Below are 57671 nucleotides of genomic sequence, written 5' to 3'. Positions count from 1 at the left end.
ATTACATTGAAAAACTAAATCCAGAAACTGCTAAAAATTCATCATCCTTAATTAAGAAAAATCAAAAAGCGCTTTCATCATTTCCAAATTACCATAAAACAAGAATGGATTTAGCCGTTGAATATGCTAAAACCTGGGATAGAGGAAATTTTGATTATCAGGTTTACGTTTTGGATAATTATATGAAACCTAACTTCGGAAAGGAAGAAAAGGCAGCGTACGATAAAATGTTTGGCGGCACAGATTCTTTGAAAAAGTTAAATATTCTTCGCCCTGGAAGCGAGTACAACAAAATTTTCTTCCCTTTAATTTACCAGTTAGGTCAAAACCAAATTTACAATATGGATTGCCAAACCTATGACGAACCTTGGAGTGTTGCGTGGGGCAAAACAGATTCGATTTTTAAAATTTTATCTGCCAAAGCAAAAGCCGATGCGCTTTCACCAGAAGCCAAGACTATAAAGGCAATTGAAGAATATTCTAGCTATGCTGATGAAGAAGAAAAGAAATTTAAAGATGATGAATATGCAGGTATGAATACAGATAAATATGCTGAGCTTAATGATGCATGGAATTTTTATGGAGGCAAAAAATTCTTTGGCTATGCTGGTTTCCCAACCGAAACCGTTAAAGAAATGATTGCACAATGGACATTGAGAAATGAAGGAATGTGCAAAAACGTAATCGACCAGGCAAAAGCTAAAAAAGCTAAAAGAGTTGTAGTAGGCGTTGGTGCAGCGCACCGCAAGATAATGGAAGAAATTTTAGCTAAAAATAAAGATGTTAAAATTATAAGTTATAACGAATTGAAGTAATATTACATCCAATAAAACCTTAATCCTTCTTCATTTTATTGAAGAAGGATTTTTTATTTCAACCTATTTTTTAATTTTTCTACTTTTCATTTTAAATGCTCATTCCTTCGAACTATCTTTACCTAAAAGTTTAGTTATATTAAATTATGTGCAACATATTAACAAAAATTGCGTCTGTAAATTAATTAGGCTACCCTATTTAGCACTAAACAAAATTAAACGGACCAAAAAACAAAGCAGTTCAACCAACAGAACATGAAGAAACTCTTACTCTCAGTACTTCTTTTATTAATTTCTTGTGTATTATTTGCTCAGAAAAACGGCAGTATTTCAGGTATTTTAGCCGATAGTGCTAACCATAAAACAACGTTGAATTACTCAACAGTTTCAGTTTATAAGGTTGGCGATAGTGTATTAATCACTTATAAATTATCTGATGATAAAGGTATTTTTAAGATCAATAACCTTCAAGTTGGCATAAAATATCGTTTGGTTGTTACAGCCTGGCAATATGCAACTTATCGCAAAGAAGTTGAAGTAACAGCAGAAAACCCAAACATCAACTTGGGTTCGATATATCTTTCTACTAAAGCAAATGATTTAAACGAAGTAAACATCGTAGCCGAACGACCACCTGTTATCGTTCGTAAAGATACAATTGAGTTTAATGCAGAATCATTTAAAACTTTACCATCGGCAGTTGTTGAGGATTTATTGAAAAAACTACCCGGTGTAGCAATTGCAGCTGATGGTTCGATACAGGTTAACGGCAAAACTGTTAGCAAAATTTTGGTAGATGGAAAAGAGTTTTTTGGAGGAGATCAGCAAATCGCCACGAAGAATTTACCTGCTAATATTATTGATAAGATACAAGTTATGGACGATAAGGAAGCAAAGAGAGCCGACCCTGATTTACTAGCCGTTAATACACCTCAGGTAATTAACCTGAAGCTTAAGAAAGCCATAAAACAAGGTGCTTTTGGAAAAATTTATGGTGGTGGTGGAGTCCCTAACGGTCGTTTTGAGGCTGGTGGAATCATGAATTTCTTTAGAGATACTACACAGGTAAGTATTTTAGGTTACGGGAACAATGTAAACAAGCCTGGATTTTCAATTAGTGATGTAATGAGAATTGGAGGAATGCAACGTTCTGGGATAAACTCTATGATGGTTAACAGTGATGGCGGTTATGCACTTAATGGTGTAAGTTTTGGTGGTGCGGCAAGTGGTATACAAAAATCGGTAGGGGCAGGTGCAAATTTTAATACGTTAACAAAAAAAGGCGCAAAAATTAATTTAAAGTACTTTTTCGGCTTAAGTGATCAGGAGAATATTACATTGATAGATTCAAGACAGAGTCTTGGAACAGGTGATTTGCTTTCAACTACAAACCAGAATCAACTGAATAAAACATATAATCATAATATCAGTGGTCGTGGCGAATTTAAAATCGACAGTTTGAATCAAGTAACAATTTCTCCATCTGTTACCATAAACAATATCAGAAACACTGGTTTGCTACTTACAAGAACCAGAAATATTAATGAAGTTGAACTTAATAACGGCTATAATGAATCGCGAACTGTTGGTGATAATATTGATTATCAACTTTCGACAAATTATTGGAAAGATTTTAGGAAAAGCAAAGGCAGTTTAAACACAACTTTAAACTTAACCAAAAAGAACAATTTTATCGACTATTATAACAATACAATTAGTAATTTTTATAATCCAAATTCTACACAGATACTAGATCAGCTGAGGGATAACAACATCAAAAATCAAGGTGCTTATTTAAGTTTAAACTTCAACAGAACGCTATCAAAAAAACTAAGCCTAACCCTTGCCACAAATTCAAATTACTTGGATAATGAAAATGCTTTAGCAACTTTTTATAAAGACCCAACAAATCAGGCCTATGACATTGCTGTACCAACACTTTCTCAAACCGTAAATCAAGAAGGTTATAAAACAAACAATCGTACATCCTTAAGGTGGAAAGCAACAAAGTTTCTAACTATACAACCAGGATTGGTCTTTAATACAATAAACCTAAAAAATAGCTTTACAAGTTATCCTTCATTTAGTCAGAATTTTACATTTTTAGCACCATCAGCAATAATCCGTTATAAGGATTTCAGTATCGATTATACTCCAAGTTTTCGAGAACCTGATGTAAATTACATTCAGCCTGTGGCCAATAATACCAATCCACTCTATGTTCAAAATGGAAATCCGAATTTAGTGCCAACAAAAACACATCAGGTTTACCTAAATCTTTATAAATATGATGTAAAAAACACCTTAAATTACAATGCATACGGAAGTGCGAGTATTGATAATGATGCAGTAGTAATGGCTAGAACAATTGCAGCAAATGGATTACAAACATCAATACCAATCAATGTTGATGGAATTATAAGGTTAAATGCAGGCTTAAATTTCAGTAAGGATATTAAAAAGGACAAAAGACAAATTACATTGGGTACAGGTTTTTATACAAACTTTACCCGCAATCTAGTTCAAGTGAATAATATTCGCAGTTACGCAAAAATTTTAAGTCTTAATCCGCGTGTAAGTGGCAAAATTAACCTTAATGATAAAATTGAAATATCAACCAGCTACAACTTAGGCATAAATAACAGCAGATACGATGACAGCTATTTCACCAACATTAATTATTTTACCCATTTAAGCGATAGCGAACTTATTATACGCTTACCAAAAAAGCTTGTATGGGAAACCACTTATCGTATAAACTACAACACACAAACAGTTGCGGGATTTAACAATAAAATTCAAATATGGAATGCCGGTTTAACATACCTGTTCTTAAAAAATGATAGGGCTCAAATTAAATTTTCTGTTAATGATATCCTTAACACAAATACAAGAAGGTATGTGACTATTACAGATAATTCTATACGGGATTCGCGATACAATAACTTAGGCAGATATTCAATGTTAACTTTTACCTATAATATTCAAAACTTTGGTGGAAAGGTTGGCGGAAAAGATACTTTCTTTAGATTCTAAAAACGTATAGATATTCTGCCATTTCGAATGCAGCCCGGAAATCTTTGAACCTGAAAATCCAAAGGTTCAAAGATTTTTCTACGCTCTAAATAACTCATAGCGCTATAGTCTTAATAAAAATAGCCGTTAAAAAAGCTTTGTAACTTTAAAATTATTGCGCTAAAGTTAATTTAACTAAATATTGGTCTTCATCATCATCAAAAACAATTTCGCTAACCCAACCGGTTTCTTTTGAGATTTCGGCTATGGTTTGTTGGTCGATATATAACCAATTAAACCAGTTTCCTTTCTCACCTTTATATTCATATTGATAAGAAACCTCTCCGTAATATTGGTTTTGAGGTTTAGGCAAATCTTCATATAAATAAGCAATATCCGATGTATCAAAAAGAACTTGTCCATCGGGATTTATCAGAGATTTTAGTTTAATTAAAAAATCTTTAAAGCCAGGCAAAGTTCTGGTTAAACCTATTCCATTCATTAGCATTAAAATGGTATCGAACTTTTCTGTGTAGTTAAAAATATCATGATGAAGCGCTTTTTTAACACCTCTATCATTCATAATTTTAACTGCTGCTTCTGAAATATCTATTGCGGTTACATCAACATTAAAGGCTTGCAGTACCAAAGCGTGACTACCAACTCCCGCTCCAATATCCAATACTTTACCCGTACACATCTGTAAGGCTTGTAATTCGAGTACAGGCATGTCTTCGTCATCTCTGAAGAAAAAATCAACAGGCATTTCTTCCGGCTCATCGTAAGAATTGTGCAGCCAGAGCGTGTCGGCTTCGCCGGTTTTATAAAAATCTGTTAAAGCTTTTCCAAAAACGTCCATTCGGCAAAGATAACGAGGAAAGCTGAAAGACTAAAGCATAAAAAAAGAAGCAATTTGTAAGTTGCTTCTTTTTTGGTGATGAAAAACTATCTTAAAATAAATCTATTCCAATTCAAATTCCTGATGATACTCCGGAATGGCCACATGCTTAAATCCATGTTCTTTTAACCTCGTTGCAAAATTTTGTTGCACATCATATTCTCCATGAACAAGAAACATTTGTTTAACTTTTTCTGGCTCCTGACCAGATAAAAACTGTAGTAAATCTTCGTAATCTCCATGGGCACTCATCGATTTAATCGATTTTACTTCTGCTTTAACATCGTACTCATCATTAAAAATTTCTACAACTTTTTGTCCGGCAATTAAGCGGCCCCCTAACGATGATGGCTCACAATAACCAACCATTAGAATTGTATTTTTAGAGTTGCTGATGTTATTTCTGATGTGGTGCTTTACACGTCCAGCTTCTGCCATTCCTGATGAAGAAATAATTACACACGGTCGTGGATCAGCATTTAAAGCCTTTGATTCTTCTACACTTTCGATAAAACGCAAACCTTTAAAGGCAAAAATATCATGGTCGATTTTTAAAATCTCTTTAACTCCGTTATTGTAAACTTCAGGATGATTTTTTAAAATTTCAGTGGCTTTTGATGATAAAGGACTATCAACATAATACTGAACATCGGGCAGTTTATGCTTTAATTCCATACTGTTTAAAGCATATAAAAGTTCTTGTGTACGCCCAACGCTAAACGCAGGAATAATAACTTTGCCTTTTTTCACCTTACAAGTATTGTTTATTACCTCGTAAAGCATATCTTCAATAGGCTCTAAATCTTTGTGCAAAGAATCGCCATAGGTAGATTCCATTAAAATATAATCAGCTTGGCTAAACTGTTGCGGACTTTTCAGCAATAAATCGCCATATCTTCCAACATCACCACTAAATGTAATTCTTGTTGATTTACCATCTTCGGTTATGGTTAAATGAACGGCGGCACTTCCTAAAATGTGACCAGCATCTGTAAATTTTAAACGAATATCAGGCTGTATTTCAAAATCCTCCTCATAATCCACAATTTTCATCAGCCCCACTGCTTTGGTCACATCTTCATCAGTGTAAAGTGGTTCTTCTTTTTCTTGTCCTGGCTTTAAATGGCGGTTAGAAAATTCCGCATCCTGCATCTGTATTTTTGCAGAATCCATCATTAAAATTCTTGCTAAATCCATAGTTGCGGCCGTGCAAAAGATTTTACCATCAAAGCCTTCGGCAACTAAACGTGGCAGTAATCCACAATGATCTATATGTGCGTGAGATAAAACCAGATAGGTTATTTTCTTTGGGTCGAAACCAAAAAAGCCATTTAGCTTATCAGTAACGTGTCCCATGCCTTGAAAAAGGCCACAATCTAATAATATTTGAGTGTTATTTTTGAGCGTAATAAGGTGTTTACTACCCGTAACTGTTCGGGCAGCACCATGAAAGGCAATTTTCATTTATCGATGGTTAGAAATTATAATTGAATAAAAATGCCGGAATTATCCGGCATCTCCAATTATTTTTAAGCTTTTATATCAGATATTTTATCTTTCACTTTATCGGCAACTCCGCTTGCTTTGCCAGCCAAATCAGCTAATTTTTCTTTTGAGGAGTCTAGCAAATCGCAGAACCAATCCGATACCTTATTTTTAACATCGTTATTAGAATCTGAAGATAATGCTAATGCAATTGTAGCACCTAGAGCTGCTCCGGCTAATACGCCTACTATAATTTTTGTTTCCTTTGTCATAATCTTAATTTTTAAATATTAAACATAAATTAGTGCTCGCTGTTTTTTATTTTTTTAATAACACAAAAACCAATCCATAATGAAAAATATATTTTTTATCGATTTAGACAACACCATTTATTTCACCAAAACTAATGAAGAACAATTAATGGGTGGACTTTATAATGTTTTAGAAAATGAAGATTTGGGAATTTCTGATGAAAAATATCAACTAGCAAAAGCAGAAATGCTTAGAACGCCTTTCCAAAAGGTTGCAACTAAATATGGCTTTAAACAATCGGCTATTGATAGTGCAATTAAATATCTTGTAACCGGAGAAGTAACCGCACCGTTAAATCCATCTGAAGATTACCATTACATTAAAAATTTAAAAGGCAGAAAATTTATTGTAACGGCAGGTTTTTTGAGAAAACAAACCACCAAAGTTAAAATGCTAGGCATTAGTGATGATTTTGAAGAGGTTTATGTTGTTGATGTTACAACCTCAAACCAAAATAAAAAGGATGCTTTTGAAGCGTTGATAAAAAAACACAATTTAAATTCCGAAGATATTTTAGTAATTGGCGATGATGCGGAATCTGAGATAAAATTCGGCTTGGAATTAGGACTATCTACTTTTCTTTTAGACCCTGAAAATATTCATCCCAACGCCAAAACTACTTTTAGAGGAAGTGATTTGAAAACACTACCCGAAGCCGCTGGTCAGGCATAAAAATTAAAAAAGTCCCGATTTTCATCGGGACTTTTATTTTAACCTCTGCCACCTCTTGTAGGGCGACCGCCTTCACTACTTCTTTCTCCACCACCTCTATTTTGTTGTTGCGGAGGTGCTTGTTGTCTAGTTTCAGGTCTTTCTATACGTTGTTGACGCTGCTGCTGCATTTGCTCATTTCTTTGTTGCTGCATTTGCTGCGAACGTTCTTGCTGTTGTTGGCGTTGTTGCTGCATCTGTTCACTACGTTGAGCTCTCTGCTGATCCATTTGCTGGCGTTGCTGTTCTGCTTGTTGAGAACGTTGCTGTTGCATTTGTTCGTTACGCTGTGCTCTTTGTTGTTCCATTTGAGCCGAACGCTGCTGTTGCATCTGTTCACTTCTTTGAGCCCTTTGCTGATCCACTTGCTGACGTTGCTGTTCAGCTTGTTGCGAACGCTGCTGCTGAATTTGTTCGCTACGCTGGGTATTTTGCTGTTCTCTGCTTACTCGCTCTTGCTGGCTACGTTGTTGCATTTGCTGAATACGTTCTTGATCACGGTTTCCCTGTTCTCTTGTACGTTCCATTGTCTGCCTGTTTCTTTGCTCAGCATCGCCTAAATTCTGGTTCGCTCTTTCGGTTCTTCCGTTTGCGTCACGATTATAAACATCAGGACGGTTATTAGGTTGATTATCTCTACGATTATCTACATTTCCGTTATCTCTTCTGTTTGGCTGCGTCATTCGGTTATCGTTTCGTTCTCCAGAGCGATTATCATTTCTGTTTCCATCTCTCTGGTCGCGGTTTGCATAACCAGTATCTCCCCTACCATTTCTGTTAAAACCGGCATTACCTTGCTCAAATTTTCTAGGTGCAGCACTTCTGTTATCAACTGAACCACGTTCTGGTCTTGGGCGATAGATTGAAACCGCTCTATCATTAATTCTTCCTGCACCAGGTCTGTTACTTTGTTCGAAACGATAAACCCTTACATCTCTGTTCGTTGCTCTTCTAATATCTTCCATTCTTGGACCACCATAATAACTTCTTCTGTTGTATACATAAGTGTTGTTTATGATGGTTGTATTGCGGATGTAAACATTATTTCTTCCGTAATCGTATCTCGGGAATCTATTGATGTAAATATTGGTTTGAGGAATAAAATTCCAGCAAAACTCTGGCACAACATAACGACGACCAAAACTTAAGCTAATACTAATTGCAGGTGCCATTGGTGCCCAACCGTAATATCCATCTCCACTTCTCCAATCAACCCAAGCTGGCCCCCAATTTGTGTCCGGTAACCAAATCCACTGTCTATAGTTGTTAATCACCCATCTTCCATAGTGAAATGGTGCCCAACCCCAATCGTAATTCGAAACCCAGGTATTACCATATTCAGTCATTACCCATCTACCATTTGTGTAATAAGGGCGAAATTCGTTCTGATCTACATCTGGGCGCCAAACATAACCATACTGCGGGTCTTGAATCCAGGTGCCATAAGGAGAAAGTTCATCGTAAAAAGTTTGCATAGAAACATTACCAGTATTATAACCGTCATTCTGGTAATTTTCTTCATAGCCCTGCGCCCTGACTAAGGTTGTGGTTCCGGCAAGGAGCGAAAAAAGCCCCAGCACAAGTGCCGTAGTTTTCAGTGTTTTCATTTGTGTGTTTATTTAATAACCTAATCTGTGTGTATCAATTAGAGAACCAATTTTATATTTGGTTTAATATGCATGCATAGTTTTATTAAATATTTGAAAATATTGCCATGCAGGGCATATTTAACTAATAATTAACGGTTTGAACTAATATTAATTGTGCGGTAAATGAGTCAATCAGGAATAAAATTTGCTACACCACTGTTTATAAAATAGAATATATTGCCATCTATATTAATTTTAGAACATATATTCTATTTATTGTAAGTATTTTTGTACCATGCAAAATGGCACTTTATACCTTATCCCTGTACCGCTGGCAGAAGAAGCAGCAGCTAAAACTTTCACACCATATTTGGTAGAAACGATTAATCAAATTGATACCTATATTGTTGAGAATAGCAAAACTGCGAGAAGATTTTTAAAGGAAGCAGGTTTAAAAACCCCTCAAAAAGATTTACTTGTACATGATTATGGCAAACATAACCGTAACGATTTAAATCAGTTTTTCCATGAGCTTAAAGCCGGAAAAGATGTGGGTTTAATGAGCGAGGCGGGTTGTCCGGGTATTGCAGACCCAGGCGCTGATATTGTTGCAGAAGCGCATAAAAGAGGTATTAAAGTAGTTCCTTTAGTTGGACCAAGTTCAATACTTTTAGCTTTAATGGCGTCTGGTTTTAACGGGCAAAGTTTTGCTTTCTGGGGATATTTACCGATTGATAAAGAACAGCGCACTAAAAGAATTAAAGATTTAGATTTATCGGCTAGCCGTTACAAGCAAACTCAAATTTTTATCGAAACGCCTTTTCGCAACAACCAAATGTTAGAAGAGGTATTAAAAAGCTGTAAACCTAATACTCAGCTTTGCATAGCCAGTAATTTAACTGCTGATGATGAATTTATAAAAACACAAAGCGTGTACAACTGGCGAAAAGAGCCGATAGATTTGCATAAAAAACCTACTATCTTTTTGTTGTACTAACAGAAGATATAGTTTATCTCTTTGAGAATTATTTGTACATTCCTTTTGCTTCGATAAAATCGATCACCTTATCAGGTAAAAAGAACTGTACGTTTTTATTTTCAGAAATTGCTTTTCTAATAAATGTAGATGAAATCTCCATCAAAGGAGTTTGGGTAAAAGTTATCGATGGATGATTTTCCCAATCACTCACATCTGCACCTGGGCGAGGATAAACATAAATCTCGTAGTTCTTTAACAAAACCTCATAATTTTTCCATTTTTTAAAGGATACCAAATTATCGGCACCCATAATTAAAACGAATTGATTATTAGGATAACGCTCATGTAAATGCGTTAATGTATCAATTGTGTATGATGGTTGTGGCAAGTTAAACTCAATATTGCTCACGCGAATATTTACAGCACTCTCGGTTGCTAAAGTAGCCATTTCCAATCTGTCGTACATATTGGCTAAGCCACTTTTCTCTTTTAATGGATTATGTGGAGATAGAACAAACCATACTTCATCTAAATTAGTATGGTTTGCCATGTAATTTGCTATAATTAAATGACCGGTGTGTATTGGATTGTAAGAACCAAAGAAAAGACCGATTTTCATTTTTTAGGCTTTGAGTTTATTTGAAACGTCAAACTATTTATTCAAAAAATCGCCAACCAGTTTTTCAGCCTCTGCGCAAGCGATTTCTAAATCGTAATTTTTTAAAATCACATCAAATTTATCTGCATAAAGCAATTCCTTTTCTGCTTTTATAAAACGTTCCTGAAGCTTTTCAGCGCTATCAGTTCCGCGGCCGCTTAAACGTTCTTTTAATACTTCTAATGATGGTGGCTGAACAAAAATGGCTAAAGCATCTTCTTCATATTTTCTTTTTAAACGAAGTCCGCCTTCTACATCAATATCAAAAATTACTTGCTTGCCATCGTTCCAAATGCGGTCAATTTCCGAACGTAAGGTTCCGTAAAAAGTTCCATTGTAAACTTCTTCAAACTCTACAAATTCCTGATGAGCAACTTTATGCAAAAACTCTTCTTTTGAAATGAAATAATAATCATTTTCATGCTGTTCCGCACCTCTTGATTCGCGGGTTGTAGCTGAAATGGAGAAACTCAGCTCAGGAAATTTTTTAAGTAAATGATGTACTATTGTGGTTTTACCTGCTCCCGATGGTGCTGAAAATATAATTAATTTGCCTTGCATACTTATGACTGAAGTTGTAAAGTTAGAAAGTTGAAACGTTGCAACATTTCAACTTTTAAACCCTACAATACATTTAATAATTGTTCTTTAATCTTTTCTAATTCCTCTTTCATGCCCACAACAAACTGCTGCATTTGCGCATCATTTGCTTTTGCACCCATTGTATTAATCTCACGACCAATTTCCTGAGAGATGAAGCCTAATTTTTTACCATTTGCCTCTTTGCTTCCTAAAGTTTGAAGAAAGTAATCACAGTGGCTTTTTAAACGAGTTTTTTCTTCAGTAATATCGATTTTATCGATGTAGTAAATTAACTCCTGCTCAAAGCGATTTTGGTCAATATTAATCTTCCCAACAGCCTCATCTAAAAATTGAGAAAATTTATCACGGATGGCCGTAATTCTTTTAGGCTCAAGTTCTTCAACCGATTTAAAATAAGAAAGAATATTTTTGATTCTTAACTCTAAATCTGCTTTTAAAACAGCGCCTTCATCTGTTCTAAACTTGTTGAAATTAACTAAGGCCTCACTAAAGATTTTATATAATTCATTCCACTCATCCTCACTAACACTTTCTTCCTTGTAGCTAATTACCTCAGGAAAGGTTAAAGCAGTTTGTAATAAGTTATTGCTATTTGCTTGTAACTCATTATTAACAGCCAATAATTGGTTATAGTAATGTGCAAGCAAGGCAGTATTGATATTTGCTCCGGTAACTTCACCTAAATTTCTATCAACAGTAATGCTTAAACTAACTTTTCCACGTTCGATATCTTTACTACAGATATTGCGTAGAATCAATTCTTTATCAGAAAAAGCTTTTGGATATTTTAAATTCAGCTCAAGAAATTTACTGTTGAGCGATTTGATTTCGACACTATACTTAGCATTTGCATAATCGGCTGTTGCCAGTCCGTATCCTGTCATGGATTTTATCATGCGCAAAGATAGAAAAATAAGTTTGGAGTTTTAATTTTCAGCCATTGAACTGTACTATAAGATGCTTCAATAAAACAACAATACAAACATTATTACCCTTATTAACGTTTTTTTAACAGTTTACTTAAGCAACAATTGTTAATTTTACAAGAAATATCGCACCGAATGAAACTCAACAAATACTTTTATCTCCTTTTACCTGCCATTATTTTCTGCTTAAATACATCACTAAAAGCTCAGGATTTTATTGTAAAAGGTGTTGTATTTGAAAAGGGAGCAAATGTTAGGGTTGCGCTTGCCAATATCACCAATTTACGCACCAAAATTGGTGTTACCAGTAATGATTTGGGCATGTTTCAAATTAAAGCAGCCGTTGGTGATACACTTCTAATCGGTAAAACTTATTTAAACGATCAACGAATAATCATTCACGGTCAACAAGATATTTTAATTTATTTGATAAGAGGAAGTACGGCTTTAAATGATGTAACCATTTACGGCAATACAAAAAAGCAAGACTTATCAGAAATTAAACAAGAATTCCAAAACAAGGGCGTTTATAATGGCGGAAAATCATCATTTCTTTCTGCTGTATTTCAACCACTAAATGCACTCTATAACTTATTTGGTAAAGAACCAAAAAATGCAAGACGGTTTGGCAGATATGCAGATAACGAGATAAAGCAATCGCAAATTGATGTTTATTTTAATCCATCAATTATTAAAAACAACACAGAATTAAGAGGTGATACTTTAGAAAAGTTTATGATTGATTATCGCCCGGAATTTCAAAAAGCACAATACTGGAACAGTTACGATTACATTAAATACATTAAAGAATCATCGAAGAAATTTACTGATACTTTAGGAAAAGGGAAATAGTAAACAATAAAGCAGTTACTCTATTTTTTCGAACCAGACTTTTCTACAAGCTTATTCTTAATCCACTCTGCTATGATTAGCGTTTTTCCAGCTACAAGCATAAAAACGTGAATAATCATTGAAAAAAATATATAACCTGCGAATTCAATTTGTCGCAACCATTTGAATTTAATGGTCGATTTTATTTCGAAGTGACTGTTCTTGACATCAACCAAGTTTAGGCTATCAATTTCAGCATCTTCCATAGAATTTGAAAGATAGTACAAATTTTTACTTCGGCACCCACTATAAAACGCGTCGATTACCCTTTTAGGCTTAAGAACAAAGCCTGTAGACAATGCAAAAAGATTCATTATGGATATTAATGGCTTTCTACAACTTCTCGAACCCAATTCCCAAGCACTAATTTCGCTTTCACCAACTCTATCAATTCCATATTCTGTCATAATATGATGAAGATCATGAAATTTCAGATACTTTTTTCTTGCCTTTATATTTGGAACAGGAGCTAAAATGCAACCAATATAAACTCTTACGCAATGCGATTCAAAATCTGCAGTAAGATTTAAATTATTAAACCGATAAAACCCTATGAGCGCTTGTTTGGTTGTCATTTAGTCGAACAATATTTAAAAAGCAATTGAACAGTTAACCAGTTAATCACTTCAAACAGTTAACCAAAACTCTAAATCGAAAGCGCCTCACAAGCTTTTTCCGCAGCAAGTTTTTCAGCGTTCTTCTTATTGTAATCCCTACCAGTTCCAACTTTTTCGCCTTCAACAACTGCACTAATTGTAAACAATTTATTGCTTTCACCTTCACCATTCTCAACCAGTTCGAACATAATATCCTTACCGTGTCTTTGGCACCATTCAATAAGTTTACTTTTGAAATTCGTTTCCGTTAACTCAAGTGTATGAATATCGATGTGAGGTTTTACAATCCTGCGAAGCAGAAATTCTTTAGTGAAATTGTAGCCCTTATCCATGTAAATTGCACCGATAATAGCTTCGAAAGCATCGCCTAACATAGAATTATGCTTGGTTTGAATACTAACAGAACGTTGATCAAATTGGATTAACTTATCAAAGCCCATCTTTTTCGCCAGCTGGTTTAGGTTAGCACGATTTACAATTTTAGAACGCATTTCGGTTAAAAAACCTTCTTCCTTATACGGGTAATGCTTAAAGAGCAGTTCGGCTATTACTGAGCCTAAAACTGCATCGCCTAAAAATTCTAATCTTTCGTTACTGCTTCTACTTCCGTTTTTTAAAACTTTAGCCACAGAACGATGCCTGAACGCCATTTTATAAAGCGCTACATTACCTGGTATAAACCCAAGAATATTCTTTAGCTTTTTAACAAATTCCCTTTCAGGAGAGATGTAAAGTTTATATAATTTTAATATCGGCATTAAATAAATAACACAATTAACGGCTAATCAGCATATTTAACTAAGTTATCTATTTTTAATTAGCATACAAAATTATATAGCAGGGCTGATGAAATTATTCCTCGTACTTTTTGAAAATTACTGAAGCATTGTGACCACCGAAACCAAAAGTATTACTTAACGCTGCTCTAACTGTTCTTTTTTGAGCTTTATTAAATGTAAAATTTAATTTCGGATCGAACTGCGGATCATCTGTAAAGTGATTAATTGTTGGAGGAACAATATCATTTTTTACAGCAAGAATTGCAGCAATTGATTCGATAGCGCCAGCAGCTCCAAGTAAATGCCCAGTCATTGATTTAGTAGAACTAATGTTTAACCTGTAAGCATCTTCACCAAATAAATCACCAATAGCCTTGGTTTCACTAATATCTCCAAGCGGAGTAGAAGTACCGTGAACGTTAATGTAATCAATATCTGCAGTTGTTAAACCTGCATCCTTCATCGCATTAGACATTACCATTTTGGCACCTAAACCTTCAGGGTGTGGAGCAGTAATGTGATTTGCATCAGCACTCATTCCACCACCTACAAGTTCTGCATAAATTTTTGCACCTCTTGCTTTAGCGTGTTCAAGTTCTTCCAAAATAATTGTTCCTGCGCCTTCACCGGCAACAAAACCATCACGATCTTTATCGAACGGACGTGAAGCGGTTTTAGGATCATCATTACGTGTAGATAATGCATGCATGGCGTTGAAACCACCCATTCCTGCTTCGTTAATAATTGCTTCAGAACCACCGCTAATAATCACATCGGCCATACCCAAACGGATATAGTTAAATGCATCAATCATTGCGTTTGTAGAAGAAGCACATGCCGAAACAGTTGCAAAATTTGGCCCACGTAAGCCATATTTGATAGAGATATGCCCTGGAGCAATATCTACAATCATTTTAGGGATAAAAAATGGATTGTATCTTGGCGTACCATCTCCTTTAGCGAAATTCGAAATTTCATCTAAAAAAGTTTTCAATCCACCGATGCCTGCGCCCCAAATAACACCAATACGGTTGGTATCCAATTTCTCGAAATCGAAACCTCCATCCTTAACGGCCTCTTCAGTTGCTACAAGGGCATACTGTACAAACGGATCTAGCTTGCGGGCTTCCTTTTTCTCCAAAAAATCTTCCGGATTAAAGTTTTTTACCTCGCATGCGAATTTGGTTTTAAACTTTTCAGTATCAAAACCCTTAATAGGAGCAGCGCCACTCACCCCGTTAGTCAATCCTTCCCAAAAATCGGGAACATTATTGCCTATAGGAGTGAGCGCACCCAACCCTGTTACTACTACTCTTTTTAATTCCATTTATACTGAAAAAGCGTAATTCTATTTAACGTTTTTTTCCAAATAAGCAATCGCTTGACCAACTGTACCGATGGTTTCAGCCTGATCATCAGGAATAGCTACATTGAATTCTTTTTCAAATTCCATAATTAACTCTACGGTATCTAAAGAATCTGCACCTAAATCGTTGGTGAATGAAGCCTCTGGCGTAACTTCGCTTTCGTCAACACCTAGTTTTTCTACGATAATAGCCTTAACTCTTGAAGCAATATCAGACATAATTTTATAATTTAATGGTTAAATAATTCTGTGCAAAGAAAAATAAATTCTTACAATTTTCAAATGTTTTTATTTCGAGACATAATTTTGGCTCTCAAATAACAAGCGAATATAGAATTAGTTTTTTAATTTCGTTCTGTAAATAATTTATTTCGTTTTGAACAAAACTTACCTAAAATTAACCTTAGACCTTGATTTCATACTAATTGCGATAACTGCACCACTAAAAGACTATGTATTATGCCACAAAATTAATACGCGTTTAAATACTCATTTTGAAAAAATAGATGACCACGAAATATTTTTTAACATTGACGAACCAGCGTGGTATTTCTCTAAATATTACTTTTTTGTTGAGCAAGGAGAGGTAGAATATTACTTAATTAGCAATAAAAGTAGTGATGGTGTGTTGGTTCCAGAAATGAATAATGTTGATTTTTTTATAATAATTAAGGAATTTATTGATAAGGAAGATTTGAATTATTTATTAACCGGATTAAATAAACTGCCTGATATTCAGGTAGCTGCAAAAATAGACCCAACTAAATTAAAATCGAAAGAGAATTTGGTAATATAAAAATTATATACTTGGTGTATTAATTACACTATATTTGAGGGTTATAATAAAACTGTACAAAACAAAATATATATAAAAATTAATGCGGTTTAGTTAATTTAGATAATTAATTAGAAACACAAACTGCATTGCTAAATCAAATAATTAAATGAAACCTTTTCATTCCAGAACAAAAATTGTAGCCACACTCGGCCCCGCTTCAGCTAAACCAGATGTATTATATAGCATGTTTAATGCAGGTTTGGATGTTTGTCGTTTAAATTTCTCACACGGTTCACAAGCAGATCACCAGGCGGTATTGGATACAATCCGCGATTTGAATAAAAAATACGATTACAATGTTGGAATTTTAGCCGATTTACAAGGCCCAAAAATCCGTATTGGTTTAGTTAAAGAAGGTGGAATAAACCTTATTAACGGAAAAACGACAATTATTACTACGCAGGAGTGTGTTGGTAACGAAGAACGCATTTACATTACTTATCAGAACTTCCCTCAGGATGTTCAGGCAGGAGAAATTATCCTTTTGGATGATGGAAAATTGCAAATGAAAGTTCTTTCTACAAATTTGAAAGATGAAGTAGTTTGTGAAATTGTTCACGGCGGTATTTTAACTTCTAGAAAAGGTGTAAACCTTCCAAATACAAAAGTTTCAATCCCATCTTTAACTCCAGAAGATAGAGAAAACCTTGAATTTGTTTTAGAGAATGATGTAGAGTGGATAGGTCTATCTTTCGTTCGTAAGGCTGAGGATATTATCGAGCTTAAAAAAATTATTGCAGAGCGTGGTAAAACTGCCCGTGTAATTGCAAAAATTGAGAAACCGGAAGCGATTGCAAATATTGATGAAATTATTGCAGTTACTGACGGTATTATGGTTGCCCGTGGAGATTTGGGTGTTGAATGTCCGATGGAAGAAGTGCCTTTGTTACAAAAAATGATTGTAGCAAAATGTAGAGCAGCTTCAAAACCAGTAATTGTGGCTACTCAAATGTTAGAAAGCATGATTACTACACCTCGCCCAACTCGTGCTGAGGTTAATGATGTGGCTAACTCTGTTTTAGATGGTGCTGATGCGGTAATGCTAAGTGGAGAAACTTCGGTAGGTGAATTCCCGCTGATTGTTATCGAAACGATGCAAAAAATCATTCAAAACATTGAAGAAAATAACTACCCATTCAATCCTGATAAGTTTTTAAAACCAAAATCTCCATCATTTTTAAGTGATGCGATTTGCGATTCAGCTTGTTTCTTAGCTAAACAAACTAACGCAGTTGGTATTGTTTCTATGACTTTAAGTGGTTATACAGCTTTTGAAATTTCTAGTCACCGTCCGGAAGCTTTAACTTTTATTTTTACAAGTAACCGTGCCTTATTAAACGCAGTGAGTTTATTATGGGGTGTAAGAGGTTTCTACTACGATAAGTGGGAAAGTACAGATAACACCATTATTGAGGTTAACGAATTCTTAAAAAGTAAAAAATTGGTTAAACAAGGTGATATTGTTATCAACACTGCAGCTATCCCTATGGAAGCAAAAGGCAAAACCAATATGTTAAAAATTACTGTTATTGATTAATTTCAACAACAAAGAAATATTAAATGCTTCCAATTAGCTTTGGAAGCATTTTTTTTGAATAAAAAATATACTTTTGCTTTCCATTCGGAGAGGTGTCAGAGTGGTCGATCGAGCACGCTTGGAAAGCGTGTGTACTGCAAGGTACCGCGGGTTCGAATCCCGCCCTCTCCGCTCCTAAAATTAAAAGTGCTCAGCAGTGCACCTTTCCGACTAGCTTTACCTATGGCTGCTCCGATTGCTATTGCTTAGCTATCCGAGGATACTCCCATAGTAGTATATTAAAACTGCGTTTTAAGGGATATGCAAGCAACCCCCAAGCAATAAGCAATAGCTTAAGGATATGAAATAGCCATCAAATGACTAATCTTTAAAGGCTAAAAATTATCAATATTCAATTCAGAGCTACTCGGATATCAGATTTTGTATTATTATTGATAAATTAATATCAAATGCTAAAACAGTTTTAATTTTATCGCAAAGAACAAACAAAAAATGAATAAGTATTTATTAAGCGTAACTGCTGTGGCAATGGCTATTTCGGCTCAGGCACAGCAAAAAAATGCTTTTACCGTTCAGGATTATGAACGTGCTGAAAGTTTTATGAGTTACAACACAGAAAAATTTATCGATGGTGGTAATGTTAGACCAAACTGGCTGGATGGCGATAAATTCTGGTATTCTGTAAAGTTTAATGGCGAAGAAAAAACTTATCTAGTCAATCCTTCAACAAAAACAAAAACCCTAACAACAGATTATAAATCAAGCAATTCGCCTCAAACTCCACGCAGAGGAAGAGGAGAAGTCTTATCACCGGATGGAAAAAAATCAATCTTAATTAAAGATTATAACTTATATGTTAAAGATGTTGCTTCGGGTAAATTAACACAATTAACAACCGATGGCATTAAAGATTACGGCTATGCAACAGACAACGCAGGCTGGAAACACAGCGAAGGTGCAATACTTCGCTGGTCGCCTGATTCGAAGAAAATTGCAACTTTTCAACAAGATCAACGCAATACAAAAGACATGTATTTGGTGACCACAAATGTTGGTTCTCCAAAATTAGAAGCGTGGAAATATCCTTTACCTGGCGATAAAGAAATACCAACAATAAGACGTGTAATTATTGATGTTGAGCAGCCAAAAGTAATTTCGTTAAATGTTGCGCCAGATCCACATCGTGCTACTTTGAGCGATGACATTTCGAGTAGTGGCACTTTTGATGATATTGATTGGAAAGCAGATGGTTCTGAAGTGGCTTTTGTTTCAACATCAAGAGACCATAAAATTGAAAAATTTCGCATTGCAAATGCAACAACTGGTGCAGTGCGTGAGGTTTTTGAGGAAGTAGTTAAAACGCAATACGAATCTGGTCAAGGCGCAATAAACTGGAGGTATTTACCTGCATCGAAAGAAATTATCTGGTATTCAGAAAGAGATAACTGGGGGCATCTTTATTTATACGATTCAACAACCGGAAAAGTTAAAAACCAAATTACAAAAGGTGAATTTGTTGTTGCAAGAGTTGTAAAAGTTGATGAGAAAACCCGTACAATTTACTTCGTAGGAAATGGCAAAGAACCTGGAAATCCATATTTCACACATCTTTATAAAATTGGATTTGATGGTAAAAAATTAGTTTCGCTAACACCAGAAGAAGGAAATCATGTTATTAGTTTTTCTCCATCAGGAAATTATATTTTAGATACTTATTCTCAACCAAACGTTCCATCCGTTACTGTTTTAAGAGATTTAAATGGTAAGCTTATTAGCACTTTAGAAAAAACAGATGTAACAAGACTGGCTGCAACGGGCTGGAAAGCTCCTACTCCAATTACCGTAAAGGCGCATGATGGTAAAACTGATATTTACGGTTTAGTTTTCACGCCAACTAAAATGGAAACTGGAAAAAAATATCCGGTTATCGATTACATTTATCCTGGTCCGCAGGGCGGAAGTGTTGGTAGCTGGGCTTTCGCAGCATCCCGTGGTGATAACCAGGCTTTAGCCGAATTAGGTTTTATTGTGGTAGTAATTGAAGGTACAAGCAATCCAGATCGCTCTAAAAGTTTCCACGATATGAGTTATGGAAATATGGCAGAAAATACACTTCCTGACCAGATCACGGCAATTAAACAACTTGCAGCAAAATATCCGATTGATACAACGAAAGTTGGAATTTGGGGACATTCAGGTGGTGGTTTCGCAACTGCTGCAGCAATGTTTCGTTATCCCGATTTTTTCAAAGTTGGTATTTCTGAATCAGGAAACCACGACAATAGAAATTACGAGGACGATTGGGGCGAGCGATACAATGGTTTAGTTGAAAACGCTGACTACGAAGCACAGGCAAATCAAAATTATGCTAAGAATTTAAAAGGCAAACTAATGCTTGTGCATGGTATGATGGATGATAACGTTCCGCCTTACAATACTTTGTTAGTGGTAGAAGCACTTGAAAAAGCAAACAAATCTTTCGATTTGGTTATTTTCCCGAACAGTGCCCACGGTTTTGGTGCTTATTCGCCATATATGATGAGAAGAAGATGGGATTATTTTGTTCAGAATCTTTTGAATGCAGAACCGCCAAAAGATTACCAAATGAAAGGTCCGACAAGATAATTTACACAAAGGATAGCCCAAAAGCTATCCTTTTTTATTTACAACAAAGTTGAAGCAAAACAAAGATTAACTTTAGAGGTTGATGTTAATAAAATTACCATGGGAAAAACGAGATCAGTAAATAATGTAATTATAACCGGAAGCACCGGAATGGTTGGCGAAGGTGTTTTAATAAGGTGTTTAAATAGTCCTGAAATTGATTCGGTTTTAGTGATTAACCGTAAACCTTGTGGTTACACTCATGCTAAGCTTAAAGAAATTATCCATAAAGATTTTTTAGATTTTACACCAATTGAGGAACAGCTTAAGGGATATAATGCCTGTTTCTTTTGCCTAGGAATTACTTCTGTAGGTGCTGATAATGATACTTATTACAAAATGACTTACACTTTAACCTTACATATTGCTGAAATATTATCAAAGTTGAATAGTGATATGACCTTTTGTTATGTTGCTGGCAGTGGAACCAATTCAGACGGCAAATTAAATTGGCAAAAAGTAAAGGGTAAAACTGAAAATGATTTAATGAAACTTCCGTTTGAGCAGGTTTTTAATTTCAGACCAGGTTTTATAAAACCAATTGAAGGACAAAAGTTTGCCCACAAATTTTATAAATATGTAAACTGGATGTTTCCTATCGGAAGAAAGTTTTTCTCAAATGGATTTTGCACAATGATGGAACTTGGAGATGCGATGATTAATACATTAAGCCATAACAATGAGCGAAAAACATTGGAGGGCAAAGATATTATAGCTTTGGCTAATGAGCCATCTTAGGTATGGAAAATGTAAGAGGGAAGACGGATGATGTGAAGGAGAAAGTGTAAGGATGGAAAATGTAGAATAGAACTCTTAGCTCATCTTACATTTTCCATCTTCCATCGTAACTATTTTTTATTGTCGTATTTACGCTGGTCATCTTTATTCGAGGTTTGATCTGAACGTTGACCGCCGCCATTTGTTATACCTTGAATTTTCTTATCAATTTTAACATCGTGGTTTGCCCTGTCGGCAATAGAACTTCCCTGAACTGTAGGGTTATTCTTTGGTGTATTTACATTTTTCATGGTTAAAAATTTTAGTTTAACATTTATTGTAAAGCGCTATTATATTAACCGTTTATTCTCAATTATGTTTTTATAGTTATTAAATCCTTTACTGTTTTATGGTTTTTTAATAAAAATTTTTAAGTTAGATAAACCATTTAACCTCTCAATCGATGAAAAAATTAACACTAGAATTCGATAACTCTAGTCTTTTTGTACGCCGATTGTGCATCAATTGTTACTTCGACCGTTCACTACCATTTTTTTTACCAGCAATGCCTGGTATATTAATTTGCTAATATGCTCTGTTGGGGTTTCCAGCATACTGGATATTATAATATCAAAAAGGGTTTAAGTCCTTTGAAGCGATAGTAATAGTTAAATCAAGATTAGCAGGTCAATTATAATAATGTTATGAAAAGAATAATCATTGCAATCTTCATATTAAGTTTTCCAATATTTTCATGCACTACCCGAATTCACAAGTTAAAATTTATCACGCTGAAGCAATTTGACTATGCTAAAGAAATTGAAGGGAAGTTTGGTAGCAAAGATTCTATGCGAGGAGTTCATTATGTTGTGCAAAATTATCAAAGTAAAAACAAATCTGAACACCAAATTGACAGCTTCGTAAATACATTTATTTCCAAAATACCCAAAGGAATAATGCATTATAACCTAGTATTCTATAAAGAATCATCCAAAACAAATGTCAAGCACTTGAAAGTACACCCCCGCGACCTCGTTAGATATTCTCAAGATAATGATTTAATATATATCTATTATTGGAATATGAATCGGCCACTTATTAGGAATATATGGGAAAATGGGGAGATTATCGAGCCTAAATCTGATGTAATTGTAGAAGAACCTTAACACAGTTTTAACGGAATTTTTAAATAGAACACAAATTGTAAAAACATATCGAAATATGCGGATGCAATTGTCAATATTTATTGAATGTTCTTTTTCAATTTACACTCAAGAATCTCACAACGTTAACTTTTAAAATGTATTAAATCGATTACTTGGATTGGTTTTTGTTTTATTAGCTGATAACTTATTAATTTAGCCGCTACAACAAAACACCGTGAAAAAGAATTTAATAACACTTATAACCATTTGCACGCTGGCATTTTCTGCAAGCGCACAACAAATTACCTACCTAGAAATGCTGGCTAACCAACCAAAATGGGTTGATTCGGTATTTAAAAAATTAAACAGAAGGGAAAGAATTGCCCAAATGTTCTTCGTTAGGGCGCATACCAATTTAGGCCAGAAATATACCGATTCGGTTGGTATGGTGATTAAAAAAGAACAGCTTGGCGGCGTAATATTTTTTCAAGGCGGGCCAGTTAGGCAGGCAATGGCAACTAATGCTTATCAAAAGGTTAGTCGCGTACCTTTAATTGTAGCGAATGATGGAGAATGGGGTTTAGGGATGCGCTTAGATAGTACAATTTCTTACCCATACCAAATGACTTTAGGTGCTATTCAAAACAAAGAACTGCTTTATAAAATGGGTTTGGAAGTTGCGAAAGATTATAAGCGTTTGGGCATGCAAATGAATTTATCGCCCGTTGCTGATATTAACAATAACCCGAAAAATCCGGTTATTAATTACCGTTCTTTTGGCGAAAATAAATTTAATGTTGCGGTAAAAACCGGCGCTTACATGAAAGGAATGCAGGATGGTGGTCTGTTAACAACATTAAAGCACTTTCCTGGTCATGGTGATACAGATGTAGATTCGCATTATGATTTGCCGCAGCTAACTTTTAGTGCAACCCGTTTGGATACTTTAGAAATTTATCCTTTTAGAGAATTGATTAAGCAAGGTGCATCGGGCATAATGATTGCCCACATGAATATTCCATCGTTAGATACTACAAAAAATCTACCATCTACGTTATCAAAACCAATTGTAACCGGTATTTTAAAGCAAAAACTAGGCTTTAAAGGTTTAATTATTTCGGATGCGATGGATATGAAAGGCGTTGTAAAATATTTCAAAAATGGCGAAGCCGATTTAATGGGCATAATTGCTGGTAATGATATTTTAGAACTTTCGGAAAATAGCGACAGAGCTATTCACTTGATTAGAAAAGCTGTTCGTCAGGGTAAAATTGACATGAAAGCGATTGATGAAAGTGTTAGAAAAATTTTAACGGCTAAATATTGGGCAGGTTTAGCTCAAAAAGATACTGTTGTTACTAAAGGTTTAACCGCTGGAATTAATCGCAACGCTAGTAATGCGCTTGTACAGGAGTTAGCAAATGCTTCTGTTACGATGTTAAAAGGTAAAGATTACATTAAAAACTTGATTCCGATTAGAAGAACCGCAATTATTAGTATTGGCGTACCTTCGGTAACGAAGTTCCAGAAAGAGATTTCGAAAGGTTTTTACAACTCGGTTTATTATGTTTTAGATAAAGATGCGAGTGCAACACAAATCTCGAATGTAGCAAGAGAAATTGCTGCTTTTGATCAGGTTATTGTTGGTATTCACGATAGTCGTTCCAGACCAGCAAATAATATTCAGCTAAATGCAGGTGTTAAGAATTTTATTAAAGATTTATCGACCAGAAACACAGTTTTTGCCTTATTCGCCAATCCATATAATCTTGCAGGTTTGCCAGGTTTAGAAAACAGTAAAGGTTTAATTGTTGGTTATCAGAAAGAAGATTACATGCAAATTTCTGCAGCCGCAGTTATAAATAACAGATTAGTGCCTACCGGAAAATTACCTGTAAGTATTTTGCCAAATTACAAGTTTGGTGATGGGATGTAAGGCTTAACTGTATTGAAAAAGAATTTAGCCACAGATTCGCAGATTAATTAGATAAAAATAATCTGCGAATCTGTGGCTTTCTTTATTGATATAAAATTCAAAACAATTTCGCTCTTTAAATCATTATCTATTTATAAACTTAAAGTTATGATAGACCCAAAAGACGAAGATTATTCGAATGACCCAAATGATGCTTTACGCAGGGAAGACGACACAGAAAACATAAACGAAGTGGATGGCGATACGGCCAACATAGAACATGATAAAGATATGTTGGAACAAGCTGATGAAGCTTCGAGACCATCTTACGAGTTAAATGTTGATGATTTAAAAGAAGATGATTCTGAAGATTAAAAAAAAGCCACAAATTAACAGATTTAACACCTGAGAATTTGTGGCTTTTCACTTTAATTTTTAACCTTTTACCTTATTTAGCTTTTGGTTTATACGTTTCTGGATCTACTGCTGCAACAGTCCAGCCCTTTAAAAAAGCATTGATTTTTTTAACATCATGCCCTACTTTGCGTTTGCCATTAGCTCCAATTTCCTCCGATTCTAAATACGCAGAATTTTGAATATGCAACACCTTTCCTTTTCCGTCTAGCACCACAAAAACCGGATAACCAAAACGATTTGGAAAACCAAGATATTTCATCGCTTCATCGTTATGGTGGTCTTTATCCCAATTCACTAAAACATATTCGAAATTATCGTTTATGGTTTGTTTTAAAACAGCAGTTGTATCAACCAAATTATGAAAAGCGATGCACCACGTACACCAATTACCACCAACTTGTACCAATACATGTTTGTTAGCTTTAGCAGCCTTTTCTGTAGCAGTTTTTAAATCTGCCATTGCGTTCGCTTCAGGATTATAAATGTGAACACCTTCTTTTTTAGCCTGTCCAAAAGCGGTAGCCGAGATAAACAGAACTGTTAATATTGTTATTATTTTTTTCATGATTTTAATAATGATGAGGCAAAAATAGCAAAGACTACTAACTTTATAGATTATCAATCCTATCTTTTACAGAAGGAATACATTTTTGCAAAAGCTTATCTTTGGTTCTGAATGGATTTTTTAGATATACATACTCACAAAACTTCGCAACAGAAAGGAGTAATTAGTATTCAAAGTTTATCGCTTACAAGCGATATTTTTCTTGCAATGCCAAAAACAAAACCCATTTCAATCGGTCTGCATCCTTGGTACGCATCTACAGAGAAACTTGAAATTCAATTGAGATATTTGGAGGTGTTAGCTAAACAAAATAATGTAAAATTGATTGGCGAGTGCGGTTTAGATAGGCTTAAAGGCGAAAACCTAGAAAATCAGATTTATTTTTTAGAGCAGCAGATATTAATAGCCGAAAGGTTAAACAAGCCACTAATATTGCATTGTGTAAAAGCATTTGCAGAATTGATAGAAATTAAAGATAGGTTGAAAGTCAAAGTGCCGATGATAATTCACGGTTTTAACAAAAATGAAGAACTTGGTAATCAACTAATAGCAAAAGGTTTTTTGCTTTCCTTTGGAACAGCAATTTTGAAAGAAAATTCTGGCGCAGCCAAATTGATTCAGCAGAGCGAAAACTTTTTCCTGGAGACCGATGATGCTGAAATTTCAATCGAAGAAATTTATCAAACCTCAGCTAATTTAAAAAAATGTTCGGTTGATGAATTGAAAGCACTTATTTTTGCAAACTGGAATAGATTAAATTTGCTATAACCGTTTTACCTTCAGTTTTTTACTTTTTACTTTACACTTTTTACTTTAAAAAATGTCTGATACAAGCTGGCTTTCACGCTCCGCCCTTTTAGTTGGGAATGATGGAATTGATAAACTTCAAGCCAAACACGTTTTAGTGATTGGTTTAGGTGGCGTAGGTTCTTTCGCTGCCGAATTTATTTGCCGTGCTGGTGTTGGCGAAATGACCATTGTTGATGGTGATGTGGTAGACCCGACAAACAGAAACCGACAGTTACCTGCTTTGGCTACCAATCATGGCGTAAGTAAAGCGGCAATTATGCAAGAGCGTTTGTTGGCTATCAATCCGGAGTTAAAGCTTCATGTTGTAAATACTTTTTTAACGCCAGAGAAATGCAGAGAAATTTTGGAATCGAAATTCGATTACATTATGGATTGCATTGATAGTGTGATGCCGAAGATAACTTTGCTTTCTACTGCTTTAGAAAAAAATATCCCAATTGTGAGTTCTATGGGCGCTGGTGGTAAAATGGACCCAACGCGATTAAGAATTACCATGCTGCCCGATACATATCAATGTGTTTTTGCAAGTTATGTACGTAAAAGATTGAACAAACTTGTTGGCGCCGATAAAATAAAAGCGGTTTTTTCTACCGAAGAAATGGATAAAAGCTCTATGATTATGACCGATGGCAGTAATTTTAAACGCTCTGCCTACGGAACAATTTCTTATCTTCCGGCAGCTTTTGGTGGCACTTGTGCATCGGTTGTAATTCGCGATTTATTGGGTTTAAAAATAGAAATGGCCGAACGCCCTGCAAGAATTAGCCATAAAACTCTGTTAAAGAGAAAAAAGAAAAGCAAATAAATTTATTTGGTTCGTGGGGACACGAACCAAGGCACAAAAGCAAATTAGCTTATTATCACATTGTGGATATCCTGATTTCGGGAAAATTTTAAATTGTTGTAAGTTTAAAATTCCGAAACGAAATCATTTTATGCCTCAACCCCTCAAAATTCTTCAAGCTTCTGCCGGTTCTGGTAAAACGTTCAGTTTAACTGCACATTACCTTACTTTGCTTTTTTCTGGCGAAAATAAATACCGAGAAATTTTAGCCGTAACCTTCACTAACAAGGCTACCGAAGAAATGAAATCTCGGATTTTAGAGGTGCTGGTTGGTTTAGCTCAAGGAAATCCATCAAAAAAAATTGATGATTATCGGAAGTTGGTTTTAGAAGCCTATCCTGAGCTTGATGCAGAAAATTTAAAACTAAAAGCCGATAAAATCTACCGTAAAATTCTTCACGATTACAGTCGTTTTTCGGTGAGCACCATTGATGGCTTTGTGCAAAAAGTAATCCGTGGTTTTGCTTTTGAGTTAGGTTTAAATGCCGATTATAATTTAGAAATGAATTATGATAAGGTAAAAGATGACTTGGTAAACAAACTTGATGAAGCTTTAAATGACAATAAACAGCTTTTACAATGGATTATCGATTTGGCCATTGAACGCATCAGCGATAACAAAAGCTGGAATTATAAAATTGAATTGTATAATCTGATTGGAGAAATTTTCTCCGAACGTTTTCAGATTTTCGAATCTGCTGTGGAAGAATTAGGCCTCGAAAACATCGATGAACTTTTCAAAAAATACATCAGCGTTACCAAAGATGAAATCAAAAATTTTGAAAGTGAAATTATACAGCTGGCCAAAGATGCACATGAGGCGCTTGAAGTTTTAGGTGTAGAAACCGACCAGCTTAAAGGAAAATCCCGCAGTCCGCTTACTAAATTAATTGTAGTTGCCCGTGGCGATTTTTCTAAAATAGATTCGATTTTCAACATCATTGATGAACCTGAAGAATGGTTTCAAAAAAATGCAAGCGTAGTTGAAGCCTATGATACCATAAACCCGATTCTTCAGAAAATTAAAACGCATTATCAATCCCGTTTACCGAATTATCAGCTTGCCATTGCATTTAATAAAAACCTTTATTATTTACGTTTAATGCAAGAAATTGCCGTATTACTGAAAGAATATAGGGCAGAAAATGATAACCTTTTAATTAGCGATGCGCAGAAATTAATTTCTGGCATTACGGAAGATGCAGGCGATAATCCTTCCTTCATTTGGGAGAAAGTGGGTAACCGATATCGCAATTTCTTGTTTGATGAATTTCAGGATACTTCGACAAGCCAGTGGGGAAGTTTTAAATCGCTTTTAACCAATGCCATTGCTACACCAAGTTTAGATTTAACCGACCATTTAATTGTTGGCGACACCAAACAATCTATTTATCGCTGGCGCAATGGCGATTGGAACATCTTACATAAACATGCCAAATTAGATGTTGGTGCGCATAATGTTATCGATGATAGTCTGGAAGAAAACTATCGCAGTACAGAGAACATCATTACCTTCAACAATTTCCTGTATCGGTCTATCCCGATTACCTTACAAAATGAGCTAAATCAGAATTTAGAAAGCAAACCTGAAAATATTTTGGCCTGGTGGACGGCCCAAAACTACAACTCCATTATTACTGACATTTACGCAGGCTCTACCCAAAATTTTGCTGCTAATACAGGAAAAGGTGGAACAATAAAAATTAAAAAATTCAGCAAAGAAAGTGCACCAGATGAAGCTCGCTTTTCGGAGACCGTTTTTCGTGATATTGCCTTGAATGACGTTATTGATGAGATTTTTCATTTAAAAAACGAACAGAATTATGCGTTGAAAGACATCGCCATTTTAGTGCGTTCGAATAGCGAAGCCATGCTTACCGTTCAGAAACTAATGGAACAAAAACTTCCCGTTCTATCTGGAGATGCTTTGCTGATTTCGAACAATTCTGCCGTTCAACTCATCATCAACACCTTAAAAACCTTGATTGGTTTGGATGCGCAAACGGCATTGTACAAAGCCAATTGCATTGCGCTTTATCATTCCTTACACGAAAAAGAAGCCAATGCAAATCATTACTTAAACCTAAATAATGTTTCTTTAAGTACACTATTTAATGTTTTACCAAAATCGCTTTGCGAAAACTGGCAATCTTGGCTACAACTTCCATTGGCAGAATTGGTAGAAATATTAGTTGAAGCTTACGATTTAAAAAACCTGAATCAACACCTTCCCTATTTATTGGCTTTTAGAGATTTAACCGCAAACGCAGGGAAATTAGGCGAAAAAGGAATCATTTCATTTTTAACCTGGTGGGATGAAGATGGCGTTAAAAAATCGCTACCATCGCCCGAAGGTGCAGATGCCATTCAAATTATTACCATTCATAAATCAAAAGGATTGGCTTTTAGGGCAGTTTTTGTACCATTCTGCAACTGGGAAGTGAAAGGCAAAACGAACTCCACTTTTTGGGTTTCATCAGAAGATACTGTTTACAAAGAACTTCGTGGAATCCCATTAAAATACAATAAAGATTTAGCCGATTCATCCATCGCGAAAGCCTATTACGAAGAATTGCTTTACAACAATATGGATGCGTTAAACATGCTTTACGTAGCCACAACGCGGTCGAAAGATTTCCTTTACATTTCTACGATGGGCAAAGCCGAACCAAAAGGCAATAAAGAAGTGAGTTTATCAAACATGGGCGATGTAATCAATTTTACTTTTGATGAGCAGTTCGATGAAAATGGCGTTTATGAAATTGTGGATTATGTTAAGAGTGAAAATAAGATTGAAGAATCAAATTTCATTAATTTAAAAAGTTACCCAACCACAACCCGTTTATCCGAGCTTTACATTCCATCAGAAGAAAAGCATTTAAAACACCTGGTTAACATTGAAAAATCAGGAAGGAAAGGCTCTTTGCTTCATGATATTTTAGCAGGCGCTACTACAGAAAAAGGTGTTGATGATTACACTTCAAACCTGGTTTTACAAGGCATTATTAAAGAAGAAGAAAAGCAAAAACTCATTGATTCGGCACTGGAAGTTTTAAATCATCCAGAGCTTAGGGGAATTTTGAATAAAGCAACAGAAAGTATTGTAGAGAAGAATATTATCGATGCGGAAGGTAAACTTCATCGCCCAGACAGGGTTTTGATAAACTCAGATGAGGTGATTATTCTGGACTATAAGTTTACACTTGAAGAAAGCGATAAACACATCCAACAGGTAGATAGTTACAAGATTTTACTTGCTGAAATGGGTTATAAAAACATCAAGACTTATTTATTTTACGCAGTTACAGGCAAATTGAAATTAGTATAACATGCAGATGAAACCATTTTTACAAGAAGTTGCCGAAGATTTAGTGACCAGATTTGGAAATCAGCTGGATAATTGCGCTATTGTTTTTAACAATAAACGCCCGGCAACCTATTTGCAGAAACACTTTGCAGATATAATCGGAAAGCCGTTTTTCAGTCCTTCGTTTTTTACTATTCAGGAGTTTTTTGCATGCTCTACCAATTATAAAATTGCCGATTTCTATTTGCAGTTTTTTACGCTTCATAAAATATACAACCAACTATTAGCTGAAGAAAAGCTGGATACCATTTCCAGTCATAAGTTTTTTCCATTAGCCAAAATTATTTTAAGTGATTTTAACCAGATTGATGCAGATTTAGTTGATGCGGAGAAGTTATACCGCGATTTAGAAGACATTTCAGTTATCAACCAAGATTTTGATTATTTAAGTCCGGAGCAATACCAGTTTCTTGCTCAATTCTGGACATCCTACTCGGAAGGGAAGCACAAAAAACAGCAGGAATTATTTATAAAAATGTGGCGGAGGATGCCAAAGCTTTATCATAAATTCCATGTCACGCTTAAAGAACAAGGTTATTTAACCAATGGCTCGGTTTATCGCCATTTGGCCGATGACATTACCAGTCACCAGGAATTTATTTCAAATTTCGATAAAGGCAAAATTATTTTCGTTGGTTTCAATGCCTTAAGCAGCGCCGAAGCAAAGATTTTTACCCAGTTACAGGAATCAGAAAAAGCACTCTTCTATTTTGATGCAGATAGCTATTATCTGGATGATGCTTCGCAGGAAGCCGGTTTATTCTTAAGGAAAAACCTAAATCTACTTGGCCTTAAAAATGAATTTTCAGAGCGAGAAAGTTTGATGAAAACCGGACAACATGATGTAAATGTTTTCAAAGTTCAGGGCCAATCGGCTCAGGCAAAAATCCTGAATAATATTTTAGAAGAAGATTATTTAGATGCCGAAGCGGTTGGCAAAACCGTTGTGGTTTTAGCCGATGAAAGTTTGCTGATTCCAACTTTACAAACCATTCCTACAAGTTATAAGGATTCGGCAATCGACCTGAACGTAACGATGGGTTTTGCTCTATCAACCTCAAGCATTTTTGGTTTGGTCGATTTATGGTTAACCAGTCAGCTGGAAGTTTTGCAAGGCGACAAAGTTAGCTACAAAAACGTAGAAGCATTTTTAACGCATCCGTTAACAGGTTTAACGCAAAAAATGCGTGATAAGATTTTAACAGCCTTGTTGCAAGAGAACCAGGTTGAAATAGACCATACCCGTTTGTTAAGGCAAAGTGGTTTATTTGAGGTTTTCTACAAAAAAATCGAAAATCCACAATCGGTTGTAACCAATTTATTGGATATTTTAGATTTTGTTTTAACAAGATTATCGAATGCAAAAACGCTTAAAAAAATCGATGCAGAACTTTTTGTAAAGACCATTCAAGAACTAAATCGCTTGCACGATACGTTTAATGCGCATATAGGCAAAGAAGAAATTCCTTTTGTAATTTATTTGGTTCAGAAATCGCTGCAAGCCATTGCAGTCCCGCTATCAGGCGACCCATTAAATGGAATTCAGGTGATGGGTTTACTCGAAACCAGAAATCTGAACTTTGATAAAGTGGTTATTTTAGGTTTTAATGAGGGAATTATTCCAAAATCTTCCATCGGAAATAGCTTTATTCCAGATTCTATTCGCAGGGTTTATGGTTTGCCTGTATTGGAAAATCTTGATGCCATTTCATCTTACATGGTTTACCGATTGATGCAAAGGGCAAAGAACATCAACTTTGTTTATAACAGCTTAACGGATGAATCAACATCAGGCGAAGCCAGCAGAATTTTGAAGCAACTTGAATATGAAAGTGGTTTCAATTTCACTTACAATGAGCTAAACCTCGAAGTAAAAACAGAGGAATTTAAAGAGATTCAGATTGAGAAAACGGGGAATGCCTTTATTCAGGAAACGCTGCAAAAATACCTCGATAAGAAGAAAATTTTATCGCCATCGGCTTTAACGCAGTATATTTCCAATCCGATTGATTTTTTCTTTAACTATATCGCCGGCATTAAAGAACCTAAAGAAATTAGTGCCGTTGTAGAGGCGAATGAAATTGGTTCCATTTTACACAAAGTGATGGAGTATTTCTATCAAGATCTAAAAAGCGCAGAAATTACCGAGGAAAGAATTAAAGAAAGGAAAAAATTAGTGCCTCAACTCATTCAAAAAGCCTTCAATGCGGTCATGTTTAACCATCCTGACAAGGTGATGGAATATAAGGGAATGCAAAAAGTGATTCTCGCTATTGTTGATGCTTATGTAAATATTATTCTGAATCAGGATATTTCGCAAACACCTTTTATCATTATCAGTCTGGAGCAAAAAGTAGAAGCCGAAATCAGCTTCCCGTTAAATGGTAAGGAAGAAAGTGTTAAAATCTTTGGATATATTGATAGAGTGGATGTTAAGGACGGGATTACAAAAATTGTAGATTATAAAACCGGAAGCGATAAACTGGTTTTCAAGGATGTTAATGAACTTTTCAACTCGGATGGAAAACACATTAATAAAGCATTGATTCAGACCTTGCTTTATACCTATGCGTATGAGCAATCGGCAGGGAAAAATTGTGTAGAACCAAATTTATATATCGTTAAAACCATGAACGACCCGATTTATGGCGGCGTTTGGTTTAAATCAAATCGTCAGGTTTTAAAAGGCGAATTTCTTGAAGAAATTAAACCTTTGTTTTTGGCCCGGTTAAGAGAAAAACTCGCCGAATTATTTGGTGCTCCATATTTCAAAGCCAGCGAGATTCCTGATAATTATAAGTACTCGATTTATAAAACATTGTTCGGGAAGTAGGTTTTTAACCGCAAAGGAAAAGAAGGAAATACGCAAAGAATACCAAGCTTAGAGCCAATCCGTCAACTCATCGTCATTGCGAGGCACGAAGCAATCTTAAAGCTTTGGGTTTTATGAATAGCGAAAGTTGTAGGATTGCTTCGTACCTCGCAATGACGAAATGCCTAAAAACTAAACTTCATTTCTCTCTCTGTGCAACCTTTGTGTGCTCGGTGGTAAAAACCCAACTTCATTTTCTTCGCGAAAAACTTTGCGCACTTTGCGGTTAATCACTTAAATTTAAAAATGCTTACCCTCAACTTCACCAAATTTCCAAATTTAGAAACTGAAAGATTAATCCTTCGGGAACACGCTCTTTCTGATGCAGAACCCTTATTCGCTATGCGAACCAGCGAAACGGTAATGAAATACATCGACCGCGAGCGACCAAAAGATTTAATGGAGATTAAAACCTTCATCACCACTTTTAATGAAGGTTTTGAAAATGGCGATAATTTGGCTTGGGTAATTGCATTAAAAGAAAATCCAAACCATATGATTGGTTCCATCGGTTACTGGCGAACAGATTATGCAAATCATCGGGCAGAAATTGGTTATATGCTTCACCCGGATTATTGGCGAAAAGGAATTATATCCGAAGCATTAATAAAAACTATTGCTTTCGGATTCGAAGAAATGAATTTGCATACCATCAAAGCAAATATCAATGTTGGAAACGATGCATCAAGGCAAATGCTCATTAAACATGGATTTGTTAAAGAAGCGCACTTTAAACAAGATTATTATTTCCGTGGACAATTTCTAGACAGTGAGATTTATGGCTTGTTAAATCCAAATCATTAAAAAATGTTCAAAGCAGCAGTACCAATTTTAGCATCACTTAATACCGAAGAAACTGTAAAATTCTACACAGAAAAATTAGGCTTCACTTTTCATTCAGAATGGGATGGTTATTTAATTTTCAGTAGAGACAGCATGGATTTACACTTTTGGACCACAGATAACCCCGATTATCCTAAAAATACAGGTTGCTATATAAACGTAACCGAAGTTGATAAACTCTATGAAGAATATAAAATCCACAATGTAATCCACCCCGATAGTGCACTAAAAGATATGCCTTGGGGAATGCGCCAGTTTTCAATTTTAGATAACAACAAAAACATTATCCATTTTGGAGAAGATATTTCGGAAAAGCAATAAACCGGAATACAAAAACAACCTAAGTTAACGCGTTGCGAAATAATATTTTAGCTATTCCAAAATAACAGTCAAAATAAAAAGCAAAAAGCCAAATATTTCATCATAATCAACCATAATTATTACAAAATACACGCATTATTGCCTTTGGTTTCAATGCGATTAATAATTATATTTGCCACCGTTATTAAAATTTACAATGAGAGAAATCCAATTTAGAGAAGCACTACGCGAAGCCATGAGCGAAGAAATGCGTAAAGATGACCGCGTTTTTTTATTAGGTGAAGAAGTAGCAGAATATAACGGAGCGTACAAAGTAAGTCAGGGAATGCTTGATGAATTTGGTGCGAAACGCATTATCGATACCCCGATTGCCGAATTAGGTTTCGCAGGTATTGCAACTGGTGCTGCAACAGCAGGCCTTATTCCAATTGTTGAATTTATGACATTCAACTTCTCATTGGTAGCTATCGACCAAATTATAAACGGCGCAGCTAAAATTTTATCAATGAGCGGTGGTCAGTTCTCATGCCCAATGGTTTTCCGCGGTCCAACAGGTAACGCAGGTCAATTAGGTGCACAACACTCACAAAACTTCGAAAACTGGTTTGCAAACACACCAGGTTTAAAAGTAGTTGTTCCATCAACGCCTTACGAAGCTAAAGGTTTATTAAAACAAGCTATTATCGACCCAGACCCAGTTATTTTCATGGAATCTGAGGTAATGTATGGCGACAAAGGCGATGTTCCGGCAGAAGAATATTATATCGAATTCGGTAAAGCAAACGTAACTAAACAAGGTACAGATGTAACCATCGTAACTTTCGGTAAAATGTTAACTCGCGTGGTTAACCCAGCTGTAGAAGAATTAACTAAAGAAGGAATTAATGTAGAAGTTATCGATTTACGTACTGTTCGTCCTATCGATTACGATACAATTATCGAATCAGTTAAGAAAACAAACCGTTTAGTAGTTGTAGAAGAAGCTTGGCCATTAGCATCACTTTCAGGTGAAATTGCTTTCATGGTTCAAAAAAGAGCTTTCGATTACTTAGATGCGCCAGTTTTACGTATCACTTGTGCCGATGTTCCACTTCCATACTCACCAACTTTAATTGCTGCAAGTTTACCAAACGCAGAAAAAGTAGTTAAAGCGGTTAAAGAAGTAATGTACGCTACAAAATAGTAAAAGACTAAAACATACGAATCCTCCAAAGCAATTTGGGGGATTTTTTATTTTACTCACCACCTAAGACACTAAAGAAAATTTAAGCTTAGATGAACTTAGGTTTCTTAGATGGTAAAATAATTTGAAAACCAACGTTCAGCAATTCTTCGTTTTCAGCAGCCCTGCCATCCATTCCAATCTTTTTAAACATCTTCTATACTCCAACTATCGTCATTGTTAGGAGGAACAACGCGGCAATCTTTTCTGCCAATGCTACTTAAAAGTATTTCCATTTCTGTCAGGTTTATTTAACTAAAACCTGTGTAAAAAACGCAGTTCAGCTTCCTGCCTAAACCCTAAAAATTACTCAATATTTTTTATCTTCGTTATAACAAAAAACGTCCCATCAAAATGTCTGAATACATAGCCGAGCTAACATTTAAAAAAGAAGATTTTACTTTACGAGCACTACAAAAGGCAGAATATGAAAACTGCAAATTCATTGACTGCAACTTTTCAAGCTCAGATTTAAGTGGTATAAAATTTCTCGATTGCGAATTTATTTCCTGTAATTTAAGCTTGGCAACTTTAACCAAAACCTCGCTTAACGATATCACTTTTAGCGATTGTAAAATGCTTGGCTTACGTTTCGAAAACTGTAATGATTTCGGCTTAGCCTTCAATTTTGATCATTGTAAATTAGATCATTCCTCATTCTACAAACTGAAATTGAAGAAAACCCATTTCAAAAACACCCAATTACACGAAGTCGATTTTTCTGAGTGCGACTTGGCAAATTCAACTTTCGACAACTGCGATTTACTGAGCGCAACTTTCGACAGAACTATTCTAGAAAAAGCCGATTTCAGAACGGCCTATAATTATTCCATCGACCCAGATAATAACCGCATTAAAAAAGCAAGGTTTTCTAAATCTGGTTTAGCAGGTCTTTTACACAAATACGACATCCAGGTTAGTGAATAAATTAATTTAGATTTTTCGTATTTTCATATCAAGATTTCAATGTTATGGAAAAAACAGACCCAACAACCATCGACGAATATATTGCGCTATTCCCTGCTAAAACGCAAGAAATTTTACAGCAGGTTCGGGAAACGATTCAAAATGCGGTACCAAATGCCAATGAAGTAATTAGCTACAAAATGCCTGCATTTAAGCAGAATACTGTTTTAGTATATTTCGCTGCCTATCAAAAACACATTGGCTTTTATCCTACAGGTTCAGGCATTAATGCATTTCAAAACGAATTTGGCGATTACAAATGGAGCAAAGGCGCTGTTCAGTTTCCTATTGATAAACCAATGCCTTTAGATTTAATTTCCCGAATTACAAAATTTAAAGCCGAAAGAGATTTAGAGCAAGCCGCTAAGAAGAAATCTTAAGTAATCCAAAGTTCTTCTTCCTTATCAAAAATCCAAACTCCGTTTACTTTTTTAGCGTAAATATAAGTTCCCATTCCCCAAACGCCTCGTAAGCCAATCAGTTTACTTTGCTCAAAATAGTATTTAGCTTTGTTTCGTTCTTTATTAAATATCACACGACTAAAGGTTAAGTTGCCGTTGTAATTAGAATCTAGCTTTGCTTCTTTTCTAGAGATTTTTATAATCTCAAAATTTCTGCTAAATGAATGTTTTGATGCTTTAAATTCAAAAGGTACAGTTGTTTTAGTTGGTATTAATTTATAAGTTCTATTGAAATATTGAAACTCACTCATTGATAAAAGAGAATCTGTTACGGTATATTTCCTTACGCTCTTTATTGCTTTCGTATGGATTTGATGTATTTTTGCATGCATAACTTTAAAGTCGTTTTCAGAAACAGCGATAATACCATTTTCGAAAGTATTTAGAATTACCTGAACTTCTTCATTTACATTTTGCAACCTATCCTTAGCTTTATTTTTGCAGCCAAAGAAAATTATACAGATAATTATAATAAAATACCTCATCTACTAAATATGATGTAATTAGTTTGATTTTCCATAAACGAATGGTTTTATATGCATCTTGCAACCTTAAATTGCAGCAAAAACTTAGGTAATCTAAACGGGATTGAAGCGATATACTTTTAAACTAGCAGCAACTTTGTTCACCCTGTCATGCTGAGGCACGAAGCATCTGCAACCGATGAAACAGATTCTTCGTACCTCAGAATGACAGTTTGTATTTAAAAGATCTAGCGTAAAGCCCGACTAACAACAATAAAAGCTTCTGCCATTGCTTTCCAAAAAAATAAATCCTAAAATCATTTAATCTTTCAAATCCTAATACGCGGAGCGATTAATTACTCACAATTTCTGGTGGAAAACTTCATCTTAAAGATCCTTAAATCCAGCAAATCCTGATTAGCTTTGCCACATTAATTTTTTGAATATGTTAACTCACCATAAAATAATTGCAGCCGAGTTAAAAGTTGCAGAAAAACAAGTAACAGCCACGATAAGTTTATTAGATGAGGGTGCAACCGTGCCATTTATTTCGCGTTACCGTAAAGAATTAACAGGAAGTTTAGACGAGGTTCTGGTAGCTGGAATACGCGACAGAGTTTTGCAGCTACGCGATTTAGATAAGCGCCGTGAAGCGATTTTAAAATCGATGACCGAGCTTGGAAAGTTAACGCCTGAGCTGGAAAAACAAATTAACGAAGCCGAAACCATTTCGCTTTTAGAAGATATTTATTTGCCATACAAACCGAAACGCAAAACCCGTGCTTCGATGGCTAAAGAAAAAGGTTTGGAGCCATTGGCTTTAGAAATTTTCGACCAAAAGAGTTTTGATTTGGATGCTTTGGCTGACAAATTTATTGACACCGAAAAAGGCGTAAATACTTTGGATGAAGCTTTGGCTGGAGCCCGAGATATTATTGCTGAAATGATTTCGGAAAATGCAGAAGCACGAACCAAAATGCGTACTTATTTTCAGGAAAAAGCCGCTTTTAAATCGGAAGTGATTAAAGGAAAAGAAGAAGAGGGCATTAAGTATAAAGATTATTTCGAGTGGAATGAACCTGTAAAAACAGCTGCTTCGCACCGAGTTTTAGCAATGCGCCGTGGCGAAAAGGAATTGATTTTACGTTTAGATGCCTTGCCTCCTGCTGAAGATGCTTTAGCGATTTTAGAAAATCAATTCGTTTTAGGAAATAATGCGGCATCGAAACAAGTTCAACAAGCTTTGGAAGATGGTTATAAACGTTTGTTGGAACCAGCGATGGAAACCGAACTGCGTGTTTTAACCAAACAAAAAGCGGATGAAGAAGCGATTCGTGTTTTCGCAGAAAATGCCCGTCAATTGTTATTGGCTGCACCAATGGGACAAAAGAATGTATTGGCTATCGACCCAGGTTTCCGTACGGGTTGTAAAGTAGTTTGTTTAGATAAACAAGGTCAGTTATTAGAAAACACCGCCATTTACCCACATACCGGACAAGGAAACGTTAAAAATGCAGGGCTTGCCATTCAGCAACTTTGCGAAAAACATAATATTGAAGCCATTGCGATTGGCAATGGAACAGCTGGAAGAGAAACCGAATCTTTTGTGCGTGCTTTAAATTTACCGAATGTTACCATTGTGATGGTTAACGAAAGTGGTGCTTCAATTTATTCTGCATCAGATGTGGCTCGTGAAGAGTTTCCAACGCAAGATATTACTGTTCGTGGTGCAGTTTCTATCGGTCGCCGTTTGATGGACCCATTGGCAGAGTTGGTAAAAATCGACCCTAAGTCTATAGGCGTTGGGCAATACCAGCATGATGTTGACCAAAATAAATTACAGGCAAGTTTAGATGATACCGTAATTAGTGCTGTAAATGCTGTTGGTGTGGAATTAAATACCGCTTCGAAACAAATTTTAGCTTATGTTTCGGGCTTAGGGCCAACTTTGGCGCAAAATATTGTAGATTACAGAAACACGAATGGTGCTTTTAAAAACCGCGAAAGCTTGAAAAAAGTGCCTCGTTTGGGCGATAAGGCTTACGAACAAGCTGCAGGTTTCTTAAGGATTCGCAATGCTGAAAATGTTTTGGATACCAGTGGCGTTCACCCTGAGCGTTATGCTGTGGTTGATAAAATGGCGAAAGATTTAGGCACAACGGTTTTTGCGTTGATGAAAGATACAACTTTGCAAAAGCAAATTAAGCTTCAACAATATGTATCTGAAGAAATTGGTTTACCAACGCTTACCGATATTTTGAAAGAATTGGCAAAACCTGGCCGCGACCCACGTGAGCAATTCGAAGCTTTTAGTTTTACGGATGGCGTAAATGAAATTGCTGATTTAAGAATCGGCATGAAGCTTCCTGGAATTGTTACGAACATTACTAATTTTGGTGCTTTTGTAGATATTGGCGTTCACCAAGATGGCTTGGTTCATACAAGTCAGTTAGCAAACCGTTTTGTTGCAAATCCGAATGAAGTGGTTAAAGTTCGTCAAAAAGTAGAGGTTACGGTAATGGAAGTTGATGCGGCTCGTAAGAGGATTTCGTTATCGATGAAGACTGAAGTTAGTCCGAAGTCGGAAGTTAGAAGTCAGAAGCCGAAAGAGCAAAAACAGAAACAGGATTTCAAGCCAAATAACCAAAAGCCTAACTTCAAACCACGAAATGAGCCAAAAGATGCTGATGGCGATTTACAGGAGAAATTGGCAAAGCTGAAAGGTATGTTTAAATAATTCTCAAAGTTGTCCTACTGAGCTTGTCGAAGTATTTAAAAGGTCTTCGACAAGCTCAGACTGACAAACCTATATTCCCTCAAACTTATCTCTAAACTCCAACCTTTTCTTAGGTAAACTTTCAGGGTAATTCGTTTGGATAAAAGCAATCATTGCTTCGCGGATATTACAGCGTAAATCAAAAGCACGAGATGAGTTTGAAGCACTCATTAAGAAACGCACTTCAATCGAACCATCCTTTGTGCTATCTGTAACTTGTACAACATTTACTCTTTTATCCCAAAGGGGATTTGAATTTAAAAGTCTAGTCATTTCCTGTCGCAAAGGTTCAATTGGAATTGTATAATCGAGGTAGAGAAAAACAGTACCCAATAAATCAGCAGAAACTCGCGTCCAGTTTTGAAAGGGTTTTTCTATGAAATAAGTTATGGGAAGAATCAAACGGCGTTGGTCCCAAATGTTTACCACAACATAGGTTAAGGTAATTTCTTCTACTTTCCCCCATTCTCCTTCAACAATTAAAACATCATCAATACGAATAGGCTGCGTAAATGCAATCTGGAAACCAGCTAATAAATTACCAAGTGATTTCTGGGCAGCAAAACCAATTATTATTCCGCCAATTCCTACGCCTGTAAGTAAGCCTGCTCCTATTTTGCGCATGCTTTCAAAACTCAATAAGATTATGGCGGCAGTTATTAAAATAATTAATGAAACAATGAATTTTCGTACAAACTGAAGTTGCGTTCTGATTTTACGTTCCTTTAAATTATTCTCTTTATTCAGGTCGTATTTCAAATAGAAAAAGTCCTCCAAAACATTTATCAACCTGACTAAAATTAAAGCGAAAGTGATGGTCAAAAATATTTCAAGCGCTTTATCTAAAGGAATACGAATTGTGGTTGGCATAACCATTAAATCTAAAGAGAAATTTAAAAGCAATAATGGAATAAAAACTGCAACTGGTCTACCTAAATGTTTAATGGTTGATTTGATAATGATGAAATCCCACCATCTGGATAATAAAATAAAAGTTTTATGAATGATGAATTTGATTAAAACACCTAGGAGTATAGCTAAAAAACCAATAATCAGATTTTTAAAAAATAAAGGAATTGGATAACCGAAAATATTATCGAGGTACTGCATAAACAAATTTGTTGGTTAAGGAATATCTACTTAACAATGGGTAAAGTTTATTGTTTGAAGTCGCAAATTGCGACTTCAAGAATCAAATCTGTTTTTGTATCTTCAATTCAAATCCAATAATGATATTACAGCTAAACAAACGCTCTCTATTATCCCTGAAAATATTTTACTTAATAAGATTTACGAGATTCGCGGGCAAAAAGTGATGCTTGATAGCGATTTAGCAGAACTTTATGGTGTTGAAACGAAAAGACTAAACGAACAAATCCGTAGAAATTTAGATAGATTCCCTGAAGATTTTATGTTTCAGTTAAATGAAAGTGAGTTTAAAAACTTGAAGTCGCAAATTGCGACTTCAAGTTGGGGCGGAAGAAGAAAGCTTCCATATGCATTTACAGAACATGGGGTCCTTATGCTTTCCAGCGTTTTAAACAGCCAACAGGCGATTCAAGTTAACATTCAAATTGTAAGAATTTTTACAAGGTTGAGAAATTTACTGAGTGAGCATACAGAGTTGAAACTTGAAATTGCGGACATTAAAACGCATCTCCAAAATCATGATAAAAATATAGAATTGGTTTTTAGTTATTTAGATAAGCTAATTGATAAAGAAAACCAGCCAAGAAAAAGAATTGGATTTAAGCCTGATGATTTGTAGGCTTTCTGTCCAGCCTATAATAGCTCAACAAGCCAAAGTATTTTAAACGGGATTGTAGCGATATCCTTTTTGGCTGCTTGGTTAAACTTACGAAGTCTAATAAGCACCATGTCATTAGACTTCGTAAGTTTTCTTCAGGGCCAAAAAGATTTAGCGGAAAGCCCGGCCGGAGTTAACCAAAGAATTACTGTAATTGCTTTACAAATCATTTAAGAAAACCCCGTCTTGCAGGCAGCCCACTAAAAGAGGGGAATTCCCCTCAAACGCTTTAACATAAAACGAATGACGAAAATTAAGATTTTTTTCTCTTCAACTATTTGATAATAAAAGTTTTCTACCTATCTTTGCAGTCCCAATTTTAATGGGAATAAATAATTGTTTAATAAATTAAATACAAGCAAGTGAATACGTTAAGTTACAAAACTGTCTCTGCCAATGCGAAAACTGTTAACAAACAGTGGATTGTTGTTGATGCACAAGGCGAGATTTTGGGGCGCTTGTCATCGAAGATCGCAATGATCATCCGTGGTAAAAACAAGCCAGAATACACCCCACACGTAGATTGCGGAGATAACGTTATTGTTATCAATGCAGACAAGGTTAAATTGACAGGAAACAAATTCAGCGAAAAGCAATATGTTTCTTACACTGGTTATCCAGGTGGTCAACGTTTTATTTCTCCTAAGGAGTTAATGGCGAAACACCCTCAACGTGTAATCGAGAAAGCGGTACGTGGTATGTTACCGAAAACTAAATTGGGTAAAAAACTTTACACCAATCTTTTTGTGTATGCAGGTGAAACTCACCCTCATGCAGCTCAATCTCCAAAAACCATTAAACTTTAAGAAATGTCAGTTACTAACACTTCAGGAAGAAGAAAAACAGCTGTTGCACGTATCTACTTAAAAGATGGTGCTGGAGCAATTACCGTTAACGGTAAAGATCACAAAGTATATTTCCCAACTTTACCTTTGCAATATATCGTAAACCAAAGTTTAGAAGTTTCTGAGCTTACTGGTCGTTATGATATCACTGTAAACGTACAAGGTGGTGGAGTAAAAGGACAAGCAGAAGCTGTTCGTTTAGCTATTGCTAAAGCGATTGTTGAACTTGATGCGGAGAAAAAACCTGCATTACGTGCTAAAGGCCTAATGACGCGTGATATGCGTATGGTTGAGCGTAAGAAACCAGGACGTGCTAAAGCTCGTAAGAAATTCCAATTCAGTAAACGTTAATCACAGGAGGCAAGAACAATGGCAAGAACAACTTATCAAGACTTATTGGATGCAGGTGTACACTTTGGTCACCTTACCCGTAAATGGAATCCAAAAATGGCTCCTTACATTTTCATGGAGCGTAATGGAATTCACATTATAGATTTAAATAAAACTTTAACTAAAACTGAAGAAGCTGCGGCTGCGATTAAACAAATCGTAAAATCAGGACGTAAAGTATTATTTGTTTCAACAAAAAAACAAGCAAAAGGAATCGTAGCTGAGCAAGCTAAAAAAGTGAACATGCCTTTCGTAACCGAGCGTTGGTTAGGTGGTATGTTAACTAACTTTGCTACAGTTCGTAAGTCAATCAAAAAGATGTCTAACATCGATAAAATGACTAAAGACGGTACTTATGCTATCTTATCTAAAAAAGAGCGTTTGATGATTCAGCGTGAGCGTATTAAATTAGAATCACTTCTAGGTGGTATTGCTGATTTAAACCGTTTACCTGCAGCTTTATTCTTAATTGATGTTAAGAAAGAGCACATCGCAGTAACTGAAGCGTTAAAATTAAACATCCCAACTTTTGCGATGGTTGATACAAACTCTGATCCTTCAAACATCGATTTCCCTATCCCGGCGAATGATGATGCTACAAAATCTATCTCTTTAATTACTGATGTAATTATCAAAGCGATTGAAGAAGGTTTAGATGAGCGTAAACGCGAAAAAGATGATGAAGCAGAAAAAGAAGCAGTAGCGGCTAAAGCTGCAGCTGATGCGCCAGAGGTTAAAGAACCAAGACGTAAAAAAACTGCTGAAGCAGAAGTTGAAGCATCTTCATCAGAAGAAACTAAAACAGAAGAATAGTAATATTTTTTAATTGCAGGTTACTGGTTTCAGGTTTTAAGTTGGCTTAACATGAGTTTAACTTAGCGCTTGTAACTTGTAACCTGTAATTGTTATAAACAAGATTGTAAATTTTAAAAAAGGAAATAAAATGTCTACAGTACAAATTACTGCCGCAGATGTAAATAAACTACGCCAACAAACTGGCGCTGGTATGATGGATTGCAAAAAAGCTTTAGTAGAAGCTAATGGCGATTTCGAAGCTGCTGTTGATTTATTGCGTAAAAAAGGTCAAAAAGTATCTGCCGCTCGTTCTGGCAATGCTACTTCTGAAGGTTTAGTATCTATCGCTGTTTCAGCTGATGGTACAAATGGCAAATTAGTTGCTTTAGCTTGCGAAACTGAGCCAGTTTCTAAAGTTGAAGATTTCCGTAACCTTGCTCAAGCTGTTTTAGCTGCTGCAGTTGCTAACAATCCTGCTACTACTGAAGAATTATCAGCAATTACTTTAGAAGATGGACGTACAGTTGCCGAAACTATTACTGAGTTAACTGGTAAAATTGGCGAGAAAATCGTTATCCAGGAGTATGCAAATATCTCTGGTGAGAAAATCGTTTCTTATATCCACTCTAATGGTAAAATGGGTGTTTTAGTAGTATTCCAAGGTGCTAATGGCGCAGATATTACTGATGCTGGTAAAGATGTTGCAATGCAAATTGCTGCAATGAACCCAGTTGCTGTTGATAAAGACGGTGTTGATCCGGCTACTATCGAGCGTGAAATCGAAATTGCTAAAGACGTAATCCGTCAAGAAGGTAAACCAGAAGAAATGGTTGAGAAAATTGCTGCTGGTAAATTGAATAAATTCTACAAAGACAGCACTTTATTAAACCAAGAGTTTGTTAAAGACGGTTCTATGGATGTTCGTAAATTCTTAGACAACACAGCTAAAGGATTAACAGTAACAGCTTTCAAACGCGTACAATTAGGAGCATAAGCACTAATAAAATTATAGAAAACCGCCCGATGTATATCAGGGCGGTTTTTTTACGCTTATTATTTTTTAGAAAACGAAAGGTATATAGTGCTTCGGAAACTGCAGCCCCGCTATTGTTTCAATCTTTTTGGCTTCATCTTGCTTCCCTACATCGTCATTGCGAGGAGGAACAACGCGGCAATCTATTATGACAGTGCAACAAAAAGTATTTCCACGCTATCGGGTTTATGAATACAGTTTCTGCATAAACACCCAAAATCCGATGCCAACTTAGTAAATTAGCCATTTTAAAAAAAAGATCTATGCTAAACCTACCCCATACAAAATTTTACCAGAACGACACTTTACAAGAAAGAAAAAGTATAAATATTCAAAATGGTAAAATCAGATCAATAAAAGATTCAGAATCTGAAAATACAATTGACCAATTGGTTGTTCCGAGTTTTATCGATTTACAAATCTATGGCGCTGGTGGCAGATTATTCTCAGCTGCTCCAACAGTAGAATCTTTAACCATTATAGAAGATGATTTGTTAAAAAAAGGTACAACTGGTTTTTTGGCTTGCATGGCTACGAATACACCAGAAGTTTTTAATGAATGTATAAAAGCAGCTAAAGAACATCGCTCTACAGCAAAAAACTGTTTAGGTTTGCACTTAGAAGGTCCGTTTTTAAACCCAAAAAGATTAGGCGCTCATGTTCCGGAGTTTGTTCGCAAAGCATCTCTTGATGAAATTAAAGCCTTACTGGATTTTGGAGATGGTGTAATTAAAATGATGACCATCGCACCCGAGTTGCAGGACGATGAAGTAATTTCATATTTGCTAGATAATGGTGTTGTGGTATCGTTAGGCCATAGCAATGCAACTTACGAAGAAGCAACAAATGCATATAACAAAGGGATTCAAACTACCACACATCTTTTCAATGCCATGAGTCCGATACATCACCGTGAACCCGGCATACCTACCGCTATATTTAATCATCATAAAGCAGCGGCGAGCATTATTGTTGATGGGCGACATGTAGATTTTGAAGTGGTAAAATTTGCGAAAAAATTATTACAAGAAAGATTGTTCCTGATAACAGATGCTGTAACGGAATGTAATAACGGCCCATACCAACATGTTAAAAGTGGCGATAAATTTGTAATGCCCGATGGTACGCTTTCGGGCTCATCTTTAACCATGTTGCAGGCTGTCAAAAACTGCATTGAGCATTGCGCCATTTCATTATTGGAAGCAATTAATATGGCTACAAAATATCCGGCCAGGTTAATCGGCATCGAAAAGTTAACCGGAGAAATTGCCATTAATAAATCTGCCGACTTACTGGTTTTAGATGAAAACTTAAACTTGAAAGAAGTAATATTTAAGGGCGAAAAAATTTCAATCTAAATATTTACATCAATTCTGAAAAAGCATAGCCAAGTATTAAAAAAATGTTAATATTTTTGAGGTCATGAAGTACAAACGCATCCTACTAAAGCTTAGCGGCGAATCGCTAATGGGCGAGAAACAATACGGTATTGATAATGAGCGTGTTAAACAATATGCTGAAGACATTAAAGCAGTACACGATAAAGGATTAGAAATAGCAATCGTAATAGGTGGCGGAAATATTTTTAGAGGCTTAAGTGCTGAAAAAAGCGGCATGGACAGAGCTCAGGCTGATTACATGGGTATGTTGGCAACCGTTATCAACTCAATGGCTTTGCAAGATGCACTAGAAAAAGTAGGCTTGAAAACCCGTTTGCTTACCGCAATTAAAATGGAGCAAATCTGCGAACCATTTATCCGTAGAAGAGCTGTTCGTCACTTAGAAAAAGGACGTGTAGTAATTTTCGGTGCAGGAACGGGAAATCCATATTTCACAACAGATTCTGCAGCTGCATTAAGAGCAATCGAAATTAAAGCTGATGCAGTATTAAAAGGAACACGTGTAGATGGTATTTACACTGCAGATCCTGAAAAAGATCCGTTAGCAACTAAATACGAAGAAATTACTTTTAAAGAAGTTTACGCCAAAGGATTAAACGTAATGGATATGACCGCATTTACATTATGCGAAGAAAACCAAGTTCCGATTATTGTGTTTGATATGAATAAACATGGCAATTTTATGAAAATTGCTAATGGTGAGCCAATTGGTACTTTGGTAAAATAACCATTTAAAAATTTATTATTTTTGTAGAAATACACACATTATGAACGAACTCATACAATTGCAATTAATGGATGCTCAATCCTCTATGGATAAAGCAATCGATCATTGTGAATCAGAATTAACTAAAATTAGAGCTGGTAAAGCATCAGCAGGAATGCTTGATGGTATTTTTGTTGACTATTATGGTGCTCAAACTGCTTTAGCTCAGGTAGCAAGCATTAATACACCCGATGCTAGAACAATTGTTATTCAGCCTTGGGAGAAATCACTTTTAACTGCTATTGAAAAAGCAATTCAGGTTGCAAATATTGGTATCAATCCTCAAAACGATGGTATTGTTATCCGTTTAGTTGTACCACCACTTACAGAAGAGCGTAGAAAAGATTTAGTTAAAAAGGTTAAAGAAGAAGCAGAACGTGGAAGAATTACAGTTCGTAATATTCGTAAAGATGCCAATACCAAAATCCAAAAGCTAAAAGGTGATGGAGTTTCTGATGATGAAATTAAAACCGGAGAAGGAGAAGTGCAAAAATTAACTGATGCTTATATTATTAAAGTAGATAAGCACGCAGAAGCTAAAGAAAAAGATGTAATGACAGTTTAATCAATCTTTACATAAACGATACTAAAAGAGGAACAGACGGATCAATACCAAAACTTGTGGAGGACTGTAAAAATTAAAACCTCATTAGGAAGATTGGAAGAAACTAAATAACTTCAACGAGTTAGGGATTAAATGATACCCGGCTTGATTAACCAATGCTTCGAATATTTAGTTCAAAATAATACAAAGAATTATTAGAATTCTAACCTTTACCCCTCAATCACCTTAAATTTATGAAATCTAATATAGGAGTACCTTTTCATAGTTCATTTATTCCAGATCCTGATTAAGAATGGCAAATGTCTAGAGCAGAAAAGTATTGCCTAATTAATACTTTACAAACCCTTCAACCTGAAGTAAGTATTGAAATTGGAACTTATAAAGGAGGCAGCTTACAAGTTATACAGCAATTTTCTGAAGATGTCTATTCTATAGATATTAGTCAAGCACCTAAAAAGTTCTTGGAAAAGAAATTTCCTCTAGTGAATTACATTATTGCAGATGGGCATTTAATTTTACATGAATTGTTTGCAAAGATTGAAAAGGAAAACAAAAAATTAGAATTCATATTAGTAGATGGAGATCATACCTATAAAGGTGTAAAGCGTGATATTGAAGCTATCTTAACTTATCCACATAAAAATCCAATTACTATAATTTTACATGACAGTTTCAATCCTGGATGCAGAAAAGGAATTAGAACTGTTAATTATAGTAATTATCCCGCAGTAGAATATGTAGAGCTAGATTATATCACAGGCTCCTATTGGCACAATGACACCTATAGAGAAATGTGGGGTGGATTTGGCATGATAAGAATTAATCCAGATAATAAAAACACAAGTATTGAAGTGATGGAAAGTCAGGAGAATTTATTCAAACGTGCGCATTGGGGAAGCGTCCACATCATTAAAGATAAATTAGATTTTTTGGTGCCTATCAAACGCTTTATTTTCAAGAAAATAGGTAGAAAAAATAGAGCAGAAATGTACGATTCGTTCGACTAATCTTTTATATAACTTTGAGATGTAATTTCATTGAAACGTTTTGGAACGGAATTACTGGGTATTTATGGCAATTTTCTAAATTCGCCGGCGGTATAAAACCTGACGGTGGATTAGAGCAAGCGCAATCATGGCCTGGGTTTGAATGCGATATAAACCACGCCAAGCTACAAGACAGACCCGGTGGTGGCCACCCACACACTTTTCTTTTATGTCTCAATAAAGAATATGTCTATTATGTATTACCAATAGTAAAAAAATGATCCAAGCAACACTCTAGGCTAACGTTCAGAAAACTGCGGAAATAGACTTGCGCTGCTCCTCTTTTGTTTTACAGACATTTTATTTCATAATCCCTTTAAAAGAAAAAGAGCAACCCATCCGGGATTGCTCGATTAACTAACTTATTATTCATAAAAAATGCTGTTGGGGAAGGAGTCGAACCTTCAAGGGGTAGTTAGCTACAGTTCAAAAAATTAATTGTGGTCAACCCAATAAACTGCGTTTGTCCCATTATTCCCCACCACCGAGACAAGGAGGCGTGTCTGCCAATTTCACCACCCAACATTATTACTCAAGTTATACGTTTCACGTTTTGAGTAATAAGTTAAGTCTCCAAACTTATAACCTAAAACCTATCACTTACAACTTCAGTGCTGTAGGGGAAGGAATCGAACCTTCAAGGAGTGGTTAGCCATTGCTGGTTTTCCCATTATTCTCCGCCACCGAGACAAGGAGGTGTGTCTGCCTGTTTCACCACCCTACAGTATGTTAAACAAATTGTTAAAGAACGTTCCTTTTTGTTATTTGCTTAATACAAATGTAAAGGAACATCTAATACCTTGCAAATATTTTAATCATTTAATTTTATTTTTATAATATTGATAATTTTATTTAAATTTGCTTATCAAAATCAGAAAATATGCTTAAAAAAGACAATTCCAATTTAGAAATTGACAACCTAGACATTGATATTTTAAAACAATTAATGCAGGATGCCACCAAACCATATACTGAAATTGCAAAAGACCTGATTGTTTCTGGTGGTACAATTCACGTTAGAATGAAGAAATTGCAGGAAATGGGCATTATAAAAGGTTCTCATTTAATTATCGACCCGCAGAAGGCAGGATATGATATTTGCGCCTTTCTTGGTATCTATTTAGAAAAGGGAATTCAATACAAGGATGCTGTTGCGCAATTAAGCAAAATTAAAGAAGTAGTAGAATTACATTACACGACTGGTTCTTATAGTATGTTCGCTAAAATTATTTGCAGAGATACCAACCATTTGCGTCATGTTTTAAATGAGGAGATACAAGCTGTAAATGGCATACAACGCACAGAAACTTTAATTTCGCTGGAAGAAAGTATTAAAAGACAGATTGAGCTGGGGTAATAGTTTTAAGTTATAGGTTGTACGTTTTAAGTGGAAAGATTAAAGTTGAAAGTGTAGAGTTGAAAGACTAAAGCTTAAAGTAGAAAGTTTAAAGTGTAGCGTTGAGCGTTTATAGCGAAAATAGCGCACCTTCAAATTTAGGCGCTTGAATTTAATATTTGCAGAACAGTATCTATTTAGACCCGATTGTAGTGAACACGGAGCCACAGCTTTTTCTGCTGTGGAGGAGTAAAACGGAAATCGGGAACAGACTTTGATAGCAGCAAGAGCCTTGCTCTTCAAAAAAATTATTTTAATAATTGATAAGCAATCAAAGCTGCAAAATACGCCATAGCCGTCATGTAAGCCAACTGTATTACTGGCCATTTCCAGCCTTTGGTTTCGCGGTACACGATTGCTACGGTACTCATGCACTGCATGGCGAATGCATAAAATAACATAAGTGATATACCTGTTGCGAACGAATATACGGGTAAGCCTGTACGACTGTTAACGGATGCAGACATGCGCTCTCTGATTGTTGAGGTATCTTCATCGCCACCATCTACACTGTAAATTGTTGCCATTGTGCCTACGAATGCTTCACGAGCAGCAAAAGAAGTAATTAAGCCAATTCCAATTTTCCAGTCGTAACCTAAAGGACGAATTGCAGGCTCTATCCAATGACCCAAAATACCAACGTAAGAGTTTTCTAGTTTTTCTGTAGCAATTAGCGTTTCGATATGTGCTGTATTTTTTGTGGTATCGCTTAATGCAGATTGATATTTATTTTCGATTTCCTCAAAACGATTTCCTGGTCCGAAAGATGCCAAAACCCATAGAATTATTGAAATTGCAATGATGACCTTACCCGCTTCGAAAACAAAGGTTTTGGATTTCTCATACATGGTAAACAGTACGTTTTTCCATCGAGGCATGCGGTAAATGGGCAGTTCCATGATGAAATATGCTCTTTCTTTGGTTTTGATGATGAACTTCATTACCCAGGCAACAAGTACCGCAGCAACCAAACCAACAAGATACATTACCATTAATGCTAAACCTTGCAGGCTGAAAACGCCTAAAACGGTTTTGGCAGGAATGATTAAGGATATGATTAAAATATAAACCGGTAGCCTTGCAGAGCAACTAATTAAGGGCGTTACCATAATGGTTATCATCCTATCTTTCCAGTTTTCGATATTTCTGGCCGCCATAATGGAAGGAACAGCGCAGGCTAAACTGCCAATCATTGGTACAACAGACTTACCATTTAAGCCAACTTTGCTCATTACTTTATCCATCATAAAGGTAACTCTTGCCATGTAACCTGTATCTTCTAAAATAGAAATGAAAGCGAATAGGATAGCAATTTGTGGTATAAAAACAAAGATTCCACCTAAACCTGCAACAACACCATCTAATAGTAAATCAGTTAACATTCCTGCGGGAAGGTATTCGTGACCTAGCTCGGTAATTGCTCCAAATGCACCTTCAATTAAATCCATTGGGTATGATGACCAGGCAAAGATTGCATTGAAAATTACAAAAAGGATTAAAAGGAAGATTCCAAAACCCCAGATTTTATGGGTTAAAATTGAATCGAGTTTATCGCTAAAAGTATATTTCTTAGCAATTCCATTATCGGTAACAACACCAGCAAGCAAGGTGTTTAAGTGTTTGTAGCGGGCAATGGTTTCTGCTGCCTGAACTTTCGAAGATTCGAATTGATGTGATACTTCAATTTGCTCAATTTCTTCTTGTTCTTGCTCCGTAAAAAACTTTAAATATTCATGCTGATGCAAAACCTGCAAAGCGTAGTAATCGTTATCAGAATTAAGCTTTGATTTTATTGCATTGATTGCCTCTGGAGCCAAAATATTAACATCAACATCCTGAAGCTGTGTTGCAACTTTATTGGTGTTTGCAATTGCCTGCTTTAATTTATCAATTCCAATATTATTACGGGCAGAAATTGAAACCACCTGAACACCTAGTTTTTGCGAAAGCTTATTCAAATCGATATCGATGCCTTGCTTCTCAGATAAATCTATCATGTTTAAAGCCAGAATCATTGGTATTCCTAAATCAGCAACCTGAGAATACAACAGTAAATTTCGCTTTAGGTTAGAAGCATCTGCTATCAAAACAACAACATCAGGAAATGCTTTGTTGGTTTTATCGGCTAATACCTGAAAAACAATACTTTCATCTGCACTTTTTGGATATAAACTGTAGGTTCCGGGCAAATCGATTATTTCTGCTTCGCTCCCATTTCCAAGTTTTGTGTAACCTGTCTTTTTATCGACAGTTATACCCGGAAAATTTCCAATTTTTTGATTTAACCCTGTTAAACGGTTAAATAGTGTAGATTTACCTGTATTGGGATTACCAACTAACGCAACTTTAATATCCAAACCAGCTTATTTTATTGAATGATAATGACATCGGCCTCGCTCTTACGTAAGCAAAGCTGATAACCAGCAACGCGAATCGCCATCGGATCTCCTAGCGGAGCAAAGCGTTCAACTTCGACAACTTCGCCAGGCAAACAGCCCATTTCCATTAATTTTACAGAAAGATCTAAATCTGTAAATGATGTAATAGTACCTTTTTCACCGACTTTTAATTGTGAAAGTTTCATTTGAATCTGTTGTTATTTGTTTGCCAGATATTAACTGACAGCTTCATTGCTAATTGGTCGCAATTTAGCCTTTCTTTAGATTTATTCCAAATAAGACCGTAACAATCGTGTGCTTTAAATTAATCCGTGACGATATTCTGATTAATTTCTACGCCCTCCAGAACCACCACGATTACCTCCACCGTTTCTCTGATCACGCATCATATTCATATTTTTTCCGCCCATGCGATTAAGTGCATAAGTAAAAGAAAACATAAAATAGCGTTTTAAAACATTGTAGCTAACATCCTGGATGGTATTGTTATTAGCTGTTCTGGTTATGCCTTGATTTTGGTTTAACAAATCATTTACCGCAGCCTTAAGCGTACCTCTGTTTTTGAACATAAGCTTGCTTATGTAAGAGTTTATCAAAGTGAAATGCGTATCAAAACCTTCTCCTCTACCCGTGTTCTGATTGTAGTCCGCATCGATGTTCCAGCGGATATCGCCAGGGAAAAGGTAACTCACACTTACATTCGGACTAAAAGTATAAAACCTTGTATTTGAGTTTGGCTGCACTGAATATGTTGCTCTATTAACAGAACCATTTATACCCGCTGTTAAATCCAGTTTATCTAAATTAGAAACCAAGCGGTATCCATTAGTTATTCCCCAACTGTTCGTAATATTTTTTAGTGAATTGGTGAAGTTTACATCCCGATCATAGTTCCCACCAATATTAATGTGAAAATTCAATTTGTTCTCCGGTAAAAATGGCAAACCTAAAGATGATGAAATACTACCAGAATAAGTTCCATTTACGTTAACAGGCAAGATAGCAAGTTTACCTTGGTCAATACCGCTTTGAATTAAACTGCTGCTGTTCGCAATTCTGTTTAAGGTTTGCGTTAGATTCAAATTAACAAAAAGCGACCTATTTTTACCAACCGTAAATGTGTTGTAGGCTATGCGGAGATTATTATTAAACTCAGGTTTTAAATCGGGGTTACCAACAGGAATACTTTGCGTATTTGTATTATTCGGAATTGGCTGTAATTGTTGAATGGTTGGCTGATTTGTTGAACCTCTATAATTAATTACCAAACGTTTGCTGTTGCTAAAGTTATAGCGATACATTGCCGATGGTGTATAATTAAATACATTTTGCTTTAATGTAAAACCTTGAGTTAAATTATCATTGGTTCTATCTGTATTTTGCACCGCCATGCCCAAATTCCAGTTGTACTTTTTACCATTGCCGTTAAAGCTGAAACCTGCCGTATTGGTTAAAATCGTATTCTCGTAAGAATTACTATAGGTTAAATCTAAAATATCGTATTGTAATGTTGCCGGATTAAAATTATAAGTAAATCTATCAGATGTATTGTGGTTATAGCTATTCTGATAGTTCAACTCCAGATTTAATGTTTTAGATATTGGTTCGGTGTAAACAACCCTTGTGTTCTGATTGATAGATTCAGTTGTTTGATCGTTAAGCTGATTGGTAATTTTTTGGGTGGTTACGCCTGCATTAGTTGTATTATCAACAATGTTGTTGTAGTTATCAGCATCGTTATTATTAATGCTTGTATTTAAGTTTAAAGAAAGCGTTCTACCTCTACGCTTAAATTTTCTCCTCAATAAAATATTATTATTAATGGATGGGGAAGTATTTTTATTATTTAAAGACTGCGTTCCATTGGTAGTGTAAGTACTGTAATCTCGTGTGTAAGTGCTATTATTTGAGCTTTCATTATTCGTGTAGCTAATCGTAGGTTGGATTCTCAACGAGGTTAAAGAGTCTATTTTAGTATCAACCATAAAATTTAACCGATGATTTAATCGATTTGACGTATTGTTCTGGTTGTTGTTAAAAATAGTGGTTATATCACCTAAAAGATTTTGTGTTACGCTATTCCGAAGAACGAGATTTTCGGTTTTATTGAAAAAGTAACTTGCATTAATTTGGGTTTGATCGGAATAAGTATCGGCAAAATTGAAACCCATTGCATTTGTAGTGGTAATACCTGTTCCTCTACCACCTGCGCCACCGTTACCGCCCAAACCACCGCCAAAATTCTGCTTGTTTACATTATTGAATTGAGCTATCAAACTCATCTGTTGGTCTTGGTTAAAACGATTGATATTTGCATTTGCGTCGTATCTATAATCCGAACCGTACCCAATACTAGTGTTTCCGAAATAACCATTTTTCTTATTTTTTCTGGTCGTGATGTTTATAATCTTCGTCCGGGTTCCATCATCAACGCCGGTAAACTGAGCCTGATCGGATAGTTGATCAATAATCTGTATTTTATCAACCATATCTGCCGGAAGATTTTTTGTAGCCAGCAACGGATCGTTGCCAAAAAATTCCTTTCCATCAACCATAACTTTTGTAATGGTTTCGCCCTGTGCTTTTACTGCACCAGCTTTATCTACTTCAACACCAGGAAGTTTTTTTAGCAAATCTTCAACTACTGCGTTTTCTACAGTTTTAAAAGAGCTTGCATTAAATTCTAATGTATCCTTTTTAACTACGATTGGTGGTACTTCGGCTTTAATTTCTACCGTTTGCAAATCAATGGCACTACCATCTAAAATAAGGTCACCCAAGGCAACATCACTTCTGTCAGCAGTAATGGTAAAATCTTTATTATTATTTTTAAGTCCGATAAAAGCAGCGTAGACTTTATAATTACCTGGCTGAAGATTTTTAAAAGCGAATTTACCATCGGCACTTGTTGTACCAGAAGCAACAGTACTAGAATCTTTAAGGTTTTTAATTACGATTGAGGCATAATCTAATGGTTTTTTGTCTTTAGATTGAACAACCCGACCACTTACAGTTCCGGTTTTTTGCTGAGCAAACGTAGATAGACATAAAAAAAGTAAAAGGCAGGTAAAAAATATTTTCATTTGGTTAACGAGTAGCTATATTTTAGAGACTACCAACCTACCAAAAGGTTTGTTTTGCAAGAAGTAACAAATGGAATACAAAAAAAGCCTATCGCTTAAAAAACGATAGGCCTCTATAAATGTCGGATTAAATATTAAAATCTCATGCGTGGTGCACCACCGCCAACTCCTGGCATTTGCACATCATTACCAATGTTTCTGCCACCAATTCGGGTTAGCGAATACGTAAATGAGAACATGTAATAACGTTTTAATACATTATAGTTTAAATCGGTAATTGTATTTGCTGTTGCAGTACGACTAATACCTTGATTTTGGTTTAAAGCATCATTTACAGCAACTTTAAATGTACCACGGTTTTTGAAAAACTGGCGGCTGATGTAAGCATTAACCAAAGTAAAATCAGTATTAAAACCTTCTCCTCTACCCGTGTTTTTCATGTAATCTAAATCAACCGCTAAACGGATATTTCCAGGAAAAAGATAAGAAACATCAAAACTTGGATTTAAAGTAAAGAACCTTGTATTAGAATTCGGAGTTGCAGAATACGTTGCTCTTGTAACTGTACCTCCAATGCCTGCCGTTAAATCAAGCTTATCTAAATTGGTTACAAATCTGTAATTGTTATTTAAACTCCAGTTATTGGTAATATTCTCTATTCCGCTTGTAATGTTTGTTCCTTTGGAATAATTACCACTTAACGTTGCATTTAAGTTTAACTTATTGTTTGGAAGAATTGGTTGACCTAATACAACGTTTGCATTACCGCTATAGTTTCCATCAACATTGATATAAGTTGAAGCAATTTTACCATAATTAATATCTGCAGGATTTGTAATAACCGATTGGCTTGAAGCAAAAGCATTAAACGTTTGTGTTAAGTTTAAAAACACTGCGAAGAAGCGCATTTTAGCGAAAGCGAAATTGTTATATCGAACACTTAAAGTATTGTTAAATGCAGGCTTTAAATCAGGATTACCTAAAATAACCGATTGCGTATTGGTATTATCCGGAATAGGCTGAATCTGATCAATTGTTGGCTGAGCAGTTGTTCCTCTATAGTTAATAAATAATCTTTTACTGTTACTGAAATTATACCTAAACTGTGCTGATGGTGTAAGATTAATAAAGTTTTGAGTAAAAACCACACCAGTTGTTAAGTTGGTATTCTCTCTGTTAGTTTGTTGTCCGGCAACACCAATATTCCAGTTATATTTTTTCTGTGTTACAGTATAACTTACACCTGCTGCATTTGTTAACGTTTGATTTTCGTAATGATTTGAATACGTATTATCAACTAAATCGAAATTGCCCGTAAACGTATTAAAATTAAAAATGTTTCTGTCAGATGTACTGTTATTAATACCGTTTTGATAATTCAATTCTAAACTGGTTGTTTTAGATAATGGCTCTGTATAAACAACTCTTGTAGTATTAGTAATATTATGGCTACTTAAATCGTTAAGCTGATTTGTTAGCTTTTGAGTTGTATTACCGTTAACTGTACTGTTTTCTAAGATATAGTTGATGTTATCAGAATCGCTATCGTTAATTGCTGTATTGATGTTTAATGATAAAGTTCGTCCTCTGCGTTTAAACTTTTTACGAACCAAGATATTATTGCTGATAACCGGTGTTGAATTATCTGTTGTGAAATTCTGATTACCTATCGTATTTGTGATTCCACTAGCGATAACATTATTTCTATTATAATTTTGAAGGCTTAACCCACTATTTTCTGTGTAAGCAACATTTGGT

At 35.5% G+C, this 57671-nt stretch carries 51 protein-coding genes and 3 tRNA genes (2 of these 54 cut by a window edge); 33 read left to right on the top strand and 21 right to left on the bottom strand.

What is annotated here, in order from left to right:
* Both ACO05K_RS19010 and ACO05K_RS19005 read left to right on the top strand, forming a co-directional pair.
* A protein-coding gene (locus ACO05K_RS19010; RefSeq protein WP_421945980.1) for a DUF5694 domain-containing protein crosses the window boundary here: on the top strand, positions 1–815 show its 3' portion. Its footprint begins 256 nt before the window's first position; 815 of the gene's 1071 nt are visible here — the last part of the coding sequence; its start codon lies off the left edge, out of view; its stop codon occupies positions 813–815.
* 255 nt (positions 816–1070) lie between these two features.
* Complete coding sequence (locus tag ACO05K_RS19005) at positions 1071–3851, top strand: outer membrane beta-barrel protein (protein WP_421945979.1); 2781 nt, start codon at positions 1071–1073, stop codon at positions 3849–3851.
* A 151-nt stretch (positions 3852–4002) separates the two neighbouring features.
* Here the strand turns inward: ACO05K_RS19005 and ACO05K_RS19000 are convergent, their stop codons facing one another.
* From ACO05K_RS19000 to ACO05K_RS18990, 3 genes are all read right to left on the bottom strand, one after another.
* On the bottom strand, positions 4003–4689 hold the full coding sequence (locus ACO05K_RS19000; protein ID WP_421945978.1) for a class I SAM-dependent methyltransferase: 687 nt from the start codon (positions 4687–4689) through the stop codon (positions 4003–4005).
* A gap of 102 nt (positions 4690–4791) precedes the next feature.
* Positions 4792–6192, bottom strand: a complete 1401-nt coding sequence (locus ACO05K_RS18995) for an MBL fold metallo-hydrolase RNA specificity domain-containing protein (RefSeq protein WP_421945977.1) — start codon at positions 6190–6192, stop codon at positions 4792–4794.
* A gap of 65 nt (positions 6193–6257) precedes the next feature.
* Positions 6258–6485, bottom strand: coding sequence for a YtxH domain-containing protein (locus ACO05K_RS18990; protein WP_421945976.1), 228 nt, complete (start codon positions 6483–6485; stop codon positions 6258–6260).
* 79 nt (positions 6486–6564) lie between these two features.
* Between ACO05K_RS18990 and ACO05K_RS18985 the strand changes: the two genes are divergently transcribed.
* A complete protein-coding gene (locus ACO05K_RS18985) occupies positions 6565–7197 on the top strand; it encodes an HAD family hydrolase (protein ID WP_421945975.1) in 633 nt (210 codons plus the stop codon).
* Positions 7198–7235: 38 nt separating this feature from the next.
* Here the strand turns inward: ACO05K_RS18985 and ACO05K_RS18980 are convergent, their stop codons facing one another.
* A complete protein-coding gene (locus tag ACO05K_RS18980) occupies positions 7236–8843 on the bottom strand; it encodes a DUF6600 domain-containing protein (protein WP_421945974.1) in 1608 nt (535 codons plus the stop codon).
* A gap of 277 nt (positions 8844–9120) precedes the next feature.
* On the opposite strand from ACO05K_RS18980, the gene ACO05K_RS18975 reads away from it, so the two are divergent.
* Positions 9121–9822 (top strand): SAM-dependent methyltransferase, encoded by a 702-nt coding sequence (locus tag ACO05K_RS18975; protein WP_421945973.1) that lies wholly within the window; start codon positions 9121–9123, stop codon positions 9820–9822.
* Between the two features lie 28 nt (positions 9823–9850).
* Here the strand turns inward: ACO05K_RS18975 and nadD are convergent, their stop codons facing one another.
* The 3 genes from nadD to ACO05K_RS18960 all read right to left on the bottom strand — a co-directional run bounded on the left by nadD (position 9851) and on the right by ACO05K_RS18960 (position 11949).
* Complete coding sequence (gene nadD, locus ACO05K_RS18970; protein WP_421945972.1) at positions 9851–10423, bottom strand: nicotinate (nicotinamide) nucleotide adenylyltransferase; 573 nt, start codon at positions 10421–10423, stop codon at positions 9851–9853.
* A 33-nt stretch (positions 10424–10456) separates the two neighbouring features.
* Positions 10457–11023 (bottom strand): guanylate kinase, encoded by a 567-nt coding sequence (gene gmk, locus ACO05K_RS18965; RefSeq protein WP_421945971.1) that lies wholly within the window; start codon positions 11021–11023, stop codon positions 10457–10459.
* 62 nt (positions 11024–11085) lie between these two features.
* Positions 11086–11949, bottom strand: a complete 864-nt coding sequence (locus ACO05K_RS18960; RefSeq protein ID WP_421946311.1) for a YicC/YloC family endoribonuclease — start codon at positions 11947–11949, stop codon at positions 11086–11088.
* A gap of 177 nt (positions 11950–12126) precedes the next feature.
* Between ACO05K_RS18960 and ACO05K_RS18955 the strand changes: the two genes are divergently transcribed.
* The gene (locus ACO05K_RS18955) at positions 12127–12843 is read left to right on the top strand and encodes a hypothetical protein (protein ID WP_421945970.1); all 717 of its coding nucleotides are present in this window, start codon (positions 12127–12129) and stop codon (positions 12841–12843) included.
* 20 nt (positions 12844–12863) lie between these two features.
* Here ACO05K_RS18955 and ACO05K_RS18950 read toward each other — a convergent pair whose 3' ends face one another.
* The 4 genes from ACO05K_RS18950 to ACO05K_RS18935 all read right to left on the bottom strand — a co-directional run bounded on the left by ACO05K_RS18950 (position 12864) and on the right by ACO05K_RS18935 (position 15863).
* A complete protein-coding gene (locus ACO05K_RS18950) occupies positions 12864–13457 on the bottom strand; it encodes a hypothetical protein (protein WP_421945969.1) in 594 nt (197 codons plus the stop codon).
* A 71-nt stretch (positions 13458–13528) separates the two neighbouring features.
* Positions 13529–14257: a ribonuclease III gene (gene rnc / locus ACO05K_RS18945; RefSeq protein ID WP_421945968.1), complete on the bottom strand. Its 729-nt coding sequence runs from the start codon at positions 14255–14257 to the stop codon at positions 13529–13531.
* A gap of 94 nt (positions 14258–14351) precedes the next feature.
* Entirely contained in the window at positions 14352–15605 is a 1254-nt protein-coding gene (gene fabF / locus ACO05K_RS18940; RefSeq protein WP_421945967.1) for a beta-ketoacyl-ACP synthase II, read from the bottom strand.
* Positions 15606–15626: 21 nt separating this feature from the next.
* Entirely contained in the window at positions 15627–15863 is a 237-nt protein-coding gene (locus ACO05K_RS18935; RefSeq protein WP_008508386.1) for an acyl carrier protein, read from the bottom strand.
* Positions 15864–16020: 157 nt separating this feature from the next.
* Between ACO05K_RS18935 and ACO05K_RS18930 the strand changes: the two genes are divergently transcribed.
* From ACO05K_RS18930 to ACO05K_RS18910, 5 genes are all read left to right on the top strand, one after another.
* Positions 16021–16440 carry an IPExxxVDY family protein gene (locus ACO05K_RS18930; protein WP_421945966.1) on the top strand — a complete coding sequence of 140 codons (420 nt, stop codon included), beginning with the start codon at positions 16021–16023 and terminating at the stop codon, positions 16438–16440.
* 148 nt (positions 16441–16588) lie between these two features.
* Positions 16589–18019 (top strand): pyruvate kinase, encoded by a 1431-nt coding sequence (gene pyk, locus ACO05K_RS18925; protein WP_421945965.1) that lies wholly within the window; start codon positions 16589–16591, stop codon positions 18017–18019.
* Between the two features lie 86 nt (positions 18020–18105).
* Positions 18106–18190, top strand: a tRNA-Ser gene (locus ACO05K_RS18920).
* Positions 18191–18511: 321 nt separating this feature from the next.
* A complete protein-coding gene (locus ACO05K_RS18915; RefSeq protein WP_421945964.1) occupies positions 18512–20644 on the top strand; it encodes a DPP IV N-terminal domain-containing protein in 2133 nt (710 codons plus the stop codon).
* A 99-nt stretch (positions 20645–20743) separates the two neighbouring features.
* Complete coding sequence (locus ACO05K_RS18910) at positions 20744–21421, top strand: NAD-dependent epimerase/dehydratase family protein (RefSeq protein WP_421945963.1); 678 nt, start codon at positions 20744–20746, stop codon at positions 21419–21421.
* Between the two features lie 110 nt (positions 21422–21531).
* On the opposite strand, the gene ACO05K_RS18905 is transcribed toward ACO05K_RS18910, so the two are convergent.
* On the bottom strand, positions 21532–21711 hold the full coding sequence (locus tag ACO05K_RS18905) for a hypothetical protein (protein WP_421945962.1): 180 nt from the start codon (positions 21709–21711) through the stop codon (positions 21532–21534).
* Positions 21712–22104: 393 nt separating this feature from the next.
* Between ACO05K_RS18905 and ACO05K_RS18900 the strand changes: the two genes are divergently transcribed.
* The 3 genes from ACO05K_RS18900 to ACO05K_RS18890 all read left to right on the top strand — a co-directional run bounded on the left by ACO05K_RS18900 (position 22105) and on the right by ACO05K_RS18890 (position 24835).
* Complete coding sequence (locus tag ACO05K_RS18900; RefSeq protein ID WP_421945961.1) at positions 22105–22566, top strand: hypothetical protein; 462 nt, start codon at positions 22105–22107, stop codon at positions 22564–22566.
* A gap of 214 nt (positions 22567–22780) precedes the next feature.
* Complete coding sequence (locus ACO05K_RS18895; protein WP_421945960.1) at positions 22781–24481, top strand: glycoside hydrolase family 3 protein; 1701 nt, start codon at positions 22781–22783, stop codon at positions 24479–24481.
* A 147-nt stretch (positions 24482–24628) separates the two neighbouring features.
* A complete protein-coding gene (locus ACO05K_RS18890; protein WP_421945959.1) occupies positions 24629–24835 on the top strand; it encodes a hypothetical protein in 207 nt (68 codons plus the stop codon).
* 73 nt (positions 24836–24908) lie between these two features.
* Here ACO05K_RS18890 and ACO05K_RS18885 read toward each other — a convergent pair whose 3' ends face one another.
* Positions 24909–25442 carry a thioredoxin family protein gene (locus ACO05K_RS18885; RefSeq protein ID WP_421945958.1) on the bottom strand — a complete coding sequence of 178 codons (534 nt, stop codon included), beginning with the start codon at positions 25440–25442 and terminating at the stop codon, positions 24909–24911.
* Positions 25443–25553: 111 nt separating this feature from the next.
* Here ACO05K_RS18885 and ACO05K_RS18880 point away from each other — a divergent pair, with 111 nt between their 5' ends.
* From ACO05K_RS18880 to ACO05K_RS18840, 9 genes are all read left to right on the top strand, one after another.
* Positions 25554–26210, top strand: coding sequence for a TatD family hydrolase (locus ACO05K_RS18880; RefSeq protein ID WP_421945957.1), 657 nt, complete (start codon positions 25554–25556; stop codon positions 26208–26210).
* 52 nt (positions 26211–26262) lie between these two features.
* Entirely contained in the window at positions 26263–27057 is a 795-nt protein-coding gene (locus tag ACO05K_RS18875) for a tRNA threonylcarbamoyladenosine dehydratase (RefSeq protein ID WP_421945956.1), read from the top strand.
* Between the two features lie 130 nt (positions 27058–27187).
* Positions 27188–30424, top strand: coding sequence for a UvrD-helicase domain-containing protein (locus tag ACO05K_RS18870; protein ID WP_421945955.1), 3237 nt, complete (start codon positions 27188–27190; stop codon positions 30422–30424).
* Between the two features lie 7 nt (positions 30425–30431).
* Positions 30432–33296, top strand: coding sequence for a PD-(D/E)XK nuclease family protein (locus ACO05K_RS18865; RefSeq protein ID WP_421945954.1), 2865 nt, complete (start codon positions 30432–30434; stop codon positions 33294–33296).
* 285 nt (positions 33297–33581) lie between these two features.
* A complete protein-coding gene (locus tag ACO05K_RS18860; RefSeq protein WP_421945953.1) occupies positions 33582–34139 on the top strand; it encodes a GNAT family N-acetyltransferase in 558 nt (185 codons plus the stop codon).
* 3 nt (positions 34140–34142) lie between these two features.
* Positions 34143–34499, top strand: a complete 357-nt coding sequence (locus ACO05K_RS18855) for a bleomycin resistance protein (protein ID WP_421945952.1) — start codon at positions 34143–34145, stop codon at positions 34497–34499.
* Between the two features lie 196 nt (positions 34500–34695).
* Positions 34696–35682 (top strand): pyruvate dehydrogenase complex E1 component subunit beta, encoded by a 987-nt coding sequence (locus ACO05K_RS18850; RefSeq protein ID WP_316735243.1) that lies wholly within the window; start codon positions 34696–34698, stop codon positions 35680–35682.
* 393 nt (positions 35683–36075) lie between these two features.
* Positions 36076–36648 carry a pentapeptide repeat-containing protein gene (locus tag ACO05K_RS18845; RefSeq protein WP_421945951.1) on the top strand — a complete coding sequence of 191 codons (573 nt, stop codon included), beginning with the start codon at positions 36076–36078 and terminating at the stop codon, positions 36646–36648.
* Positions 36649–36692: 44 nt separating this feature from the next.
* On the top strand, positions 36693–37067 hold the full coding sequence (locus tag ACO05K_RS18840; protein ID WP_421945950.1) for an iron chaperone: 375 nt from the start codon (positions 36693–36695) through the stop codon (positions 37065–37067).
* Here the strand turns inward: ACO05K_RS18840 and ACO05K_RS18835 are convergent.
* Complete coding sequence (locus ACO05K_RS18835) at positions 37064–37633, bottom strand: hypothetical protein (RefSeq protein WP_421945949.1); 570 nt, start codon at positions 37631–37633, stop codon at positions 37064–37066. The genes ACO05K_RS18840 and ACO05K_RS18835 overlap by 4 nt on opposite strands.
* A gap of 424 nt (positions 37634–38057) precedes the next feature.
* On the opposite strand from ACO05K_RS18835, the gene ACO05K_RS18830 reads away from it, so the two are divergent.
* Positions 38058–40349, top strand: coding sequence for a Tex family protein (locus ACO05K_RS18830; RefSeq protein ID WP_421945948.1), 2292 nt, complete (start codon positions 38058–38060; stop codon positions 40347–40349).
* Between the two features lie 69 nt (positions 40350–40418).
* Here the strand turns inward: ACO05K_RS18830 and ACO05K_RS18825 are convergent, their stop codons facing one another.
* Complete coding sequence (locus tag ACO05K_RS18825) at positions 40419–41498, bottom strand: mechanosensitive ion channel family protein (RefSeq protein ID WP_421945947.1); 1080 nt, start codon at positions 41496–41498, stop codon at positions 40419–40421.
* Between the two features lie 94 nt (positions 41499–41592).
* Between ACO05K_RS18825 and ACO05K_RS18820 the strand changes: the two genes are divergently transcribed.
* The 9 genes from ACO05K_RS18820 (at position 41593) to ACO05K_RS18780 (ending at position 48996) form a co-directional block, all read left to right on the top strand.
* Positions 41593–42156 carry an ORF6N domain-containing protein gene (locus ACO05K_RS18820; protein ID WP_421945946.1) on the top strand — a complete coding sequence of 188 codons (564 nt, stop codon included), beginning with the start codon at positions 41593–41595 and terminating at the stop codon, positions 42154–42156.
* Positions 42157–42557: 401 nt separating this feature from the next.
* A complete protein-coding gene (gene rplM / locus ACO05K_RS18815) occupies positions 42558–43001 on the top strand; it encodes a 50S ribosomal protein L13 (RefSeq protein WP_010602007.1) in 444 nt (147 codons plus the stop codon).
* A 3-nt stretch (positions 43002–43004) separates the two neighbouring features.
* A complete protein-coding gene (gene rpsI / locus ACO05K_RS18810; RefSeq protein WP_055913282.1) occupies positions 43005–43391 on the top strand; it encodes a 30S ribosomal protein S9 in 387 nt (128 codons plus the stop codon).
* Positions 43392–43409: 18 nt separating this feature from the next.
* A complete protein-coding gene (gene rpsB, locus ACO05K_RS18805) occupies positions 43410–44243 on the top strand; it encodes a 30S ribosomal protein S2 (protein WP_421945945.1) in 834 nt (277 codons plus the stop codon).
* Between the two features lie 130 nt (positions 44244–44373).
* A complete protein-coding gene (gene tsf / locus ACO05K_RS18800; protein WP_421945944.1) occupies positions 44374–45219 on the top strand; it encodes a translation elongation factor Ts in 846 nt (281 codons plus the stop codon).
* Between the two features lie 302 nt (positions 45220–45521).
* Positions 45522–46616 (top strand): N-acetylglucosamine-6-phosphate deacetylase, encoded by a 1095-nt coding sequence (gene nagA, locus ACO05K_RS18795; RefSeq protein WP_421945943.1) that lies wholly within the window; start codon positions 45522–45524, stop codon positions 46614–46616.
* Positions 46617–46680: 64 nt separating this feature from the next.
* Positions 46681–47385, top strand: a complete 705-nt coding sequence (gene pyrH / locus ACO05K_RS18790) for a UMP kinase (RefSeq protein ID WP_421945942.1) — start codon at positions 46681–46683, stop codon at positions 47383–47385.
* Positions 47386–47425: 40 nt separating this feature from the next.
* Positions 47426–47989: a ribosome recycling factor gene (gene frr / locus ACO05K_RS18785; RefSeq protein WP_421945941.1), complete on the top strand. Its 564-nt coding sequence runs from the start codon at positions 47426–47428 to the stop codon at positions 47987–47989.
* Between the two features lie 299 nt (positions 47990–48288).
* The gene (locus ACO05K_RS18780; protein WP_421945940.1) at positions 48289–48996 is read left to right on the top strand and encodes a class I SAM-dependent methyltransferase; all 708 of its coding nucleotides are present in this window, start codon (positions 48289–48291) and stop codon (positions 48994–48996) included.
* A 420-nt stretch (positions 48997–49416) separates the two neighbouring features.
* Here the strand turns inward: ACO05K_RS18780 and ACO05K_RS18775 are convergent.
* Together ACO05K_RS18775 and ACO05K_RS18770 are read right to left on the bottom strand one after the other, a co-directional pair.
* Positions 49417–49560: transfer RNA gene (locus ACO05K_RS18775), tRNA-Asp, on the bottom strand.
* A gap of 89 nt (positions 49561–49649) precedes the next feature.
* Positions 49650–49759 (bottom strand) — tRNA-Asp (locus tag ACO05K_RS18770).
* Positions 49760–49915: 156 nt separating this feature from the next.
* On the opposite strand from ACO05K_RS18770, the gene ACO05K_RS18765 reads away from it, so the two are divergent.
* Positions 49916–50392 carry an Lrp/AsnC ligand binding domain-containing protein gene (locus ACO05K_RS18765; protein ID WP_056848148.1) on the top strand — a complete coding sequence of 159 codons (477 nt, stop codon included), beginning with the start codon at positions 49916–49918 and terminating at the stop codon, positions 50390–50392.
* A gap of 287 nt (positions 50393–50679) precedes the next feature.
* Here the strand turns inward: ACO05K_RS18765 and feoB are convergent, their stop codons facing one another.
* The 4 genes from feoB to ACO05K_RS18745 form a co-directional block, all read right to left on the bottom strand.
* Entirely contained in the window at positions 50680–52788 is a 2109-nt protein-coding gene (gene feoB, locus ACO05K_RS18760; RefSeq protein ID WP_421945939.1) for a ferrous iron transport protein B, read from the bottom strand.
* Positions 52789–52799: 11 nt separating this feature from the next.
* Positions 52800–53015 carry a FeoA family protein gene (locus tag ACO05K_RS18755; RefSeq protein ID WP_421945938.1) on the bottom strand — a complete coding sequence of 72 codons (216 nt, stop codon included), beginning with the start codon at positions 53013–53015 and terminating at the stop codon, positions 52800–52802.
* A 141-nt stretch (positions 53016–53156) separates the two neighbouring features.
* Positions 53157–55913 (bottom strand): outer membrane beta-barrel protein, encoded by a 2757-nt coding sequence (locus ACO05K_RS18750; RefSeq protein ID WP_421945937.1) that lies wholly within the window; start codon positions 55911–55913, stop codon positions 53157–53159.
* A 134-nt stretch (positions 55914–56047) separates the two neighbouring features.
* Positions 56048–57671, bottom strand: the 3' portion of a protein-coding gene (locus tag ACO05K_RS18745; protein ID WP_421945936.1) for an outer membrane beta-barrel protein. It continues 1196 nt past the right edge of the window; only the last 1624 of its 2820 coding nucleotides appear in the window; its start codon lies beyond the right edge, outside the window; its stop codon occupies positions 56048–56050.

The organism is Pedobacter sp. (assembly GCF_965227205.1).
GTDB lineage: Bacteria > Bacteroidota > Bacteroidia > Sphingobacteriales > Sphingobacteriaceae > Pedobacter.
The sequence above is the reverse complement of the archived record's forward strand: the minus strand, read 5'-3'. Positions and strand labels throughout refer to the sequence as shown.

Excerpts from the sequence above, each read along its gene's own strand:
- pyk (WP_421945965.1), top strand. The coding sequence starts at position 16,589 with ATGAAACCTTTTCATTCCAGAACAAAAATTGTAGCCACACTCGGCCCC.
- ACO05K_RS18835 (WP_421945949.1), bottom strand. The coding sequence starts at position 37,633 with ATGAGGTATTTTATTATAATTATCTGTATAATTTTCTTTGGCTGCAAA.
- ACO05K_RS18855 (WP_421945952.1), top strand. The coding sequence starts at position 34,143 with ATGTTCAAAGCAGCAGTACCAATTTTAGCATCACTTAATACCGAAGAA.
- ACO05K_RS18990 (WP_421945976.1), bottom strand. The coding sequence starts at position 6,485 with ATGACAAAGGAAACAAAAATTATAGTAGGCGTATTAGCCGGAGCAGCT.
- ACO05K_RS18875 (WP_421945956.1), top strand. The coding sequence starts at position 26,263 with ATGTCTGATACAAGCTGGCTTTCACGCTCCGCCCTTTTAGTTGGGAAT.
- ACO05K_RS18840 (WP_421945950.1), top strand. The coding sequence starts at position 36,693 with ATGGAAAAAACAGACCCAACAACCATCGACGAATATATTGCGCTATTC.
- ACO05K_RS18950 (WP_421945969.1), bottom strand. The coding sequence starts at position 13,457 with ATGACAACCAAACAAGCGCTCATAGGGTTTTATCGGTTTAATAATTTA.
- ACO05K_RS18830 (WP_421945948.1), top strand. The coding sequence starts at position 38,058 with ATGTTAACTCACCATAAAATAATTGCAGCCGAGTTAAAAGTTGCAGAA.
- rpsB (WP_421945945.1), top strand. The coding sequence starts at position 43,410 with ATGGCAAGAACAACTTATCAAGACTTATTGGATGCAGGTGTACACTTT.
- tsf (WP_421945944.1), top strand. The coding sequence starts at position 44,374 with ATGTCTACAGTACAAATTACTGCCGCAGATGTAAATAAACTACGCCAA.
- ACO05K_RS18935 (WP_008508386.1), bottom strand. The coding sequence starts at position 15,863 with ATGTCTGATATTGCTTCAAGAGTTAAGGCTATTATCGTAGAAAAACTA.
- ACO05K_RS18850 (WP_316735243.1), top strand. The coding sequence starts at position 34,696 with ATGAGAGAAATCCAATTTAGAGAAGCACTACGCGAAGCCATGAGCGAA.
- ACO05K_RS18915 (WP_421945964.1), top strand. The coding sequence starts at position 18,512 with ATGAATAAGTATTTATTAAGCGTAACTGCTGTGGCAATGGCTATTTCG.
- ACO05K_RS18995 (WP_421945977.1), bottom strand. The coding sequence starts at position 6,192 with ATGAAAATTGCCTTTCATGGTGCTGCCCGAACAGTTACGGGTAGTAAA.
- ACO05K_RS18845 (WP_421945951.1), top strand. The coding sequence starts at position 36,076 with ATGTCTGAATACATAGCCGAGCTAACATTTAAAAAAGAAGATTTTACT.
- ACO05K_RS18885 (WP_421945958.1), bottom strand. The coding sequence starts at position 25,442 with ATGAAAAAAATAATAACAATATTAACAGTTCTGTTTATCTCGGCTACC.
- ACO05K_RS18765 (WP_056848148.1), top strand. The coding sequence starts at position 49,916 with ATGCTTAAAAAAGACAATTCCAATTTAGAAATTGACAACCTAGACATT.
- ACO05K_RS18910 (WP_421945963.1), top strand. The coding sequence starts at position 20,744 with ATGGGAAAAACGAGATCAGTAAATAATGTAATTATAACCGGAAGCACC.
- nagA (WP_421945943.1), top strand. The coding sequence starts at position 45,522 with ATGCTAAACCTACCCCATACAAAATTTTACCAGAACGACACTTTACAA.
- ACO05K_RS18900 (WP_421945961.1), top strand. The coding sequence starts at position 22,105 with ATGAAAAGAATAATCATTGCAATCTTCATATTAAGTTTTCCAATATTT.
- ACO05K_RS18860 (WP_421945953.1), top strand. The coding sequence starts at position 33,582 with ATGCTTACCCTCAACTTCACCAAATTTCCAAATTTAGAAACTGAAAGA.
- ACO05K_RS19000 (WP_421945978.1), bottom strand. The coding sequence starts at position 4,689 with ATGGACGTTTTTGGAAAAGCTTTAACAGATTTTTATAAAACCGGCGAA.
- ACO05K_RS18880 (WP_421945957.1), top strand. The coding sequence starts at position 25,554 with ATGGATTTTTTAGATATACATACTCACAAAACTTCGCAACAGAAAGGA.
- ACO05K_RS18905 (WP_421945962.1), bottom strand. The coding sequence starts at position 21,711 with ATGAAAAATGTAAATACACCAAAGAATAACCCTACAGTTCAGGGAAGT.
- ACO05K_RS18975 (WP_421945973.1), top strand. The coding sequence starts at position 9,121 with ATGCAAAATGGCACTTTATACCTTATCCCTGTACCGCTGGCAGAAGAA.
- pyrH (WP_421945942.1), top strand. The coding sequence starts at position 46,681 with ATGAAGTACAAACGCATCCTACTAAAGCTTAGCGGCGAATCGCTAATG.
- ACO05K_RS18825 (WP_421945947.1), bottom strand. The coding sequence starts at position 41,498 with ATGCAGTACCTCGATAATATTTTCGGTTATCCAATTCCTTTATTTTTT.
- ACO05K_RS18960 (WP_421946311.1), bottom strand. The coding sequence starts at position 11,949 with ATGACAGGATACGGACTGGCAACAGCCGATTATGCAAATGCTAAGTAT.
- ACO05K_RS18890 (WP_421945959.1), top strand. The coding sequence starts at position 24,629 with ATGATAGACCCAAAAGACGAAGATTATTCGAATGACCCAAATGATGCT.
- nadD (WP_421945972.1), bottom strand. The coding sequence starts at position 10,423 with ATGAAAATCGGTCTTTTCTTTGGTTCTTACAATCCAATACACACCGGT.
- frr (WP_421945941.1), top strand. The coding sequence starts at position 47,426 with ATGAACGAACTCATACAATTGCAATTAATGGATGCTCAATCCTCTATG.
- fabF (WP_421945967.1), bottom strand. The coding sequence starts at position 15,605 with ATGGAATTAAAAAGAGTAGTAGTAACAGGGTTGGGTGCGCTCACTCCT.
- ACO05K_RS18985 (WP_421945975.1), top strand. The coding sequence starts at position 6,565 with ATGAAAAATATATTTTTTATCGATTTAGACAACACCATTTATTTCACC.
- ACO05K_RS18865 (WP_421945954.1), top strand. The coding sequence starts at position 30,432 with ATGAAACCATTTTTACAAGAAGTTGCCGAAGATTTAGTGACCAGATTT.
- ACO05K_RS19005 (WP_421945979.1), top strand. The coding sequence starts at position 1,071 with ATGAAGAAACTCTTACTCTCAGTACTTCTTTTATTAATTTCTTGTGTA.
- ACO05K_RS18955 (WP_421945970.1), top strand. The coding sequence starts at position 12,127 with ATGAAACTCAACAAATACTTTTATCTCCTTTTACCTGCCATTATTTTC.
- ACO05K_RS18750 (WP_421945937.1), bottom strand. The coding sequence starts at position 55,913 with ATGAAAATATTTTTTACCTGCCTTTTACTTTTTTTATGTCTATCTACG.
- gmk (WP_421945971.1), bottom strand. The coding sequence starts at position 11,023 with ATGCAAGGCAAATTAATTATATTTTCAGCACCATCGGGAGCAGGTAAA.
- rpsI (WP_055913282.1), top strand. The coding sequence starts at position 43,005 with ATGTCAGTTACTAACACTTCAGGAAGAAGAAAAACAGCTGTTGCACGT.
- rnc (WP_421945968.1), bottom strand. The coding sequence starts at position 14,257 with ATGCCGATATTAAAATTATATAAACTTTACATCTCTCCTGAAAGGGAA.
- ACO05K_RS18980 (WP_421945974.1), bottom strand. The coding sequence starts at position 8,843 with ATGAAAACACTGAAAACTACGGCACTTGTGCTGGGGCTTTTTTCGCTC.
- ACO05K_RS18870 (WP_421945955.1), top strand. The coding sequence starts at position 27,188 with ATGCCTCAACCCCTCAAAATTCTTCAAGCTTCTGCCGGTTCTGGTAAA.
- ACO05K_RS18755 (WP_421945938.1), bottom strand. The coding sequence starts at position 53,015 with ATGAAACTTTCACAATTAAAAGTCGGTGAAAAAGGTACTATTACATCA.
- ACO05K_RS18780 (WP_421945940.1), top strand. The coding sequence starts at position 48,289 with ATGTCTAGAGCAGAAAAGTATTGCCTAATTAATACTTTACAAACCCTT.